Annotated in this window: 53 protein-coding genes (2 of these 53 cut by a window edge); 27 read left to right on the top strand and 26 right to left on the bottom strand. The window is 61.9% G+C overall.

Going from position 1 to position 57,671, the window contains the following annotated elements:
• Window positions 1–856, top strand: partial view of a xylulokinase gene (gene xylB / locus K3728_05830; protein ID UWQ96747.1) — the 3' portion only. Its footprint begins 596 nt before the window's first position; only the last 856 of its 1,452 coding nucleotides appear in the window; its start codon lies beyond the left edge, outside the window; its stop codon occupies window positions 854–856.
• Here the strand turns inward: xylB and hppD are convergent.
• On the bottom strand, window positions 853–1,944 hold the full coding sequence (gene hppD, locus K3728_05825; protein ID UWQ96746.1) for a 4-hydroxyphenylpyruvate dioxygenase: 1,092 nt from the start codon (window positions 1,942–1,944) through the stop codon (window positions 853–855). The two genes, xylB and hppD, sit on opposite strands and share 4 nt — an antisense overlap.
• Before the next feature lie 136 nt (window positions 1,945–2,080).
• Window positions 2,081–2,917, bottom strand: a complete 837-nt coding sequence (locus tag K3728_05820; GenBank protein UWQ96745.1) for an IclR family transcriptional regulator — start codon at window positions 2,915–2,917, stop codon at window positions 2,081–2,083.
• A 167-nt stretch (window positions 2,918–3,084) separates the two neighbouring features.
• Between K3728_05820 and K3728_05815 the strand changes: the two genes are divergently transcribed.
• From K3728_05815 to K3728_05755, 13 genes are all read left to right on the top strand, one after another.
• A complete protein-coding gene (locus K3728_05815; protein ID UWQ96744.1) occupies window positions 3,085–4,275 on the top strand; it encodes an aminotransferase class V-fold PLP-dependent enzyme in 1,191 nt (396 codons plus the stop codon).
• A gap of 11 nt (window positions 4,276–4,286) precedes the next feature.
• Window positions 4,287–5,249 carry a pyridoxal-phosphate dependent enzyme gene (locus K3728_05810; GenBank protein ID UWQ96743.1) on the top strand — a complete coding sequence of 321 codons (963 nt, stop codon included), beginning with the start codon at window positions 4,287–4,289 and terminating at the stop codon, window positions 5,247–5,249.
• A 134-nt stretch (window positions 5,250–5,383) separates the two neighbouring features.
• Window positions 5,384–6,547 (top strand): DSD1 family PLP-dependent enzyme, encoded by a 1,164-nt coding sequence (locus K3728_05805; protein UWQ96742.1) that lies wholly within the window; start codon window positions 5,384–5,386, stop codon window positions 6,545–6,547.
• Window positions 6,548–6,561: 14 nt separating this feature from the next.
• Complete coding sequence (locus K3728_05800; protein UWQ97464.1) at window positions 6,562–7,527, top strand: ornithine cyclodeaminase family protein; 966 nt, start codon at window positions 6,562–6,564, stop codon at window positions 7,525–7,527.
• A 143-nt stretch (window positions 7,528–7,670) separates the two neighbouring features.
• Window positions 7,671–9,425: a glycosyltransferase family 2 protein gene (locus K3728_05795; GenBank protein UWQ97463.1), complete on the top strand. Its 1,755-nt coding sequence runs from the start codon at window positions 7,671–7,673 to the stop codon at window positions 9,423–9,425.
• Window positions 9,426–9,485: 60 nt separating this feature from the next.
• The gene (locus tag K3728_05790; protein UWQ96741.1) at window positions 9,486–10,913 is read left to right on the top strand and encodes a hypothetical protein; all 1,428 of its coding nucleotides are present in this window, start codon (window positions 9,486–9,488) and stop codon (window positions 10,911–10,913) included.
• Window positions 10,906–11,664 carry a hypothetical protein gene (locus tag K3728_05785; GenBank protein ID UWQ96740.1) on the top strand — a complete coding sequence of 253 codons (759 nt, stop codon included), beginning with the start codon at window positions 10,906–10,908 and terminating at the stop codon, window positions 11,662–11,664. Before K3728_05790 ends, K3728_05785 begins: the two co-directional genes overlap by 8 nt.
• Window positions 11,661–13,964 (top strand): sulfatase-like hydrolase/transferase, encoded by a 2,304-nt coding sequence (locus tag K3728_05780; GenBank protein ID UWQ96739.1) that lies wholly within the window; start codon window positions 11,661–11,663, stop codon window positions 13,962–13,964. The genes K3728_05785 and K3728_05780 overlap by 4 nt, the downstream gene beginning before the upstream one ends.
• A 252-nt stretch (window positions 13,965–14,216) precedes the next feature.
• Window positions 14,217–15,026 (top strand): hypothetical protein, encoded by an 810-nt coding sequence (locus tag K3728_05775; GenBank protein ID UWQ96738.1) that lies wholly within the window; start codon window positions 14,217–14,219, stop codon window positions 15,024–15,026.
• A complete protein-coding gene (locus tag K3728_05770; protein ID UWQ96737.1) occupies window positions 15,023–16,183 on the top strand; it encodes a glycosyltransferase family 61 protein in 1,161 nt (386 codons plus the stop codon). Before K3728_05775 ends, K3728_05770 begins: the two co-directional genes overlap by 4 nt.
• A 5-nt stretch (window positions 16,184–16,188) precedes the next feature.
• Window positions 16,189–17,058, top strand: coding sequence for a hypothetical protein (locus K3728_05765; protein ID UWQ96736.1), 870 nt, complete (start codon window positions 16,189–16,191; stop codon window positions 17,056–17,058).
• Between the two features lie 4 nt (window positions 17,059–17,062).
• Entirely contained in the window at window positions 17,063–17,926 is an 864-nt protein-coding gene (locus K3728_05760; protein ID UWQ96735.1) for a glycosyltransferase family 2 protein, read from the top strand.
• A 4-nt stretch (window positions 17,927–17,930) separates the two neighbouring features.
• A complete protein-coding gene (locus K3728_05755; protein UWQ96734.1) occupies window positions 17,931–19,115 on the top strand; it encodes a glycosyltransferase family 2 protein in 1,185 nt (394 codons plus the stop codon).
• Window positions 19,116–19,214: 99 nt separating this feature from the next.
• Here the strand turns inward: K3728_05755 and K3728_05750 are convergent, their stop codons facing one another.
• Together K3728_05750 and K3728_05745 are read right to left on the bottom strand one after the other, a co-directional pair.
• Entirely contained in the window at window positions 19,215–19,661 is a 447-nt protein-coding gene (locus tag K3728_05750) for a DUF1178 family protein (GenBank protein ID UWQ96733.1), read from the bottom strand.
• 61 nt (window positions 19,662–19,722) lie between these two features.
• Window positions 19,723–20,229 (bottom strand): NUDIX hydrolase, encoded by a 507-nt coding sequence (locus tag K3728_05745; protein ID UWQ96732.1) that lies wholly within the window; start codon window positions 20,227–20,229, stop codon window positions 19,723–19,725.
• A gap of 208 nt (window positions 20,230–20,437) precedes the next feature.
• On the opposite strand from K3728_05745, the gene K3728_05740 reads away from it, so the two are divergent.
• Complete coding sequence (locus K3728_05740; GenBank protein ID UWQ97462.1) at window positions 20,438–20,602, top strand: hemin uptake protein HemP; 165 nt, start codon at window positions 20,438–20,440, stop codon at window positions 20,600–20,602.
• 13 nt (window positions 20,603–20,615) lie between these two features.
• Here the strand turns inward: K3728_05740 and K3728_05735 are convergent, their stop codons facing one another.
• From K3728_05735 to K3728_05720, 4 genes are all read right to left on the bottom strand, one after another.
• Window positions 20,616–21,185 (bottom strand): cobalamin biosynthesis protein CobQ, encoded by a 570-nt coding sequence (locus K3728_05735; GenBank protein UWQ96731.1) that lies wholly within the window; start codon window positions 21,183–21,185, stop codon window positions 20,616–20,618.
• A 59-nt stretch (window positions 21,186–21,244) separates the two neighbouring features.
• On the bottom strand, window positions 21,245–21,610 hold the full coding sequence (locus K3728_05730; GenBank protein ID UWQ96730.1) for a hypothetical protein: 366 nt from the start codon (window positions 21,608–21,610) through the stop codon (window positions 21,245–21,247).
• A gap of 121 nt (window positions 21,611–21,731) precedes the next feature.
• Window positions 21,732–23,165, bottom strand: a complete 1,434-nt coding sequence (locus K3728_05725; GenBank protein ID UWQ96729.1) for an NAD(P)(+) transhydrogenase (Re/Si-specific) subunit beta — start codon at window positions 23,163–23,165, stop codon at window positions 21,732–21,734.
• A 12-nt stretch (window positions 23,166–23,177) separates the two neighbouring features.
• Window positions 23,178–24,752: a Re/Si-specific NAD(P)(+) transhydrogenase subunit alpha gene (locus tag K3728_05720; protein ID UWQ96728.1), complete on the bottom strand. Its 1,575-nt coding sequence runs from the start codon at window positions 24,750–24,752 to the stop codon at window positions 23,178–23,180.
• A gap of 181 nt (window positions 24,753–24,933) precedes the next feature.
• Between K3728_05720 and K3728_05715 the strand changes: the two genes are divergently transcribed.
• Entirely contained in the window at window positions 24,934–25,695 is a 762-nt protein-coding gene (locus K3728_05715) for an SDR family oxidoreductase (GenBank protein ID UWQ96727.1), read from the top strand.
• 129 nt (window positions 25,696–25,824) lie between these two features.
• Here K3728_05715 and K3728_05710 read toward each other — a convergent pair whose 3' ends face one another.
• The gene (locus K3728_05710; protein UWQ97461.1) at window positions 25,825–27,366 is read right to left on the bottom strand and encodes an AMP-binding protein; all 1,542 of its coding nucleotides are present in this window, start codon (window positions 27,364–27,366) and stop codon (window positions 25,825–25,827) included.
• A 34-nt stretch (window positions 27,367–27,400) separates the two neighbouring features.
• Entirely contained in the window at window positions 27,401–27,895 is a 495-nt protein-coding gene (locus tag K3728_05705) for a hypothetical protein (protein ID UWQ96726.1), read from the bottom strand.
• 99 nt (window positions 27,896–27,994) lie between these two features.
• Here K3728_05705 and moaA point away from each other — a divergent pair, with 99 nt between their 5' ends.
• Window positions 27,995–29,005, top strand: a complete 1,011-nt coding sequence (gene moaA, locus K3728_05700; GenBank protein UWQ96725.1) for a GTP 3',8-cyclase MoaA — start codon at window positions 27,995–27,997, stop codon at window positions 29,003–29,005.
• Window positions 29,006–29,312: 307 nt separating this feature from the next.
• Here moaA and K3728_05695 read toward each other — a convergent pair whose 3' ends face one another.
• The 5 genes from K3728_05695 to argE all read right to left on the bottom strand — a co-directional run bounded on the left by K3728_05695 (window position 29,313) and on the right by argE (window position 34,347).
• Window positions 29,313–29,642: an RICIN domain-containing protein gene (locus K3728_05695; protein UWQ96724.1), complete on the bottom strand. Its 330-nt coding sequence runs from the start codon at window positions 29,640–29,642 to the stop codon at window positions 29,313–29,315.
• Between the two features lie 319 nt (window positions 29,643–29,961).
• Window positions 29,962–30,480 (bottom strand): hypothetical protein, encoded by a 519-nt coding sequence (locus K3728_05690; protein UWQ96723.1) that lies wholly within the window; start codon window positions 30,478–30,480, stop codon window positions 29,962–29,964.
• 148 nt (window positions 30,481–30,628) lie between these two features.
• Window positions 30,629–31,792, bottom strand: coding sequence for an amidohydrolase (locus K3728_05685; protein UWQ96722.1), 1,164 nt, complete (start codon window positions 31,790–31,792; stop codon window positions 30,629–30,631).
• A 63-nt stretch (window positions 31,793–31,855) separates the two neighbouring features.
• Window positions 31,856–33,199 (bottom strand): FAD-binding oxidoreductase, encoded by a 1,344-nt coding sequence (locus K3728_05680; protein ID UWQ96721.1) that lies wholly within the window; start codon window positions 33,197–33,199, stop codon window positions 31,856–31,858.
• Window positions 33,196–34,347 (bottom strand): acetylornithine deacetylase, encoded by a 1,152-nt coding sequence (argE, locus tag K3728_05675; protein ID UWQ96720.1) that lies wholly within the window; start codon window positions 34,345–34,347, stop codon window positions 33,196–33,198. Before argE ends, K3728_05680 begins: the two co-directional genes overlap by 4 nt.
• A 267-nt stretch (window positions 34,348–34,614) precedes the next feature.
• Here argE and K3728_05670 point away from each other — a divergent pair, with 267 nt between their 5' ends.
• The 5 genes from K3728_05670 to K3728_05650 all read left to right on the top strand — a co-directional run bounded on the left by K3728_05670 (window position 34,615) and on the right by K3728_05650 (window position 40,958).
• Window positions 34,615–35,610 carry an ABC transporter ATP-binding protein gene (locus K3728_05670; protein UWQ97460.1) on the top strand — a complete coding sequence of 332 codons (996 nt, stop codon included), beginning with the start codon at window positions 34,615–34,617 and terminating at the stop codon, window positions 35,608–35,610.
• A complete protein-coding gene (locus tag K3728_05665; protein ID UWQ96719.1) occupies window positions 35,610–36,866 on the top strand; it encodes an ABC transporter ATP-binding protein in 1,257 nt (418 codons plus the stop codon). The genes K3728_05670 and K3728_05665 overlap by 1 nt, the downstream gene beginning before the upstream one ends.
• An 81-nt stretch (window positions 36,867–36,947) precedes the next feature.
• Window positions 36,948–38,669 carry a peptide ABC transporter substrate-binding protein gene (locus K3728_05660; GenBank protein UWQ96718.1) on the top strand — a complete coding sequence of 574 codons (1,722 nt, stop codon included), beginning with the start codon at window positions 36,948–36,950 and terminating at the stop codon, window positions 38,667–38,669.
• A 239-nt stretch (window positions 38,670–38,908) separates the two neighbouring features.
• Entirely contained in the window at window positions 38,909–39,916 is a 1,008-nt protein-coding gene (locus tag K3728_05655) for an ABC transporter permease (GenBank protein UWQ96717.1), read from the top strand.
• Window positions 39,909–40,958 carry an ABC transporter permease gene (locus tag K3728_05650; GenBank protein UWQ96716.1) on the top strand — a complete coding sequence of 350 codons (1,050 nt, stop codon included), beginning with the start codon at window positions 39,909–39,911 and terminating at the stop codon, window positions 40,956–40,958. The genes K3728_05655 and K3728_05650 overlap by 8 nt, the downstream gene beginning before the upstream one ends.
• 16 nt (window positions 40,959–40,974) lie before the next feature.
• On the opposite strand, the gene xseA is transcribed toward K3728_05650, so the two are convergent.
• Both xseA and K3728_05640 read right to left on the bottom strand, forming a co-directional pair.
• A complete protein-coding gene (gene xseA / locus K3728_05645; protein ID UWQ96715.1) occupies window positions 40,975–42,570 on the bottom strand; it encodes an exodeoxyribonuclease VII large subunit in 1,596 nt (531 codons plus the stop codon).
• Window positions 42,571–42,573: 3 nt separating this feature from the next.
• The gene (locus tag K3728_05640; GenBank protein UWQ96714.1) at window positions 42,574–43,368 is read right to left on the bottom strand and encodes a hypothetical protein; all 795 of its coding nucleotides are present in this window, start codon (window positions 43,366–43,368) and stop codon (window positions 42,574–42,576) included.
• Between the two features lie 61 nt (window positions 43,369–43,429).
• Between K3728_05640 and purD the strand changes: the two genes are divergently transcribed.
• Window positions 43,430–44,692, top strand: a complete 1,263-nt coding sequence (purD, locus tag K3728_05635) for a phosphoribosylamine--glycine ligase (GenBank protein UWQ96713.1) — start codon at window positions 43,430–43,432, stop codon at window positions 44,690–44,692.
• Between the two features lie 65 nt (window positions 44,693–44,757).
• Here purD and K3728_05630 read toward each other — a convergent pair whose 3' ends face one another.
• Window positions 44,758–45,447 (bottom strand): D-lyxose/D-mannose family sugar isomerase, encoded by a 690-nt coding sequence (locus K3728_05630; protein ID UWQ96712.1) that lies wholly within the window; start codon window positions 45,445–45,447, stop codon window positions 44,758–44,760.
• Between the two features lie 169 nt (window positions 45,448–45,616).
• On the opposite strand from K3728_05630, the gene K3728_05625 reads away from it, so the two are divergent.
• Window positions 45,617–47,578, top strand: coding sequence for a cation:proton antiporter (locus tag K3728_05625; GenBank protein UWQ96711.1), 1,962 nt, complete (start codon window positions 45,617–45,619; stop codon window positions 47,576–47,578).
• 126 nt (window positions 47,579–47,704) lie between these two features.
• Here K3728_05625 and cobT read toward each other — a convergent pair whose 3' ends face one another.
• Window positions 47,705–48,718 (bottom strand): nicotinate-nucleotide--dimethylbenzimidazole phosphoribosyltransferase, encoded by a 1,014-nt coding sequence (cobT, locus tag K3728_05620; GenBank protein UWQ96710.1) that lies wholly within the window; start codon window positions 48,716–48,718, stop codon window positions 47,705–47,707.
• An 83-nt stretch (window positions 48,719–48,801) separates the two neighbouring features.
• Between cobT and K3728_05615 the strand changes: the two genes are divergently transcribed.
• On the top strand, window positions 48,802–49,572 hold the full coding sequence (locus K3728_05615; GenBank protein UWQ96709.1) for an adenosylcobinamide-GDP ribazoletransferase: 771 nt from the start codon (window positions 48,802–48,804) through the stop codon (window positions 49,570–49,572).
• A gap of 9 nt (window positions 49,573–49,581) precedes the next feature.
• Here K3728_05615 and K3728_05610 read toward each other — a convergent pair whose 3' ends face one another.
• From K3728_05610 to K3728_05585, 6 genes are all read right to left on the bottom strand, one after another.
• Window positions 49,582–49,854 carry a glycine zipper 2TM domain-containing protein gene (locus tag K3728_05610; protein UWQ96708.1) on the bottom strand — a complete coding sequence of 91 codons (273 nt, stop codon included), beginning with the start codon at window positions 49,852–49,854 and terminating at the stop codon, window positions 49,582–49,584.
• Between the two features lie 198 nt (window positions 49,855–50,052).
• The gene (locus tag K3728_05605) at window positions 50,053–50,571 is read right to left on the bottom strand and encodes a CarD family transcriptional regulator (GenBank protein ID UWQ96707.1); all 519 of its coding nucleotides are present in this window, start codon (window positions 50,569–50,571) and stop codon (window positions 50,053–50,055) included.
• A gap of 323 nt (window positions 50,572–50,894) precedes the next feature.
• Entirely contained in the window at window positions 50,895–51,230 is a 336-nt protein-coding gene (locus K3728_05600; protein UWQ96706.1) for a ferredoxin family protein, read from the bottom strand.
• A gap of 138 nt (window positions 51,231–51,368) precedes the next feature.
• Window positions 51,369–51,701, bottom strand: a complete 333-nt coding sequence (locus tag K3728_05595; GenBank protein ID UWQ96705.1) for an RNA-binding S4 domain-containing protein — start codon at window positions 51,699–51,701, stop codon at window positions 51,369–51,371.
• A 38-nt stretch (window positions 51,702–51,739) separates the two neighbouring features.
• The gene (locus K3728_05590; GenBank protein UWQ96704.1) at window positions 51,740–54,628 is read right to left on the bottom strand and encodes a disulfide oxidoreductase; all 2,889 of its coding nucleotides are present in this window, start codon (window positions 54,626–54,628) and stop codon (window positions 51,740–51,742) included.
• A gap of 27 nt (window positions 54,629–54,655) precedes the next feature.
• Entirely contained in the window at window positions 54,656–55,225 is a 570-nt protein-coding gene (locus K3728_05585; protein UWQ96703.1) for a hypothetical protein, read from the bottom strand.
• 85 nt (window positions 55,226–55,310) lie between these two features.
• On the opposite strand from K3728_05585, the gene K3728_05580 reads away from it, so the two are divergent.
• Window positions 55,311–55,610, top strand: a complete 300-nt coding sequence (locus K3728_05580; GenBank protein UWQ96702.1) for an SCP2 sterol-binding domain-containing protein — start codon at window positions 55,311–55,313, stop codon at window positions 55,608–55,610.
• An 8-nt stretch (window positions 55,611–55,618) separates the two neighbouring features.
• The gene (locus tag K3728_05575) at window positions 55,619–56,572 is read left to right on the top strand and encodes an alpha/beta hydrolase (GenBank protein ID UWQ96701.1); all 954 of its coding nucleotides are present in this window, start codon (window positions 55,619–55,621) and stop codon (window positions 56,570–56,572) included.
• 437 nt (window positions 56,573–57,009) lie between these two features.
• Here the strand turns inward: K3728_05575 and K3728_05570 are convergent, their stop codons facing one another.
• A protein-coding gene (locus K3728_05570; GenBank protein UWQ96700.1) for an ABC transporter ATP-binding protein crosses the window boundary here: on the bottom strand, window positions 57,010–57,671 show its 3' portion. It continues 34 nt past the right edge of the window; 662 of the gene's 696 nt are visible here — the last part of the coding sequence; its start codon lies off the right edge, out of view; it ends in the stop codon at window positions 57,010–57,012.

Raw genomic sequence — 57,671 nt, 5'->3', positions numbered from 1 at the left:
GCCCCCTGTGCTGGCGGGTCACGCCGTGGCCGGGCACCTCGGCGCTGATGCGGCCCTTGCCCTTGGCTTGCCTCAAGGCATCCCCGTGGCCACCGGGGCGGGCGACGGCGCGGCAGGCGCCGTGGGGATTGGGGCCGTCGCACCGGGCGATGGCTTCATCTCGCTTGGCACATCGGGGCAAGTCTTTGTGACCACCAAAACATGTGAGCCAAACCCCGAGCGCCGGACCCACGCCTACGCCCACACCTTGCCGAACCTGTGGTTTCAGATGGCCGCCATGCTCAACGGCGCGCGGCCCATGGCGTGGTTGGCCGAGCTGCTGCAACGCCCGATCGCTGACTTGTTGGCCGAGGCCGAAACCGCCGCCCCCGGCCCACTGTTCCTGCCCTACCTGAGCGGAGAGCGTACCCCCCACGGCGACAACGAAATTCGCGCGGGGTTTTGGGGCCTGTCCGAGACAACCACCCAAGGCACCATGATGCGCGCGGTGGTGGAGGCCATCGCCTTCACCTTCGCCGATGCCCAAACCGCCATGGCCGCGGGCGGCGCGAAACCCGACACGCTTCTGGCCATCGGCGGCGGCACCCGCAGCGACTTTCTGTTGCAAATGATCGCCGACGTGATCCAAGTGCCCCTTGGGCGCAGCGATGCGGCAGAGGTTGGCCCCGCCCTGGGGGCCGCGCGTTTGGGGCAAATGGCGCTTGGCGGCGCCCCATCGGACGTCGCCACCAAGCCCGAGGTGAGCCGCTGGTTCACCCCCGACCCGGCCCGCGCCGCCGAATTGGCACCGCGCCTTGCGGGTTACCGCGCCCTCTATCCGGCTCTCAAAGCCGTGGGCGCGGCAATGGACGCCTAGATCACGCCCCGTTGGATTTGATCCTCTTCGATGCTCTCGAACAGAGCCTTGAAGTTGCCCTCACCAAAGCCGTCATCCCCTTTGCGCTGGATGAACTCGAAGAAGATCGGGCCGATTACGGTTTTTGAGAAGATCTGCAACAGGATCCGCGTCACGCCCCCGTCAACCACACCTTCACCGTCGATCAGGATGCCGTGCTGCTTCATGCGCTCCAACGGTTCTTCATGGTTGTGCACACGCTTGTGGCTCATGGCGTAGTAGGTGTCTGGCGGCGGCGGCATGAAGTCGATGCCGTTGGCCGCGATCTGGTCCACGCTGTCGTAAATCGAATTGGTCGCCACGGCGATATGCTGAATGCCTTCGCCTTTGTATTCGTTCAGGTATTCCTCAATCTGCGAAGTGTCATCGGCGCTTTCGTTGATCGGAATACGGATCTTGCCGCAGGGCGAGGTCAGGGCCCGTGAGAACAGGCCCGTCTGCTTGCCCTTGATGTCAAAGAAGCGGATTTCCTTGAAGTTGAATGCCTTGGCGTAGAAATCATACCAAGTGGACATGTTCCCGCGCATCACATTGTGGGTCAGGTGATCGAGGTAATAGAACCCTGCGCCAAACGGCTTCGGGTCGGCCTCTGCAAGCCAGTCGAATTCAGCCTCATAGGGGCTTTGGTCGCCATAGGTGTCGATGAAGTAAAGAAGCGAGCCGCCGATGCCGACAACCGCAGGAACGTCCAGCGTTTTATCGTCGCCGGTATATTCTTCGGCCCCATAATCCACCGCACACTTCAGCGCGTGGGCGGCATCAACGCAGCGCCATGCCATCGCCGGGGCGCAGGGCCCATGATCTTGTACGAAGCGGGCGGCGTGGGTGTTCGGCTCTCGGTTCAGAACGTAGTTAATGTCGCCCTGGCGATAGAGGCTGATATCTCGGGTCTTGTGCCGCGCCACTTCGACGTAGCCCATGGATTGAAACAGAGTTTCCAGCTCGGCCGGATTGGGGTGAGCGAATTCGACGAACTCAAAACCATCGGTGCCAGCCACATTGGTGGCGTCGATTACGGATTTCGGGGCGTCGTGGGGGAATGGTCCCATATCGGGTCTCCTGTTTTTGAACGTCGCGTGGAACGTGCCCTTCACGCAACAAACAAATCCCGGCCCGCGGGGCATGGGCATCGCAAGATGCACAGCAGTTACATGTGTAACAGATTCTCCCCCGCCCTCGCAAGTATCAGCGTGCGGGTGTTTCCGCCCCCATTGCTGCCGACAATTCGGCAGCGGCTGCCATCACGGCCTCGGCCAAAGAGGCCATTTGCGCTGTCGTCACCCGGCTGGCAGGGCCCGATACGCTGATTCCTGCAACGGCCTCTCCGCTCAGATCAAAAACCGGGGCCGCGATGCAGCGCATTCCCTCGTTCTTCTCTTCATCGTCAAAGGCAAAGCCCCGGTCGCGCGTGGCCTCTAGGTCGGCCCTTAGGGTGGCGGGTTCGGTCAACGTCCGGGCGGTAAACTGATCCAATGGCGCGGTGGCGATCAGCCGGGACAGGCGATCATCGCTCATCTGGGCGAGCAAGGCCTTTCCGATGCCGCTGGCATGCATGGGCGACAGCGTACCGGGTGCGAAAAAGGCGCGAATGGTAGCTGTCGTTTCCACCTGACTGACGAATAACACGCTGGTATCACGCGCAATTCCAAGGTTCGCGGTTTCTCCTGTCTCCTCCATCAACCGGCGCATGATGGGGCGGGCGCGGTCCACCAGCGTCGTGCGCCGCAGATAGCGGGCGCCGATCACAAAGGCCCGCGCGCCGATGTGCCAATGCTGTGCGGCGGGGTCAAACTCCACCAGCCCGCGCCCCTCCAGCGTCACCAGAATTCGGTAAACGGTGGCAGGCGATTGGCTCAGATCCTCGGCCAGCCGGGACAGCGTCGCGCCGGGGGTTTCGCTCAGATGCTCCAACACCTCCATCGCCCGGTCGAGGGACTTGATGGTGTTCTGCGCGGTCTTGTCATCCCAGTCGCGCGGCCGTCCGCGCGCGCGGCGAGACGGAGTGTTTTCAGGATCAGACATCGGCGCGCCCCGCAAAGTTGAAATTCTATTTCACCATATGAAAAATAACAACTGACTGTAAAGACTTAATAAAAATCGCATCCCGCCCACATGAAAAATGATTTCAAAAAAATTGCAGTTGTCTGAGCTGGCTTCTACGTTGCCCCCAACCCAATAGGAGCCCGCCCATGTCCAGCCAAAACCCCGTGTTCATCCCCGGCCCCACCAATATGCCCGAAGTGCTGCGCCGCGCCTGCGATATTCCCACCATGGATCACCGCTCTGCCGCGTTCCCTGATATCCTCCACCCTGCCTTGGCGGGCGTGGCCCGTGTGATGAAATCGACCGAGGCCGAGGTATTCGTTTTCCCCGCCACAGGCACAGCCGGATGGGAAGCCGCGATCACCAACACGCTCAGCCCCGGCGACACCGTGCTGGCCGCGCGTAACGGTATGTTCAGTCACAAGTGGATCGACATGTGCACGCGGCACGGGCTGAACGTCATGCAAATTGACGTGCCGTGGGGCGAGGGCCTGCCGGTGGACGCCTTCGCCAAGGCGCTCGCCACCGACACAGATCATAAGATCAAAGCCGTCCTCGCCACCCATAACGAGACCGCAACGGGCGTTGTTTCCGACGTGGCAGGCGTGCGCCGCGCGTTGGACGCCGCAAACCACCCTGCCCTGTTCTTCGTGGACGGCGTGTCCTCCATCGGGTCGATGCCGTTCGAGTTTGACGCTTGGGGCGTGGACATCGCCGTGACCGGATCGCAGAAGGGCTTCATGCTGCCTGCGGGCCTTGCGATCATCGGCGTGTCCCCCAAAGCCATGGCCGCAATTGAGGGCGCGCACCTGCCGCGCACCTTCCTTGATATTCGCGACATGAAGGCGGGCTACGCTGCCCACGCTTACCCCTATACGCCCTCTGTCGGGTTGCTGAACGGGCTGAAAACGGCTTGCGAAATGCTGGAGGCGGAAGGTTTGGAAAACGTCTTCGCCCGCCATGCTCGTATCGCCAGCGGTGTCCGCGCCGCCGTGGCCGCCTGGGGGATGGAGCTTTGCGCCACCTCGCCCGAGCTATACTCAAACACGGTATCCGCGATCAAAACGCCCGTGGGCTTTGACGCGGGCAGGATCGTGTCCCATGCCGCCACTCGCTATGCCGTCGCTTTTGGCGGCGGTCTGGGGGATGTCGCCGGAAAGGTGTTCCGGATCGGTCACCTTGGGATGCTGACGGACGTGATGGCGCTGTCCGGCATCGCCACGGCTGAAATGGCAATGGCCGACCTAGACCTTCCCGTGACGCTTGGGTCAGGCGTGGCCGCCGCGCAAGAAATCTATCGCCAATCCGCCGCCGCCACCGCTTTGGCAGCCGAGTAAGGAGCCCGACGATGAAAGACCTGCCCCCACATCTCAGCTTTGACGACGTGATCGCTGCCCATGATCGCATCCGTCCCCATATCCACCGCACCCCGGTCCTGACCTCGACCTACCTGAACGAGCTGACCGGGGCGGAGTTGTTCTTCAAATGCGAGAACTTCCAGAAGGCAGGCGCGTTCAAGGTGCGCGGTGCCTCTAACGCGGTCTTCGGCCTGTCGGAAGACGACGCCCTGCGCGGCGTGGCGACCCATTCGTCCGGCAACCACGCCCTGTCGCTGTCCTACGCCGCGGGCCGCCGGGGCATCCCCTGCCACGTGGTCATGCCCAAAACCGCGCCTCAGGCCAAGAAAGACGCCGTGCGCGGGTACGGCGGGATCATCACGGAATGTGAGCCCTCTACAACCTCCCGTGAGGCCGTCTTCGCCGAGGTTCATGCCGCGACTGGCGCCAACTTTGTGCATCCCTACAACGACTTGCGCGTGATCGCGGGGCAAGCGACATGTTCGCGCGAATTGCTGGACCAGGTTGCGGGCTTGGATGCTGTCATCGCCCCCATTGGCGGCGGCGGCATGGTGTCGGGCTGCTGCCTGACGCTCTCTCACATCGCCCCTGACGTGGACATCTTCGCCGCAGAACCCGAGCAAGCCGATGATGCCTACCGCAGCTTCAAGGCGGGTCGCATCATCGCCGACGACGCCCCCGTGACGGTAGCAGACGGCCTGAAAGTGCCGTTGAAAGAAAATACGTGGCACTTCGTCAGCACCCATGTCACCGAAATCCTGACAGCCTCCGAGCAAGAGATCATCGACGCCATGAAGCTGATGTGGGCCCGCATGAAGATCGTGATGGAACCCAGCAGCGCCGTGTCGCTGGCCACGATCCTGAAGAACCCCGAGGTATTCAAAGGCCGTCGCGTCGGCGTCGTGATCACCGGCGGCAACGTGGACCTGGGCACGTTGCCTTGGATGGCGTGACGCCCGCCCCCGGGCCTAGGCCCGGTCTACCAAACCCCGCCGCCGTAAACCGGGCCTTGGCCCGGGAACCGGCCGGGCACACGTAAACCGGGCCTTGGCCCGGCACCCGAACACCCCAAATGGGAGACAAGACCATGAAAGACCTCGCAAATTTCTCTGACTTCGAAGTCGGCTTCGACATCCCCGCCAAGCCCGGCATGAAAGCTGCCGAGGTGCAAACACCCGCGCTGGTGCTCGACCTCGATGCGCTGGAGCGCAACATCAAGAAGATGGGCGACTACGCAAAGGCCCACGGGATGCGCCACCGGATCCACGGCAAGATGCACAAATCCGTCGATGTGGCGCTGTTGCAAATGGATTTGGGCGGCGCATGCGGTGTCTGCTGCCAAAAAGTGTCCGAGGCCGAGGTTTTTGCCCGAGGCGGGATCAAAGATGTGCTCGTCTCTAACCAAGTGCGTGACCCGCTGAAGATCGACCGCCTCGCCCAGATGCCGAAACTTGGCGCCCGCACGATTTGCTGTGTCGATGATCTCGCCAATGTGTCGGAACTCTCCGCTGCTGCCCATAAGCACGGCACCCAGATCGAATGTCTGGTGGAGATTGACTGCGGCGCGGGTCGCTGCGGCGTAACGACAACCCCCGAAGTGGTGGAAATCGCCAAGGCCATCGACGCCGCCGAGGGTCTGAAATACGCCGGTATCCAAGCCTACCAAGGCGCGATGCAGCACCTTGATAACTACGAAGAGCGCCAAGAGAAAACCCAGATCGCCATCGACATGGTCGTCGACGCGGTCGACGCGCTGAAGGCCGAAGGGCTAGAGAGTGACATCATCGGCGGCGGCGGCACGGGCAGCTATTACTTCGAGAGCAAATCCAACATTTTCAACGAGTTGCAGTGTGGCTCCTACGCCTTCATGGATGCCGACTATGGCCGTATCCTTGATGAAAACGGCGCGCGGATCGATCAGGGCGAATGGGAAAACGCGTTGTTTATCCTCACCTCCGTGATGTCCCACGCCAAGGCCGATAAGGCGATTGTGGATGCAGGGCTGAAGGCGCAATCGGTAGACTCCGGCCTTCCGGTCGTCTTTGGGCGCACCGATGTGGAATACGTCAAATGCTCGGACGAACATGGCGTGGTGTCTGACCCAAGCGGCGCCTTGAAAGTGAACGACAAGTTGCATCTGGTGCCGGGCCATTGCGACCCCACCTGCAACGTCCATGACTGGTATGTCGGTGTGCGCAACGGTGTGGTTGAAACCGTCTGGCCCGTTTCGGCCCGTGGGCGTGCCTACTAATGTCGCAACACCAACTGACAATCGTGCCAGAGGGTCTGATCCCGGACCTTCTGACACGCGACGCCTCTTTCACCGCCGTCGAGAGTGTTTTCGCGGCGATGGCGGCGGGCGATGCCTACAACTTCCCCGTCGTGCGCGAGGCAATTGGCCATGAGGACGCCCTGTATGGCTTCAAGGGCGGGTTTGACCGGACGAGTGAGGTGCTTGGCCTGAAAGCGGGGGGCTATTGGCCCAACAACCTGGAAAAGCGCGGGATCATTAACCATCAGTCAACGGTTTTCCTGTTTGATCCCGATACAGGCCGCGTCACGGCGATGGTGGGCGGCAATTATCTGACGGCGCTGCGCACCGCAGCGGCCTCTGCGGTGTCGATCAAGCATCTGGCACGGAAAGACGCCAAGGTTCTTGGCATGGTCGGCGCAGGCCATCAGGCCGCGTTCCAACTGCGTGCGGCGCTTGAAACCCACGCCTTTGACAAGGTCATCGGCTGGAACCGCTCGCCCGAGCGGCTGCAATCGCTGGCCGCTGTCGCGCAAGAAGCGGGCCTGCCGTTTGAGGCCGTCGACCTTCCGGGCATGACAGAAGCCGATGTGATTATCACCATCACCTCCAGCTTCGCGCCTAGCCTTTTGGCCGAACACGTCAGCCCCGGGACCCACATCGCCTGTATGGGCACCGACACGAAAGGCAAGCAAGAGATGGAAGCCGCCTTGCTGGCGCGTGCCTCTGTATTTTGTGATGAGGTCGCGCAAAGCATTACCATCGGCGAAGCGCAGCACGCGATTGCCGAAGGAACACTGGCCGAAGACCACGTGACGCAACTTGGCGCGGTGATCAACGGCACCCACAAGGGACGCGCCTCGGACGCGGAAATCACTCTGTTCGACGGCACGGGGGTGGGTCTGCAAGACCTTGCGGTGTCCGCTGCCATTGTGGAGGTCGCCAAAGCCAATGGCACCGCCATCACGGTGCCAATCTAACCAGTCTCGCCGCGTTTCGGGCTGTTCTATTACGGCCCGGGGCGTGGTACGGTGCCTCAAATCACACCGGCAAACCGGGGATATTGGGCGACGTGCAGCACCTCAAGAACACCTCAAAACATGGCGAAGTTCTGGCCGTATCGATGATGAAAGACGAAGCGCCGTTCCTTCTGGAATGGTTCGCGCATCATCTGGCTGTGGGCTTCACGAATATCCTCGTCTACACCAATGATTGCAGCGACGGCACCGATACTATGCTGAAAAGGCTGGAGGAATTGGGTCTTGGCCACCACCGTGAAAACGTGATCCCAGAAGGGATCAAGCCACAACCCTCGGCCCTGAAGCACGCCCAGATGGAGCCAATCGTGCGCCAGGCTGACTGGGTTTTGAACTTTGACGCCGATGAATTCCTTTGCATCCGCCACCCCTCGGGCAGCGTTGAGGGGATGATCGACGACGCCGTAGCCCAAGACGCCAATGGCATTGTGATCACATGGCGGATCTACGGCTCTGGCGGCGTGGTGGAATGGTCCCGTGCGCCCGTGACCGAGCAATATATCCGCGCCGCGCCGCCGCTCTGGAACAAGGGCTGGGGCGTGAAGACTCTGTTTAAATTTGACCACCGGTATTGGAAACTCGGCATTCATCGCCCGTCGATCAAGAACAAGTGGCTCGAGACGGATTTCCCCGACACTGTAAAGTGGCTCAACGGCTCGGGCCGCCCGATGGAGGACTACTTCAAGTTTCGTGGCTGGCGCTCCATCCGGCGCACCGTTGGCTATGACTGGTGCCAGATGAACCACTATGCGGTAAAGTCCGTGGACAGCTACGCCGTGCGCAAGTTCCGCGGCAATGTGAACAACAAAAAAGATAAGTATAACAACGACTACTGGTCTTTGCAGGATCGCAACGAGGTGGAAGACAAAACCGCCATGTTGCACGCTGAAAAACGCGCCGAGATCATGGAAGAGCTGTTGAAAGATCCGGTCCTGCACGACCTGCATTTCGCCGCGCTGGATCGGGTGGAAGCCCGCCTTGACGAATACCGCCAGACCGACGCCTACGTAGAGCTTCGCGAAGGGTTGATCGAGGCCGGAAAGGTGCCCATCACCAAGATCGAGGCCAAGCCCCCCCAAGCCCGCGACCCCGCCAAGATCGCCGCGCTGATGAGCCGGGTGGAAAAGGATGCCGCCGCCAAACCGATTGAAGAACGCCGCAACGACAATGTCGCCGGATGGGCGGCTTCGGACGGCGATCCCTACGTGCAAGGCGACATCGACCTGAGCGGGGAAATCGGACTCGAATGGGTGGCGAACCACGATATTGACCTTCCCGCCGACCCCCGCCTGTTTTCGCCAGAAAGCCTCGACGTGATAATTCTAGGCCGGTTTGAACGCCGCCACGCCCGCAATATCGCAGGCTACTTGGCCCATTGCCCCCGCGTGTTGGAAATCGGTGCGGGTATTGGGTTTATTGGGATGCGCACCGTGAAGATGAGCGAGGGTCTGATCTACATGGCGCAAGACAGCCGCACCCCGCTGGTGAACTACGGGCGGACGCTGGCCGAGCGGGCCGAGATCGCCAGCGACCGCCTGAAATATACCGATGGGCCCTTGGTTTTCGACAGCGACGGGCCGGATCAAGCCAGCGGGTTGGCCGCCTACCTGAAAGATTTCAACCCCGATGCCCTGCGCATTGGCCGCGCCGCGGACCTGCCCGCAGCACGCTTGGCGACCCAAGACCTGAGCCAATTGAAGCGGGTGATTATCCCCGTCGTCTCGGACGATCAGGCCGAGAAGTACCGCGCGGAATATACGCCGGTTCTGGCGGAAAAGGGCTTTGTGGAAGACGTCGAACGGGCGCCGTCAGGCTCTTTGCAATTCAATGGCACGCTATAGGCTAATTGGCCTTGGCGAGGGGGGCTACGCTGGCCTACTCTGCCGCAAAAGGGGCATGCAGTGACGAATACTTCCGATGAAGATGAGGGTCTGACCGCCAGCCACGGCGTGGTGTTGCGGGCTAAAAATGGCGACGTCATTCGCTACGACCCCTCGGGGCTGGTGCTGCGGTTGGCCGACCGTGTGGTCGAGGATTTGGCGCTACGCCTGCCCGATCGCGGACCCTCGCAGACGGTGGCGAACGCGATCGAGACCGCCGAGCTTCCCGACGGCATTGACGCTTGGGATGGCCGCCGGGATGGCGATTGGCTCACCTTCACCGCAAGACTGTCCGGTGACCAAGGTGTGCGCGGTTTCCGCAAGCATGTGGACGGCGGCGATATCATCGCGGAAACCAACGGGCCGCTTCTGGGAATCCTCGGCGTCGGCGGCGCAAGGGCCGCGTTGGCAAGCCGCGAACCCGCCCGCTATCCTCAGCATATCGTTGCCCCTGCCGATGATATCGGCGCCGTGGGACACGCGGGGATCGAGACGGCAAAGCCGCTGGATCGCTTGGAACATCTGCGCGAAATGACCCTGGAGGCACTGACAGCGCAGGCCATTCTTGACTGGCGCATGGCTGATTACGGTCCCCTGCCCCTGTTCGTCACAAGGGTCGAGACCGACGCCGCCACCACCTCGGCCAAATTGGCCAAAGGCCGCGCGGTAGAGAACCTGTTGATCGCCGCCAAGAACCTGAAAGACGCCGCAGCCCTGATGGGGAAGAAGGCAAAGGTCTTGGCCGTCACCCTCGACTTCGCACTCGAAGACCACTCCGAGACTGCCGCCGCCTACCGCGACGGGATGCTCGCCACAATGGAAGCCATCAGCGCGGGGCTTTGGGCGCTTGGCTTTGACAAGCCGCTCTTCGTGGCAAAGTTCGAATCCGGTCTGCCAGATATCGCCCCCGGCCCAGCGCTGGACGGACAGTGGGAACTCAGCTGGTCCCACGGTGACCACCGCCTGATCCACTCGGCCCCCGCCTATATGTTCGCCTTGGACGACTACGACCGTCTCACCGACACTGCCCGCACGCAGCAAGCCGAGATGACCGCCTCTGCCATCGCCGAGGCCGCCACGTGGAAGTGCCCCACTCTGCATTTGGCCGAACTGGAGGGCACGGTTTTGCGCGTCCCAGCCCGTACCAACGGGCCGTTGGTGGTGGACAAGGCCGATCCCTTTAACGCCGGAGAGTGCGCCGGCTTCAGCCTTGCGGGCTGCACCAACGGGGCCAAGATCACCGGCATCTCCGTGGCCGAGGATGATCCGCAAACCTTGCTGATCTCTCTTTCCAAGGCCCCCGAAGGCCCTGACTTGCGCCTCATCCACGCCGCCAACGGCCCCGGCGCGGTGCGCGACGATTGGCACCTCGATAGCGTCACGGGCGTTATCTTGCATCGGTGGGCCCTGCCCGCGCAGCTCCCTATCACCGGGGGCCGCCATGCTTGAGCTGGACCACAACCTGCCCCCCGGCGCGCTCTGTTCCGCAGAACCCGGCGCGGTGAAATCGGCCCTCAAAGGAAGCCACTGGTGGCACGGCGCGACCGCGCAGATGGAGCAGAACCCTGCCACGGGCGCGGTATCCCTTTGGCGCACCCTCATTGGCGGCCCGCCCGCCGAGCCAACCGACCCCAACGAGGACAACGGCCAGATCGGAGAGGTCGATACTCTCATGGGCCTGCAATGCCGTTCTGGCATTCATTGCGGCATGGTGGCCGAAGACGCCGCCCCCGATGCGGCCACCGCCAGCCTCGCCGTGCGCTTCTACACTCCACCGGGAACCGACGCGCGGACCCTGTTTGCGCTTAACGCAACGCGGGCGGGCAATTACCTGTTCCTGTCGGAGACCGGCGGCGTGCTGACCGCGAAAGACGATCAAGGGCGAGCCTCGGTCGATCTGCCCTGCCCTGACAAGGACGCGCCGCGCATGGCTATCGTGTCGCTCTTTGGCGACCAATTGGCGCTGGCAATGGGGCCGAACCGGGTGGACGCGAAGGCCAGCGACGGCATCCTCCAAGGGACGGCCAGTCTGTTTATTGGATGCCGAAACCAACGCCCTAAACTGTTGAAAACACTGGGTGGAGCCTTGATCCTTGATCTGTGGCTGTTTCCGGGGCGGGCCTTGCTGCATTCATCCGCCCCCGCCGACACCCGCGCATTGGCCGCTCTCAAGCGCCACCACCTATGGGCCGCCGCATGACCTTCAACCCGGACAGCATCAAAGACGGCAATATCTGCGTGATCTGGGTCGATGATATGATCGACGTGTTCACCTGGCGCACGACCTTTGGGCTCGAGATCCAGACACCAAACCTTGACCGACTGATGGCCGAGGGCGTGCGCTTTTCTAACGCCTACGCAACTGTCCCCCTCTGCGCGCCATGCCGGGCGGAACTGGCCACCGGTATCTCGCCGTTTCGCAGCGGCCTCGTGGACCTCAACCGCTTCTGGCGCGATGTTTATCCGCCGGAAAAAGCATGGGCCTATGACCTGCGCCGCAACGGGTTCTACAATTTCACCACCGGCAAAGTTGACAGCAATTACAAGCCGATGCCCGAAGAGTACCGGCGCATCTTGTTCCATGAGGACGTGCTGGCCGAAGACGGCGGCAAGCGCCGCAACGTCCACGCCTATCTGGACCGCGGCCCCGGCATCAAAGGGGTCAACCACCCCAATGACCAAGGCGAATACGACCACACGTTCTTTGACAATCGGGTCGCACAAAACGCCATCGACTTTCTGGACCGAGCCGACCCGTCGCGCCGCCATTTGATCCAACTGGGTTTCAAGCACCCCCACTATAACCTTGTCGCCCCCGACAGGTTCTACGCCCAATATGACCCCGCCGATATCGTCTGGCCTTCCATCGCCGCGCCCGAGGATTACTTCGGCCCGCAACCCGGTTTCGCCGTTTACGAGGCCGCCTATATCGCCAACGGCGTCTGGACCCCCGAGAAGGCGGGCGATGACGCTTGGCGTCAGGTCGTACGTGCCTATTTCGCCTGTATCTCCCATGTGGACCACGAGATTGGGCGTTTCATGGATGCGCTCCGTGCTTCCCCAATGGCCGACAATACAACCGTGATTTTCCTGTCCGACAACGGTTTCAACCTCGGCAATCACGACAGCTTCCACAAAATGAGCCAATGGGATAGCGCCGCCCACATCCCCCTTGGCATCTGGAACGCCAAGCTGGAACCGCGGGTCGAAGACCTCCCCGTGTCCCTTCACAATATCCCCAAAACGATCATGGAACTCGCTGGCCTACCACCGCGCCCCGACTGGACCTCGGGCCAATCCTTGCTGCCCCTGCTGGATGACAGCTTCGGGACGTTCGATGAGACAAAATCCCCCATCACTTGCGTCTTCGGCACCCTTTCCGTGCGCCCCTCGGTGCAGGGGCTCAGCCAATACCGCTACTTCCGCTACCCCAATGGCGAGGAACACGTCTACGATCTAGTCGCTGACCCCGGCGAGACTCAGAACCTCGCCGATAGCGCGCCCTTGGAAGCGCTCCGCGATGAGTTGACCCGTGGTGCGCTGGACCTCGGCCTCGACCTGCGCGGGTTCGAGAACCCGGCAGAAGGCGTGAACGCAATGATGGCCGTGGATGGCTCTGTCGTGCTGGCAGGGGGGCGTGCTGATAATGATTACTGGGCCTACGGCAAGGATGCCGAGAAGATTGTCGAGGAAAAAGACGGCGGCACCGATACCCTGTGGTACATGGCTGGCCCTGACGATTACATCCTCCACTGCCCCGCAAACATTGAAAAAATCCGCATCGCCACGGTGGTGTCCCGCAAGGAAGAAGGCGCAGGCAAAGGCCCCCAGCCCGAGGGCAAACGCATCCGCATCGTCGCCCACCCCGACAGCCCGATCGAGTTTGAAACCTCCGAGAGGGTAGAGGTCGATGTGACCGGCTCCACCGGCGATGACATCATGATCGGCCCCAAACACGGCTCCGCCACTTTTTATGGCGGTAAAGGCAACGACACGATGATCGCGAAGGCCAAACAGGGCAACCGCCGTCATGGCTTCTACGGGGAAGAGGGCAACGATACCCTCTACGGCGGACCGGGGCGCGACACGCTCGATGGCGGCACCGGCGATGATGAGATCCATGGCAACGCAGGCCGCAACCATATCTACGGCGGCCACGGCAACGATGTGATCTATGACGGCGAAGGCGCCTCCACCATCGACGCGGGCCCCGGCCAGAACACCCTTCACATCGGCCCCGGCGACCATGAAATCGCCACCGGCCAAGGCCGCACCCATATCACCCCCGATGATGGGGCCAAAATCTTCAAACCCGCCTACGGCGGCGTCACGATTATTGTCCATTGGCACGCGGATCAAACCTACGACCTCTCCGCCTGGCCCAAACCGCCCCACATCACCCAAACCGCCACAGGCCACCGCCTGCGCTGCGGCCTTTCCATCCTCGACATCCACGGCTCCCCCGCGACCGCCGATCTGACGCGCCAACTGCGCCCCTAGCCCCGCCCCCCTGCTTCCTCGTTCTGAAAATATCCTGGGGTGGGGTCTGGGGAGGGGCAAGGCCCCTCCCCAGTGGTCGCCCATGGGCACAAGCCCAAGGGCGAAACCCCTCAAACCCAACCGCAATTGTGCAACATGCCCTAACCCTAATGCCCAAAACCCTTTGCCATCTGCGCGCAAATATCCGACAAAGACTCAAAGCCAAGCGCGGAACAATCCGCCACCACATGAGCAGCATGAAAGGCCCAGAAAATGGACCTCAACCGACGCCCTGTCGCCTCCCTTTGGATCGGCGAGAGCCTTCAATACCTCAACCAGCTTTGCCTGAAATCGCACCTCAAGCACGGCCATCCGGTCACGCTTTACTGCACCGACAAGGTCACCAACGCCCCCGAAGGCGTCGTTGTGAAACCCGCCACCGATATCATGGACATCCCCATGGATATCGTCGAGGCGACCTCGGCCTCGTTCCTGTCCAACGTCTTCCGCTACAAGATGATCCAACAGACAGGTGCTGTCTGGATTGATTGCGATGCATTCTGTCACCAGCCTTTCCCCGATGAATGGGAACACATCTACGCCGGCCATGGCATGCGCGGCGCTCTGAACTGTGGCGTTGTGGGCATCCCGCAGCAGGGCGAGTTGATGGACCAACTCCTTGATTACTACGACAACCTGCCGGACTATCCGCCCTGGTGGAACCCGCGCCAGCGCAAGCGGATGGATCGCCAGGACCAAAACCTGCCGCTGGCCGTGCGCATCTATAAAACCGAGCGTACCGCCTTTGGCCCGCAGGCTTTCACCCATTTCGCGCGGGAAACCGGCGATATCGACAAGGCCATGACCTCGGACGTGCTCTACCCCGTGCCGTTCCAGCTGAACGATATCTTCTATGATCCTCATGGACGGGTAGAAGGCTGGTTCACGGAAAACACCGTTTCGGTCCACCTCTATACCAACGGCACAAAACCATGGTGGCGCAAGAACGCGCCGCTGGAAAACTCCTACGCTTGGCGCATGTGTCAGGAAATCGGCATCACCCCTGAGGATGCGCTGGAGTGAACGATATGCAACCCGTTCCGACGCCCGCGCCAGCGCTGGATTTCGATCCAGACCGCCCGATCAATTGGACCCCGTCTTGGCACGATGATGTGACGCTGGTCCCTTGGGTCGAGGGCGGCGATCGTGGCGCGCGCCGCGCGGCGGGCCTGTTTGACGCGCAGGGTACCTTCCTGCCGGAAGGCCATTGCTGGCGCTATGACACCGGCCCGATCACCTTGGAACCCGCCCTGCCGACACCGGAACAAGCGCCCGAACGTCTGGTGGGCCGGTGGCTCTATGGCGGGCTGTTCTACGGCCACTTCGGCCACTTCCTGTGCGAAACGACCTCTAGGCTGTGGGCGCTGGACGCCTTGGGGCCCATTGCGGGCATCGTGTTTCTGCCAAAACAGAACCTGACCCACGAGCGGCGCCATTACCGCCATCAGCTCCCCTTCTTTGCCGCCATGGGACTGAAGGAACCCGAGATCACCTTCCGCGTCCCGCAACAGCCCGTTATCATTGACCAATTGGCCATCCCCGAACCCGGCTTCGGCATCGGCAACATGATCAAGGGCCGCCCCGAATACCGAGATTTCATGCAGGCGACCCTTGGGGCCGACGTGGCGGCGCATGGCGGGCAGGATCTCTATATTTCCCGCTCGCAACTGCCCTCCAAACGCGGCTCCGTATTGCTGGAAACCCTGATCGAGACACGGATGGAAAAGGCCGGTTACAGCATTTTCCACCCTCAGAACCACGACATCACAGAACAAATCGCCGCCTATAAGGCCGCGCGCCGGATCGTGTCGCTGGATGCTTCGTCGTTGCATCTGGCCGCAATGGTTGTTTCGCCCGATACCAAAGTGGCCATCATCAACCGCGGTCCGACCAACAATATCGAAGATTACGTCGCGCAGTTCACCAGCTGGCAGGGCCGCCCCCCCACTAGGATCGAGGCGGTTTCTGGCGTCTACGGCCCCGAGGGACGCCGCACTAAAAAACGCGAGGCCCACGCAGCGCTTTCGTTCCCCGCCATCGGGGCCGCTTTGGCCAAAGACGGGTTCCTGCCCGCCGCCACCAAGTGGACCGCGCCCACCAAACTCCAGACCTCAAAAGCCGTCGCCGCTTTGTCTGAACGGGTCGGCGAAACGCTTAGCTTCCAAAGCATCGAAGGCTAGAAGATATGGCCAAAGAGTTCCTCTGCGCCCTGACCCATGTGCGCCACGAAAGCTACTTCCTTCAGAAATGGATTGATTACTACGGCCCCATCGTGGGCGGGCGTGAAAACCTATATGTTGTGATTGACGGCGACGATTGGGAACCCGATGTGGACCTGACAGGCATCACCGTGGAGGTGTTGCTGGACGCCCCGCGCCGCCGGATCAAGAACGATCAGTTCATGGCCAAAGCCATGTCTGGCCGCGCCAATCGTCTGCGCAAACGCTACGAATACGTTATTCGCGGCGATGTGGATGAATACGTGGTGATTGACCCCGATGCGGGCATTGAGTGGCCCGATGCCTTCGCTGAATTGGGCGATCACGGCTACATCTTTGCGCTTGGCTGTGATGTGGTGCAGGCGGCCTCGGAAACGACGCCGGTGGACCCCACACTGCCGATCCTTGGGCAGCGCCAAGCGGGTTTCATCGCCGACCGCTATTCTAAACCATTCGTAATCAACCGCTGGTCCAACTGGGCTGGCGGCGCCCATCGCCTGTTGAATCGCCCCGTGCGCATGTCCGAGCATTTCGTCCTGTTCCACCTCGCCTTGGCCGACCAAGACTTGGCCCAAGCCCGCATGGATGCACGCGGCGGCACCCAGCAACACAACAGCTTCGTCGGCCATCAAACGGACCGTCTGAATGCCATCGCAGATGCCGGTCTGGCCGAGCCGATTGACTGGCCCGAGGCCCGCGCCATCGGCCTTGCGGAATTCCCGATAGAGCCCGACACCGCAGAGCCCGCAAAGCGCCCGCGCCCCTCGCGCGATCCGCGCAACCGCGAACAGGGCCTTCCCGTCCAGATCCCCGCCCGTTTCCACGGGTTGCTCTAGTCCCATGGGCTTCACCGTCGCCACAATCGCGCGGGAACCTTGGCCGATCCTGGATCGGTTTTTGCGTTGGCATCTGGATCAGGGGGCGGACAAGATTGTCCTGTTCCTCGACGATCCCGACGATCCGTCTCTCCCCCGCCTGCGCGGCGAGCCGCGCATTGACGCCCGCCCCTGCACGCCTGCGTTTTGGTCCAGTCTGCGCCTGAAGCCCGACGCCCGTTTCACACGCCGCCAGCGCGGCGTCTTGGGCCAAGCATACCGAGAGTTATCAGACGGTTGGCTGCTGGTTCTTGATGCTGACGAATTGATGTGGATGCAAGACCGCCCCATCGCGCAAGCCTTGGACAGTCTGCCCGAGGACGCCATGTCCCTGCGCGTGCGCAGCGCCGAACAGGTGCGCCTGTCCGACGGGTCCGAGGCCTTCCGCACCCCCATCGACCGCGCCGCCGTCGACCGTGTCTACGGCGAGAAATCCAACCTCCTGCGGGCGCGTTTCGGCCTCACATATCACCCCGAAGGCAAGAGCTTTCACCGCGCCGGGCAAGAGGGGCTGAACATGAAGCTCCATTGGGCACAAGACGCCCAGGGCGACAGAACACCCGGCCCCGTTTGGGGCGCCAGCGAGCGCGCGTACCTTCTGCATTACGCGGCCCCCACCTTTGAACGCTGGCGTGAAAAGGTCGCGTGGCGCGCCGGGGCCCACGGCTTCGTGGTCCCCGTGAAAGAGCGTGTGGCCGAAATCGCCGATAGCCCCGACCCGGAAGCAGGCTACCGCGCTCTGTTTGACACGCTGCACGCCCTGACCGATCCCCAAGCCAAGGCCCTTGCCGCCGAAGGTGGCCTTTTGCGGCACGGCCCGGAGGGCTGAAACCATGGCCGGTCGCACCATCGTCACGATGATGAAGGACGAAGCGCCTTTCCTGCTCCATTGGATCGCCCACCACCGCCTGATCGGCTTTGACCGGATCGTCGTGTTCACCAACGATTGCAGCGATGGCACCGACGCGATCCTCGACCGCCTCTCCGTGATGGGTGAGGTCATCCACCACCGCAACAAGGTGCCCGCCGGCGGCAAGCCGCAACCCCTTGCCCTACGCCGCGCGCTGAAATTGCCCGAGGTGGTGGAAAGCGACTGGATCATTGCCCTGGACGTGGATGAATACGTGACCGTGAAACGCGGCAACGGCCACCTCGATGACCTCTTCGCCACCGCGCCCGAGGCCGACGGCTTCGCCCTGACGTGGCGGATGATGGGCGGCAACGGGTTGACCGCTTGGACAGATTCCCCCGTGACCGAGGCCTACACCCGCGGCGCGCCCGACCTGTTTCGCAAGGGCTGGGGCGTGAAAACCCTGTTCCGCCCCTTTGACAACATGAAATTGGGCATCCACCGCCCCACCGTCAAAGGCCGCGACAAGCAAGCTCTGCAAAGGCTGGATTGGGTCAACGGCTCAGCCAAACCCATGACGCAGGCGTTCAAAGACGGCATGTGGCGGTCTTCTTTGGCAACGCTCGGCTACGCCCACGCCGAAATCGCCCATTTCGCCACACAAAGCACCGAGGCGTTTCTGCGCCGTGCCGCCCGCGGCAACGTCAACGCCAAGCCCGATAAATACGATCCAACCTACTACGCGATCTTCGACCGGAACGAGGTCTTGCACACCCACCTGCTATCCCGCTCTGCGGCCACGCAATCGCGTATCGCCCAATACCTCTCCGACCCGGCTCTCAGCGCCCTAATGGAACAGGCCTCGCAATGGCACGCCACGGCCCGTACCGCACTGCGTGCTTCTCCCTCCTACGCCGCGCAAATGGCGGCGCTGAAAACCGCATCCCAATCCAACTTCGACACCCTCGATGATATTCTTTTCCCCCAACCCCTCGCCCCTCAAGGCAAGGAGATGGTCGCGAAAATGCAGGCCGAAGGCATTCCTGACCTTCAAATCGCCTGCGCCGTCGCCAAATCCGTGCGCCGGATGGAAGACCACCGCGATGCGCGTGATGCCCGTGAACTGCTCTCCAAAGGCGTCACGCCCGATTACGGCACGTGGCGCTAGCAGGCCCTTTCACCTTTTTACAAATATCGAATCCCCAAACCTCCGCCCGCGCCACCGATCGCGGCCCCTAGCACGACATCCCAGACTGCGATGAATGCCTCAGTTAGATTTGTCGCCCGGTACTCCCGGCAAAGGCAGGATCGGCACACCGTCTTCGATCAACGCGCGCGCCTCCTCGGGCTTGGCCTGCCCGTAGATGGGCCTTTCGGGCTTGTCCCCCAGATACATGGCCCGGGCCTCGCGCGCGAAATTACCCCCCACATCGGTGGAGGTCTTCTCCACATGCTCCCGGAGCGCGCGGAGCGCTGCTTCCGCTGGGTGTGGCGGGGCGGACAGAGGGCGCACTTCTGCGCCAGAGGCCCCCTCCCCATCAGGAGCGCCTTCCCCCGTCACACGCGGCGCCATCATCGCTTTGCTCACATCGCCGCCGCCGCAGATTGCGCAACTCAACAGGCCCCTGTCGGCCAGACCGTCAAAAGCCTCTGCCGATTGGAACCAGCTTTCAAACCTGTGGCCTTCGCCACATTTCATTGCGTATCTAATCATGCTCTCTTGAATTTATGCCAATTCCGGCACGCTGCAAGGGCCACGCCCCATTCGCGCATCGCTACTTCAGACGATCCACCGAAAACGTCGCAATCAATTGGCGCAGGTCCTTCTCTTCCACCTTGGTGGCGGCCTTCTGCAAGCTAAACCATTTCCGCCTGCGTTCACCTGCTTCTGGAAAGTCCTTCTCCAACTTGCTCACCTTAATTGCGAAGACGGCCACAATCACGGGCAGCGTCAGGTCTTTGCTCATCCACTTTCGGTAAGAATATAGGCCCAAGCATGTGTCATAGGGCTTGCCTGTAGCGCCGGCCTCTTCCCAGACTTCTTGGGCAGCCGCCTCAGCTGGGGTCATGCCATCCATGGGCCAGCCCTTGGGGATGATCCATCGCTTGGTTTCCCTCGACGTGACCAGCAAGACCTCTACCTTTTTGCCCTTCTTGCCTTTCACCACACGAAACGGCAGCCCCGCGAACTGAGTCCTCGGGTCGCGTTTAGACTCCGCCCGGATACGAAGCGGGCGTTGTGGATTGGCATCTGGGTCAGGGGTCGTCGTGCTATTGCTCATGCCTGCTGTGATGTCATGGCCGCCAAACGGACGCAATTGCCCCCCGTCCAGCTCTGCCCAACCGTTGCAGCGCAGCGATACCTGTGCGCCTCATCCGGCCACCGAAAGCGTTCCGAGTAAAAGACTCAGGATTGACAAGTCCGACTCATTTAGTCAGATTTACCACAACAGCACGCCAAAGGAGCCGACCATGACCTTTCAAGCCCGTATGACCGAACCGGACAACACGCCCCCCGCCGTTCGCCCCTCGAGCGAGCCGATCTACGACGCGCAACGCCTTGTTGGCGCCGAAGGCACCGCTTTGATCGTGTTGGACGATAAAACCTATACGCTGCGCATTACCCGTGCGGGTAAACTGATCCTGACAAAATAGGATCGAAGGCGCTTCAGAAGACGAAGCGCCAGATGTTGTTAGATCCCAATTCCGCCAGTAACAGCAGCGCAAAAACCACCCGCCAGCGCCAATCCGGCACCCGCCACCACAAAAGCACAACCAGCGCGATGCAAAGCGCCAGTTCGGTCGGTCCGACCCAGTTGGCGTGGTGGTGCCTGTCCCAATAGCTAACCGGGCTGTCAAAGATCCACCGGCTAAGCGGCCAGAAATGCGCCCGCCCGTCGCCCGCGTGCAGCGGGAAATCAAAGGCGATATGCACCAGCGCTGCACCGCTGAAGGCGATAAGCACCCGCCAGCCCTGCCAAAGGGCCAGCGCACAGACGATCCCCCAGAGAATGAAAGAATTATCGACGGCAAAGACCGTCTGCCAAGTATCAGAGTAATAGAGCTCTCCAAACACCACCCGCGCCTCGGTGCCTGCAATCAGCAGGTGCCAGCCCACCATCAGATAAAGTGACAGATCAGGCATCAGCCCCCCTGCCAAAGCGGCGGCAAGGGTCCAACGGTGTTCGGGCCTACCGAATGCGGCAGCGCCGAAAATAAGATGTGCGGGCGTGTTCATAGCGCCACCTTGCCGCTTCAGTGCTGCAAGGGAAAGCGCCTACGTTCAGAGGCCAGACGTTAGACGAACACGAACTCGATACCATAGGGCTGACTGCCCGCGTAATCGGTGTGCACATAGACGTAGAGCTGCCCGTTCACTGTCCGGAACTCGACGTTGGTGAAATTGCCGTGGGTATGGGTCGTGGAAAAGAAGACCGAGCCATAGGTCACGCGCACCCGCGCCAATTGGCCTGCTCTCACCGGCAAGTAGTAGCATTGCGATTGGTGCGCGTTGGCATGGCCGTGGACTGTATGGGCGAAGGCCCCCCGCGGGAAATGGACTTGCTGGCAGCCATGACCCGTGGCTTGCGCCTGCATCGGGGCAAGGGTGGCGGTGACGGTGGAAACGGCCAAAGCCGCAACGGTGAGGAAGGAACGGAACATAAGGGGCCTCGTGAAAATGACAGCGGTTTGAATGCCGCCAGCCTACACGGGAAGGCCCAATGCACCAAAATGAAAAACCCCGCCGGATTGGGCGGGGTTTTCTGACTTGATCGCCTTGGCCTTAATCGACCTTCGGCAGCAACGCATCGAGCGAGGCTTTCGCATCGCCGTAGAACATGCGCGTGTTCTCTTTGAAGAACAGCGGGTTCTCGATGCCCGAGTAGCCCGTACCCTGGCCCCGCTTGGACACGAAGACCTGCTTGGCCTTCCAGCATTCCAGAACCGGCATACCGGCGATGGGGCTGTTGGGGTCATCTTGAGCTGCAGGGTTTACGATGTCGTTGGAGCCGATGACGATGGCGACATCCGTATCCGGGAAGTCCTCGTTGATCTCGTCCATCTCCAGGACGATGTCGTAAGGCACCTTGGCCTCGGCCAGCAGCACGTTCATGTGGCCGGGCAAACGGCCCGCAACGGGGTGGATCGCAAAGCGCACCTCTTTGCCCGCAGCACGCAGCTTCTTGGTCAATTCGCTGACCGCTTGCTGCGCTTGGGCCACCGCCATGCCGTAGCCGGGGATGATGATGATGCTGTCAGCCTCGTTCAAGGCCGTCGCCACGCCGTCAGCGTCGATGGCGACTTGCTCGCCTTCCACGGCCATCTGCTCGCCCGCCGGACCGCCGAAGCCGCCCAGGATGACGCTCACGAAGCTGCGGTTCATCGCCTTACACATGATGTAGGACAGGATCGCCCCGGAGGAACCGACCAACGCGCCCACAACAATCAGCAGATCGTTGCCAAGCGAGAAGCCGATCGCCGCCGCTGCCCAACCCGAGTAGCTGTTGAGCATGGAGACAACCACCGGCATGTCCGCGCCACCGATGCCCATAATCAGGTGGTAGCCGATGAACAGCGCCGCCAAGGTCATCAGGAACAGTGGGAAGAAGCCGCCCGTATTGCAGTACCAGATCAGCGTCAGCAACGACACAACCGCCGCTGCGATGTTCAGCATATGGCCGCCCGGCAGTTTCGTCGCAGCGCTGTCCACACGGCCCGCCAGTTTGCCGTAGGCAATGACAGAACCGGTGAAAGTCACGGCACCGATGAAGACGCCAAGGAACAGCTCTACTCGCAGGATGGAGATCTCGACCCCGGATTTATGCGCCAAGAGGCCCGCGAAACCGGTCAGCGCGTCGCGCGTCTCGGCGTCCATTCCCATGACACGGCCCAACTCGATATGGGCGATATAGCCCACAAGAACCGCCGCCAGACCGACGAGAGAGTGCATCGCCGCGACCAGTTCGGGCATTTGCGTCATTTGCACCTTGGTGGCCAGTTGATAGCCGATGGCCCCGCCCGCCGCGATCATCATGATCGACAACAACCAGTAGCCTGCGCCGGGGCCCACAAGGGTTGCCGCCACAGCCAAAGCCATACCCGCGATGCCGTACCATACGGCCCGCTTCGCGCTCTCCTGCCCGGACAGACCGCCCAGAGACAGGATGAAGAGGATTGCCGCGACCACATAAGCCGCTGTTGTGAAACCGAATTCCATTATCCCGCCCCCTTAAGATTTCTGGAACATGGCAAGCATGCGCCGTGTCACGAGGAAGCCGCCAAAGATGTTGATCCCCGTCATAAAGACGGCCAGCGCGGCCAGAATGACGACAAAGAAGCTACCCGAGCCTACCTGCGTCAACGCCCCCAGAATGATGATCGACGAAATCGCATTGGTGACCGCCATCAGCGGCGTATGCAGCGAATGTGCAACGCCCCAGATTACTTGGAAGCCTACGAAAATCGCCAGAACGAAGACGATGAAGTGCTGCATGAAGCTGGCGGGCGCCACAAGGCCCACCCCAAGCAGCAGCGCTGCACCCACAGCAATCAGGCCGACCTGCATCTTGGTCTGCTCTTGGAAAGCGGCCACCTCTTGGGCGCGTTTTTCCTCAGCCGTCAGTTCCGGCACCGGGGCCGCTTTGGGTTGCGCCGCGATTGCGGCCACCTTGGGCGGCGGCGGCGGGAAGGTGATTTCCCCGCCATAGACAGCCGTGGCGCCCCGGATCACGTCATCCTCCATGTCGTGGTTAACCTCACCATCCTTTTCAGGGGTCAGGTCAGCCATCATGTGGCGGATGTTGGTGGCGTAAAGCGTGGAAGATTGCGCGGCCATACGCGACGGAAAGTCGGTGTAGCCAATGATTGTGACGCCGTTGTCGGTGACGATCTTCTCGTCCTTCACGGTCAGCTTGCAGTTGCCGCCGCGCTCTGCTGCGAGGTCAACAATCACAGAGCCGGGCTTCATCGCGGCCACCATGTCCTCGGTCCACAACTCGGGCGCGTCGCGTCCGGGGATCAGGGCCGTGGTGATGACAATGTCGATTTCTGGCGCAATCTCGCGGAATTTGGCAAGCTGAGCGGCCGCAAACTCGGGGCTGGAGACGGCGGCATAGCCACCGGTTGCCGCACCGTCCTGCTGCTCTTCCTCGAAATCAAGGAAGACAAACTCTGCGCCCATGCTCTCGACCTGTTCGGCCACTTCCGGGCGCACGTCGAAGGCATAGGTGATCGCGCCAAGCGAGGTAGAGGTGCCGATCGCGGCCAGGCCAGCAACGCCCGCGCCCACAACCAGAACCTTGGCTGGCGGCACCTTACCGGCAGCCGTGATCTGCCCCGTGAAGAAGCGGCCAAAGTTGTTGCCCGCCTCGATCACCGCGCGGTAACCGGCGATATTGGCCATGGACGACAGCGCGTCCATCTTCTGGGCGCGGCTGATGCGCGGCACCATATCCATCGCGATGACATTGGCGCCCTGCTTGCGCGCGCTTTCCATGCCTTTTTCGTTCTGGCCCGGATAGAAGAACGAGATCAGAAGCTGCCCTTCCCGCAGCCGCTTGGTTTCGGTCGTGTTGGGCGGGCGGACCTTGGCGACGATATCGGCCGCTTTCCAAAGGGCCGCACCGGTTTTGACAACCTCGACCCCGGCCGCCTTATAGGCGGCGTCCGAAAACCCTGCGAGCGCACCCGCGCCGGTCTCGATCACACATTCATATCCAAGCTTTTGCAGCTGCACAGCCGAGTCCGGCGTCATCGCCACCCGTGCTTCACCGGCCTCTACCTCTTTCGGAGCCCCGATTTTCATCGCACTTCCCCCCGTTGATTATCGCCAAGGCCCAAAGGCCGCTCAGTATCCCAGTACCAAGCCCCAACGGAAGGAACAACGCAGTGACGCAATTTTGTTGCGCAAAAGCAGGTATACAGTGCCGCAGCTTTTCGTCAGGCTGCCCAATAACGTAGCAGTTATCGTGGCAGGGAGCGCAGAAATGAACCTAACAGGCCAACATGCGGTGGTAACCGGCGGCGGCACGGGGATCGGGTTAAGTATCGCCTTGGGGTTAGCTGGACTAGGGATGGAAGTCTCGATTACCGGGCGCGATGAGGCACGGCTGAAGGGTTTAGCTGATGACCATCCGCACCTGCACGCCTTGCCGATGGATGTCACGAATGAGGCCGCGGTGCGCGAGGGGTTCCAAGGCGCGGCAGAGCGGCGCGGCCCCGTCTGCGTCTGCGTCGCCAACGCAGGCATCGCAGAGCCCGCCCGGTTTCACCACGAAACGTTGGATCATTGGCGCAAGACCATGGCCACGAACCTGGATGGGGCATTTTTGACCTTTCAGGCAGCGATGGCGACGCTGGAGCGCGACGCATGGGGGCGGATGATTGCGATATCCTCCATCGCGGGCCTGCGAGGATTGTCGGGGGCGGTGTCCTACACGGCCTCTAAGCACGGGGTGATCGGCCTGATGCGCGGCCTGTCTGAGGAATACATGGGCTCTGCCATGACCTTCAACGCGATCTGTCCCGGCTATGTGGACACGCCGATCGTGGAGCGCAACGCAGTCCAGATCGCCGCCAGCCAAGGCATGACGGAAGACGAGGCGAGAGCATTATTGGCAAGGGGGAACCGTCATAAGCGGTTGTTGGCGTGTGATGAAGTGACCGCGACGGCGCTTTGGCTGGTCTCGGACGCGGCGCGTAGTGTGAATGGGCAAGCGATCCAGATTTCCGGCGGGCAGGTGAGTTAGGGGGTGGCTCGAGAGCCAGGAGTATCGCCGACTACGTCGTCGATCAGGGGGCGCTGCCCCCTTGGCGGTTTTCCCAAGGAAAACGCGCCTACCCCCGCGATATTTTTGAAAAGATGAAGGAGAGGCGCGTCAGCGGAGGGCGCGGCGCAGGATCTTGCCGGTCGTCGTCATGGGGAGGCTATCGGCGAGAATAATATGGCGGGGCACCATATGGGCAGAGGCTTTGGTGCGCACGAGGGTTTTGAGGGCCGTTTCGATATTCGTGGTATCGGCACCGGGGCGCAGGACGACGTGGGCGACAATCGCCTCGGTTCGGATCGGGTCCGGGACGCCGACGGCGGCGGCGAGGGTGACATCGGGGTGGGTGCAGAGGGCTTGCTCGATCTCGACCGGGCCTATGCGGTAGCCGGCGGAGGTGATGACATCGTCATCGCGGGCGTGGAAGGTGAACTGGCCGTCAGGCGATTGGGTGGCCAGATCGCCGGTGCGCAGCCAGCCATTGCGTATTTTCTCAGTCGTGGCCTGCGGTTTGTTCCAATAGCGTAGCATCATCACCGGATCGGGGGATTTTACGCAGATCTCTCCGACTTCGCCGGGGCTGACTTTCGTGTCGTTGGGGCCGAGCAAGGCCACCGCGTGGCCCGGAACCGGAAGGCCCATGGCACCGGGGATGCGCGGCATCGGGCCGTCGCAGGCGGCGATAATCAGGTTAGCCTCGGTCTGGCCGTAGAATTCGTTGATCGGGCAGTGGAGCGTTTCACGGGACCAGTCCAGCAGATCAGGGCCGAGAGCTTCACCGCCGGAGCCGATGGCCCGTAAGCGCAGGTCTTGGGGGGGCGTTGCTTGGCGCATCAGGCGCAGGGCCGTGGGCGGCAGGAAGCTGTTGGTGACATTTTCGCGGGCCATCAGGGCGAAGGCTGCATCCGGGTCAAACTTGGCGAAGCGATGAGAGACCAGCGGCACGCCGTAGAACAGGCAGGGCAGCGCCATGTCCATCAGCCCGCCGATCCAGGCCCAATCGGCCGGGGTCCAGCCGATATCGCCTTTCTGGGGGAAGTCGCCTTGGGACAGCTCCATGCCGGGCAAGTGGCCATAAAGGAAGCGATGGGCGTGCAGCACGCCTTTGGGATCGCCCGTGGTGCCGGAGGTGTAGATCATCACTGCCGGATCTTCGGCCGTGGTGGCGGCGATTGCGCGCAACGGGGGCGCAGCCATTGCCACCTCTAGCGAGGCTGCGCCCGCGCGCGCCCGTGTGGTCAGGATCACCGGCGCGCCTGTAATGGCGCGAAGCTTATCCTCGACCGAAGCCTCCACGATCACCGCTTTCGCACCGCTATCGGACAGGCGGTAGCGCAGGGCATCTTCGCCGAACAAGGTAAACAGCGGCAGCGAGATCGCGCCCAGTTTGAACGCTGCCAGATGCGCCACCAGAACCCGGGGGTTCTGCGCCATCAAGATCGCCACCCGGTCGCCCCGCCCCACGCCCTTCGCCGCCAGCGTTGCCGCCAAGCCATCGGAGGCGGCCTTGAGCTGGCCGTAGGTCCATACCTCATCGGGCGGGCCGATGTGGCGGATCGCGATGCGGTCCGGGTCGGACCGCGCCCAACGCTCACAACAGACCTCGGCGATATTGAGCGCCGGGGGGATGTGCCACGCAAACGCGCGGCGCATGTCGGCCCAAGTGCCCTGCTTGGGAATCACCCGGTTAATCGGCGATTACCGTAACTGTGGGCAGGGAGGTCAGGCTTAGGCCCAGGGCTTGAAATGCCGCCAAGGACAGGCGCGAGCCTGATCCACGTTCGCCGCCAGACGGGCGGGCTGTGACCTCCACCGTGGTGCCATTGGGGGCCACGACGGTGGCCGTGCGCTCTCGGTCCACCAGCGGCGTTTCGATCCAGAGGCCCGGCACGGTAGCGTCCCCAAGGCTGGCGACCGTGAAGCCGCGCACGCTGTCGCCGGCAGCGGTGTTACCCTCAGCCACGGCGGCGGCGCGCACGGTGTTGTCCGTGGGCGCGATATCTTCGGCCGCAGCCTCGCCCACCACAGCCTCGGAAATTACCTCAGCCGCCGCGGCGTCTTCCGCCGCGGCGTTGCGCCCGAACCCGCTGCCCGGTCCATCGCCGCTGAACATTCCGCCAAGCCCGCCATTGGCACAGCCCGCTACCGCCAAAACCGCCAGCAAAGAAATCGCTCGTGTCATCTCGCACCTCTCAACACGTTTCGCGCCAGACTAGGCCCGCACTCAGCCGTGATCAACCGCTCCCTTGTGCGCCCTGCCTCACCCTCCTACTGTCCGCCCATGACCCAAACCGCCCCCCTCATTGATCCCTTTGCGCGTGCCATCACTTACCTGCGCGTCTCCGTCACCGACCGCTGCGATTTTCGCTGCGTTTACTGCATGTCTGAGAACATGCAGTTCCTGCCGAAGAAAGAGCTTCTGACGCTGGAGGAGTTGGACCGCATGTGTTCCACCTTCATCGGTTTGGGCGTGCGTAAGCTGAGGATCACGGGCGGAGAGCCCCTTGTGCGCCGCGATATCATGACCTTCTTCCAAGGCATGAAACGCCACCTTGATAGCGGTTATCTGGAAGAGCTGACGCTGACAACCAACGGCAGCCAATTGGCGCGATTTGCGGAGCCTTTGGCCGCGGCGGGGGTGAAGCGGATCAACATCTCCCTCGATACGATTGATGAGAAGAAGTTCGCCGAAATCACCCGTTGGGGGCGGCTAAAGCAGGTAATGGACGGGGTAGACGCGGCGCTGGCGGCTGGTCTGAAGGTGAAGATCAACGCGGTGGCGCTGAAGAACTTCAACGAGGATGAGCTGTTCACCTTGCAGGAATGGTGTCTGGCGCGCGGCATGGACCTGACGTTCATCGAGGTGATGCCCATGGGCGATCTGGGAAATGAAGATCGGCTGGACCAATATTGGTCCCTCAACGACCTGCGCGCGCGACTGGCGGAACGGTTTACCCTGACCGATCTGGCCGAGCGGACCGGCGGCCCTGCCCGCTATGTGCAGTTGGATGAGACGGGCCAGAAAATCGGCTTTATCACGCCGCTGTCCCATAATTTTTGCGAGCAGTGCAACCGCGTGCGCCTGACCTGCACCGGACAGCTCTACATGTGCCTTGGCCAAGAGGACATGGTCGACCTGCGCGCGCCTTTGCGGGCGTCTGAGAGCAACGCGATGCTGGAAGCCGCGATCCGCGACGCGATCAGTCACAAACCCAAGGGCCACGATTTCGACTACTCGCGGCAAGTGGCCGACGGGCAGATGTCGCGCCACATGAGCCACACGGGGGGGTGAATTTCCGGACCCGGTCTTTGACCGGGCAAAAGGTCCAGTGGACCTTTCGGGAAATTCACGGGCGGAGCCCCGGGAATGCCGGACCCGGTCTTTGGCCGGGCAGAAGGTCCAGTGGACCTTTTGGGAAATTCACGGGCGGAGCCCCGGGAATGCCGGACCCGGTCTTGGGCCGAGCAGAAGGTCCAGTGGACCTTTTAGGAAATTCACGGGCGGAGCCCCGGATTGCCACGCATTGCCCCAGTCAGGTCACCCATTCGCAGCAGTAAGAAGCCGCGAATGGATCAACGTGCGTCACGGTTCGGGCGCCCTAGTTAAACCGCCACAATTGGCCCGAGAAGTTACCACAGGGGTCCATGCGAATTGGGCCATCGGCGCGGCTGCTGCTTTCCAGACATTCGTTCGATCCTTCGCGGAATTGCGACGTCAGGCGGTAGTAGCCGCCGCCTGCCGGGATCGCACGCCAGAGTTGGCCCGAGACGTTCTGGCAAATATCCATGAACGCGGGCCCGCCGCCAGAGCGGTTGCTTTCAAGGCATTCGTTAGCGCCTTCGCGGAACTGGGATGTCAGGCGGAAATAGCCGCCGCCCGCGGGGATTGCGCGCCATTGCTGGCCGCTGACGAATTGGCAACGATCCATAAACGCAGGCCCTCCCCCCGCGCTGCGGCTTTCCAAACACTCATTCGCGCCTTCGCGGAACTGGGATGTCATCTCAAAATAACCGCCCGGAAACCCTTGTGCAGAGGCCGCAGAAGCCCCTCCTAAAGCCAAAGTCACGACCAACGCCACTGTCGAACCAATTCTCATGAAAATACACTCCCTAAATCGAAGGCCAAAATTTGCCTTTCTTTTTATGCGCCGCGCCTTGGGCAGCTGGCAACAACTTCGTTGTGGTGCTTGGGCGTTAGGGGTGTGGGGGAGATCGTTTCTATTAACCGTCAGCACGAGTTCCTCGTTTCTAGCCCGTGGGCGGCGGCACCCCGATTTCACACGCCCGGCTCCACTTGATCCGAGCGTTTCCAGAACGTGCCTTCGTCAGCGCTTTTCGGTCGATCATGCGCCCGGATATTCGAAAGCAGCCAAAACCGTCATCGCCTTCGGCACAGTCGACCTTCACGACAAGCAACTTATTGAAATGTCCGGATAGCTTGACCAACGCCTGATCGGTTGTGCTACGCGGTCCGATCGTTTTGATCTCTATGAAATCATTGTCCAACTTCCCATCCGAGCCTTGAGCGTCTGGCAACTTGTGAAGCCGAACACCCCAAATCATCGACCCATACAGCTCCCCCAATGCGCCGTAGATATTCAGGTGTTTGCCTGTCTGCTCAAAGTATTCCTCTGCCGCGTTCACCAGCCGGATGAACTGCCGCAGAACCGGGAGTTCGGCGTTTGGATACTTTCGTTTTAGCTTATCTTGCCACTCCAATACGGGCAGCACCGCGGGTTGCGGCTCGTCGGGGGTCGATGTCCGCATACTCTCCAAATTCACCCCAACTCAGCCATTCCCCGTCGCCAAGGTAAACGCAGCCGCCGACTGGTTCATAAGAATACATCAATGCCTCCCTCGTTATGTCGAGAGAGGCATTTCATAGGGATGTGGAGAATTTACGGCGGAATCCCAATCAAGCCGCTGGCATACGCTTTTCTACGATCTCGGCCCACCAGCTACAGCCTGCTGGGATTGCCTCATCGTTGAAGTTGTATTTGGGGTGGTGGACCATCGCCGTGTCACCGTTGCCCACAAGAATATACGCGCCGGGGCGTTCTTCCAGCATGAAGGCGAAGTCTTCGCCGCCCATGACCAAAGGCACCTCGTCGCAGCCGCCCGAAACAGAGGTGGCGACCTCTGCCGCAAAGGCGGTTTGCTCTTCCGAGTTCACCATAACCGGATAGCCGCGCACATAGTTCACCTCGGCATGGCCGCCCATCATCGCGGCGACCCCTTCGCAGATCTCCGGCACGCGCTTGTTGGCCAGGTCGCGGTTCTCGTTCGACATGGTCCGCACCGTGCCGCGCATGGTGACGGTTTCGGGGATCACGTTGAACGCCTTGCTCTCGGTCTCAAGCGAGGTCACAGACACCACGATCTGGCTAACCGGGTCGGCGTTTCGCGCCACAATGCTTTGCAGCGCAGTGACAGCATGGGCGGCCATAACCGTTGTATCAATTGTCTCGTTGGGCTTGGCGGCGTGCCCCCCCTTGCCCTTGAACTGCACCTCAAACGTGTCAGTCGCGGCGAAAAACGCGCCCGCGCGGATACCGAAAGAACCCACGGGCTTGCCCGGCCAATTGTGCATTCCGTAGACCTCATTGATGCCGAAACGGTCCATCATGCCGTCATCGCACATCTCTTTACCGCCGCCGCCGCCTTCTTCTGCGGGTTGGAAGATCACCGCGACGGTGCCGTCGAAGTTCCGGGTCTCGGCCAGATACTTCGCCGCGCCCAAAAGCATCGCCGTGTGGCCGTCGTGGCCGCAAGCGTGCATCGCGCCCGGCGTCTTGGAGGCATATTCCAGTCCCGTATCTTCAAAAATTGGCAGCGCATCCATATCCGCACGCAGTCCCAGCGTTTTGCCCGAGGTATTCGTCTTGCCCTTGATGATCCCCACAACGCCGGTACGGCCCAGACCAGTCACGATCTCATCACAGCCAAATTCCTTCAGCTTCTCGGCCACGATGGCCGAAGTCCGGTGCGTCTCAAACAGGATTTCGGGGTTTTCATGCAGGTCCCGGCGCCATTCGGTGATCTCGGGCAGCAGTTCGGCAAAGCGGTTCTTCACTGGCATTGGTCTATTCCCATGTTTGATTTTGGCCCGAAGGTGACACCGCCATAGCGCACCTTCAAGCGGTTAAAGGTTTGGTCCGGGCCGCAGGCGCGTCCCGTCGGTGAAGCGTTTCATGGCAAAGCGGCTAAGGTCATGACCCGGCGCGTTATCTTGCGCCATGTCGGCAAGGATGCGCCCGAAAGCGGGGCCGATCCCAAAGCCGTGGCCGCACATGCCGGTGGCCACGATCAGCCCCGGCAGTTGCGCCACATGGTCCACGACGGGCACCACATCGGGCAATACGTCGATCATGCCCGCCCAAGCGGCCCGCGTTTTCACCTCTCCGACCTGAGGGTAGGCTTCAGTGAAGCGACGCTTGATCTCGGCGATTTTACGGGCGTTGGGTGTGGGGTCCAGAATGCGCAGGGCCTCGAACGGGGACCGCGCGTCATCGGCCCATTTTCGCGCCGTCCCCCATGCATCGGGGTAGCCCCTGGGGGCCGGACCACGGGGGTAGACGTCGAATTCTCCGCTCAGGGCGAGCGGCAAGTAGCGATGCAGATTTCGCAACAAATCGGGGCCGGTGAACAGCTCTCCGAATGCGGCGGGGGCAAGGGTATAGCCGCCATCCGCGCGGGGGCGCATGGCCAGTTTGTCATCCACCGCCGCCGTTCCCAAGACCTCCGGCAACGGCTGCGTCGCCATCACGGTCGAGCGTACCGATAGCTGCGGGATGCTTACCCCGTGGCGGCGGAGAAACAGCGACGACCACGATCCCCCCGTCAGCACCACGCGGTCTGCCTTCACCCTTCCCGCTTCCGTCACCACGCCCGCGACGCGGCCTGCTTCCAAATACAGCCCGCGCACCGCGCAATCCTCTACGACTCGCGCGCCGCTGGCCTGCGCCATGCGGGCCAGTTCTGGCACGGCGACCCAAGGCTCGGCCTTCAAATCTGTCGAGGTGTGCAGCCCGCCCACCCAAGGCCCGTTGGCATGGTTTAACACCTCCGCCAGCCCAGTACGGTTCAGAAGTTCGGACGCCACGCCATAGGGCCGCGCCATCTGCGACCAATCCTCAAACCCCGCCATGTCCTTGGGGGTCTTGCCCAGATAGGTGACACCCACCTGCTGCACGCCAAGACGGCCCTGCGCCTCGGCGTTGAGCGCCTGCCACAGGCCTTGAGACTCCAGTGCAATCGGGATCTCGGCCTCATCGCGGCCCTGCACCCTGATCCAGCCCCAGTTGCGCCCCGATTGCTCGGCGGCGACCCGGCCCTTTTCCAGCACCACAACGGACAGGCCCGCCCGCGCCGCATAAAGCGCTGTCGAAATCCCCAGAACGCCGCCGCCAATGATGGCAAGATCAACGCTTTGCGGCAGGTCATCAACGAAAGTTGCCGGTTTGCCCGCGTGGAACGGAAACGTCATGCGACCTCGGACAGAAGCTTTTCGATAAAGGCCTGCCCCTGCTGGAACTGGTCGATGGTGATGTATTCATTGGCCTGATGCGCCTGCGCGATAGAGCCGGGGCCGCAGACCACTGCGGAATATCCCGCCGCCTGAAATTGCCCCGCTTCGGTGCCGAAGCTGACCACACCGCTAGAGTTCAACCCGGTCAGTTTGCGCACCATGTTTTCTGCTTCGCCGTCTTCCTCGGCCTTCAATCCGGGCACGTCCCAGCGCGGTTTCACCCGGATTTCAGCGTCAGGATGCACAGCTTTCATCCCCGCTTCGATCCGCGCAATCTCGGCCAATATCTTTTCGCGCCACTCAGAAACCGATTCGGTGGGAAGCGCGCGCAGAGACAGCACAAAAAAGCAGTCTTTCGCCGTAATATTGTGCGCCGTGCCGCCTTCGATCGTGCCCACATGCAGGGTGGAAAACGGCGGATCGAAGGGCGAATTCGGGTCCGCTGCCGCCACCGATGCTGCGTTCTGCTCGTTGCACCACTGGATCAGCCGGGCGCTTTCCATGACAGCAGACACACCGCGATCTTGTAGCGAGGAATGCACCTCGAAACCGCGGAAATGCAGGTCAAATCCGGTGCCACCCTTGTGGCCATTGATGATCCCCATATCCGTCGGCTCGCCGATAATGGCCAGCGACGCGCGCGGCAGACCGGCCATCGCCTCGATCATCGGGGGCGCGCCCACGCAGCCGATCTCCTCATCGCGCGACAGGGCCAATTGCATCGGCCGTGACACGCCGCGCCGCTTCGCCTCGACCACCCCCCAGATCGCCAGCGCGTCGAATCCCTTCATGTCGCAAGTGCCGCGCCCGTAAAGCTTTCCGTCCTTTTCCGTGACGTGAAACGGGTCCGTATCCCATGCTTGCCCGTCCACCGGAACCACATCTGTGTGCCCCGACAATACGATTCCCCCCGCCTTTTCCGGGCCCACATGGGCGAACAACGAGGCTTTTTTTCCGGTCTCATCATGGTCGCGGGCGCTGTCGATTCCGTGGCCCTTCAGATAATCCGCCACCCAATCCACCAGCTCCAAATTGCTGTCGCGGCTGACAGTGGGGAAGCTGACAAGTTTTGCCATAAGTTCACGGGGCGAGAGGACGTTTGTCATGGGGATTCCGATGTTTTGAGGTAAGCGCCCCATAACCCTGAGCGCGTCCCGATCCATCGTCAAGGCTGCGCCCGCAGCATGTGCCCAAACTTTGAGCCGTCGCCTATTTTGCACGCAACGGAATGCAGGTTGGCCCTTGCGGGAAAAAATTTCCGTGTTAGCGTCAATGACATAGATCGCCCATTTCGACCCAGTCGAGCAACGAGGCGACGTACATCCGACAGGTCAGGGAGACCTCCGCATATGCCCGATGGGGCCGATTCTCAGATGCCCGAAGGGGTAGATCCTTACGTATTGGACGTTCGCGATCTGAAAACAGTGTTCCGAACCCGACGCGGGGAAGTGCACGCCGTCAATGACGTGAGTTTCCGGCTGAAAGCCGGGGAGTTGCTTGGTGTTGTGGGGGAATCCGGCTCGGGTAAATCCGTGACGATGATGTCTCTGATCCGGCTGTTGCCGATGCCTCCGGCCGAAATTCGCGCCGGTGAGGTTTTGTTTGGCGACAAAGATCTTATGCAAGTTACCGAGGATGAGCTGCGCGCCATCCGCGGGGCGCGGATTGGTATGGTGTTCCAAGATCCGATGACCTCGCTGAACCCCGTCTTCAACGTAGGCTATCAGTTGATGGAACCGCTGCGAAAGCACATGGGGCTGAACAAAACCGCCGCCCGCGCCCGCGCGGTCGAGCTGTTGGAACTGGTCGGCATTCCCGATGCGGAGCGTCGCCTGAAAGATTATCCGCACCAGTTTTCCGGCGGCATGCGCCAACGGGTGATGATCGCCATTGCACTGGCTTGTGACCCCGAAGTGCTGATCGCGGACGAGCCGACAACTGCGCTCGACGTGACCATTCAGGCGCAAATCCTCGAGCTGGTGAAAGAGCTGCGCCAGAAACTTGGGATGGCGATTGTCTGGATCACCCACGATCTGGGCGTGATCGCAGGCATCGCTGACCGGGTGATGGTGATGTACGGGGGCCAGGTAGTGGAAGAAGGCCCGGTACGGGAATTGTTCAACAACCCCAGCCACCCCTACACAAAGATGCTGCTTGAAACGATCCCCAGCATTTCCGGCGAACGCGCCGAGCGCTTGCAGGTGATCCAAGGACAACCGCCCATGTTAGGGGCCGCGCCCTCTTCCTGCGCCTTCCGCGACCGTTGCCCCCATGCCTTTGATCGCTGTGCGCGGGAAAATCCGCTGCTGGAAGATGTGGGCATAGAAGGCCACCTTGCCGCGTGTTTCTTGGAAAAGGGAGCCATTTGATGTTGGATGACACCACGGCCCCGACCGCCGCGCGCAAACTTGTAGAAGTGCGCAACCTGCGCATGTATTTCCCCATCCATACCGGCCTGTTCCGCAAGCATACGGGCGACGTGAAGGCCGTGGATGGCGTGAACTTCGACATTTACGAAGGCGAAACCCTTGGCCTTGTGGGGGAATCCGGCTGCGGCAAGTCCACCTGTGGCCGCGCCGTCATTCGCCTTTACGATCCCACCAGCGCCTCGATCAAGATCGACGGGACCGAGCTGGCCTGGGCCCACGATGGGGCCCGCAAAATCGACGCTCGCGCCGCCAAGATTGCCCGCAACGTAAGCATTGCGATCTTTGTCGGTGGCGTTGCCTTGATGGCGCTTCTGGCGGTGCAATTCGCCGCCTTTGCCCAGGGTTGGGCCGTGGCCTTGCAAGCCGCTCTGGTTCTGGCCGCCACCATTGGCGGCTACTTCTTTACCCGCAACGCGATCCGCGCCTCAGGCGCCAAAGCGGCCGGGATCACGGCCGATGACTTCGCCCCTTCGGAAAACGAACTGCGGCGTTTGCGGCCCACCATGCAGATGGTGTTCCAGGATCCACAGGCATCGCTGAACCCGCGCATGACCGTGGCTGCCATCATCGGAGAGCCGCTGTCCGAGCATACCAAGCTATCCAAGGCCGAGCGCAATGAGCGAATCTACGAGCTTCTGGACGCCGTCGGCCTGAACCGTGATTTCGCCAACCGCTACCCTCACGAATTTTCCGGCGGGCAACGTCAACGCATCGGCATCGCGCGGGCCTTGGCGCTGAACCCGAAGTTTATCGTCTGTGACGAACCGATTGCGGCGCTGGACGTGTCCATTCAAGCGCAAGTCGTTAACCTGTTGGAAGATTTGCAGGAAAAGCTGGGTCTGACCTACCTGTTCATCTCCCACGACCTGTCGATGGTGCGCCATATCGCAGACCGGGTGGCGGTGATGTATCTGGGCAAGATCGCTGAACTGGCGCCGCGTGATGCGCTGTTTAACGATCCGCTCCACCCCTACACCAAGGCGCTTCTCAGCGCTGTGCCCGAGCCTGACCCCGCCGCCCATGATGTGGCTGAACGGGTGATCTTGCAGGGCGATGTCCCCTCGCCTTCCAACCCGCCCAAGGGCTGCAATTTCTGCACCCGCTGTCCCGCCGTAATGGACATTTGCCGGGTGGAAGACCCCGAAATGAAGGAAGTGCGCCCGGGCCGCTTTGTGGCCTGTCACCTTCACGACTGAACACAAAAAGACCGCCGAAAAGGTGGCAGAAGAAAACGCCTGAAAAGGTAAACGAAACCAATAAGGAGAGAGAAAACCAAGATGAAACGTACATCCATCCTTCTCGGAGCCGCGGCGGCATTCGCCTGCGCTCCACTGGCCGCGCTGGCCGACGGGCACCTTGCCCGCGGTGGCTCGGGCCACCTCAACATCATCTATTGGCAAGCGCCATCCACGATGAACCCGTTCCTGTCGGGCGGCACGAAAGAGGTTGAGGCCGCGTCGCTGGTTCTCGAAAGCCTTGCGCGTTTTGATGACACGGGCGCCATGGTTCCTTGGCTTGCCGCAGACATTCCAACCGTTGAAAACGGCGGCATCTCGGAAGACCTGACCCAGATTACTTGGCAGCTTCAGGAAGGCATCCTGTGGTCCGATGGCAGCGCGATGACCGCGGCAGACGCCGTGTTCACGTGGGAATATTGCACCCACCCCGAAGGCGGTTGCGCACAGGCATCCTACTTTGACGGTGTTGAAAGCATCGTGGCCGTGGACGACACCACGATCCAGATCACGTTCGACGCACCCACGCCGTTCCCCTACACCGCGCTGGTCGGCTCCGAGAGCCCGATCATCCAGGCCGCTCAGTTCGCTGACTGCCTTGGCGCGCGCGCGCCTGAGTGCACCGAGGCCAACTTCGGCCCCATCGGCACCGGTCCCTTCGTTGTGACCGATTTCCGTCCGAACGACGTGATCGAACTGGCCGCAAACGACAACTACCGTGTGCCAGATCAGCCCCACTTCGCGACCGTGACCTTCAAAGGCGGCGGCGATGCAACGGCAGCGGCACGTTCGGTTCTGGAAACAGGCGAATTTGACTACGCTTGGAACCTTCAGATCGACCCCACGATCCTGAGCCAGATGGAAGCACAGGGGAACGGTACCGTTGTGACTGCCTTCGGTACGTCCGTTGAGCGTCTGCACCTGAACCAGACCAACCCTGATCCGGCACTGGGCGACCTGCGCTCCACCGTTGAAGGGGGCGAGCATCCGTTCCTGACACATCCCGCAGTGGGTCAAGCCATGTCCATGGCCATCGACCGCGCCTTGCTGGTTGAAGTCGGCTACGGCGCTGGTGGTCAGCCTACCTGTAACGTTCTGCCCGCTCCTGCGGCCTATGCGTCTACTGCCAACGATGGCTGCCTTGTGCAGGACATCGCCGGCGCCAACGCTCTGCTGGATGAAGCTGGCATCGTTGACACCGACGGCGACGGCATCCGCGAATTGGATGGTGTGCCACTCTCCGTGCTCTACCAGACCTCCACCAACGCCGTCCGTCAGGACACGCAGGCACTGGTGAAGCAGTGGTGGGCCGAGATCGGCATCGACGCCGAGCTTCGTAACATCGACGCATCCGTGTTCTTCGGCGGCGATCCGGCTTCCCCGGATACGTTCCAGAAGTTCTACGCTGACATCGAAATGTACACGAACAACTTCGCCGGTGTTGACCCACAGGCGTATATGGCCAACTGGCTCTGCTCGGACATTCCTGGTCCCGACACCCAGTGGCAGGGTGCCAACATCCAGCGTTACTGTGACCCAGCCTATGACGAGCTGGTCGCCGAAATGGCCGGAACGGCTGACCTTGCAGCCCGTGGCGAACTGGCGATGGCGATGAACGACATGATTATGCAGTCGTACTCCATCATCCCACTGGTTCACCGTGGTGGTGTGTCCGCACACGCCAACTCCTTGGGCGGCATCCGTATGTCCGACTGGGACAGCGAGCTGTGGAACATCGCCGAATGGTACCGCATTCCTGAGTAATGTGACCTGAACGATCGCCCCGCCCCCTTACTCTCAGGGGGCGGGGCACCCCGCGTTTCTCAACCATCCACCTAATCTTTGTAGGCAGAACCCAATTCCCATGCGGTCCCCCCTTCCCCACCCCCTCCTCGCTACGCTCCTCGCAGGTGTCCCCTTGGGCCATGCGCGCGCAATGACGGACCGGGCAGCGGCGGACCTTATTGGAACTGAGTTTAGCGCCGCGCGAGAGGCCGCCTGATATGCTGACTTTCACCATCCGTCGCCTGATCCTTGCGATCCCGACGTTGATTTTCATTAGTTTCGTGATCTTCCTGATTGTGAAACTCAGCCCCTCGGACCCGACAGCGGGCCTGCCCCTGACGATCCCGCCAGAGGTGCGAGAAGCGATCCGCGAAAGCCTTGGGGTGAACGACCCGATCTTTGTACAATACTTCAAATGGCTCAAACTGATGGTCTGGGACGAGCCTTTGCACATGATTGACGGTTGGTTCGGCACCGCGATGGCGCCCGATGGCCCCCGGATCATCAGCTACCAGACCCGCTCTCCGGTAATGGAGCTGATCATGCAGCGGATGCCGCAGACCCTTTGGGTTGTGGGCACTTCCTACATTGTCGGCATCCTGATCGCGGTGCCGCTTGGCGTGATTTCGGCCTACAAGCAATATTCGTGGTTCGACCAGATCGGTACGTTCATTTCGATGATCGGGTTCTCGGTCCCGACCTTCTTCACCGGCGTCTTGTTCATCGTAATCTTCGCTGTGAACCTTGGCTGGTTCCCTTCGGTCTATGACACCACCCTCGAAGTCACGGACTGGGAAAGCTTCTGGGCCCAGATCCGCCAGATGATTATGCCGGTGATGGTGCTTGGCCTGTTCAATGCGTCGCAAATCAGCCGCTACATGCGGGCTTCGATGCTGGACAACCTGAACCAGGATTATGTGCGCACGGCGCGGGCCAAGGGCCTGGGCGAAAGCGTTGTGGTTCTGGTCCATGTCCTGCGCAACTCGATGATCCCCGTGGTCACCGTGATCGCGCTCAACGTGCCCGCCGTCTTTGGCGGCGCGATCATCACTGAACAGGTGTTCAAGGTGAACGGCATTGGCCAGCTTCTGATCATCGCCATTCAAGCGGGCGACGTGCCAGTGGTGCAGACCGTCAGCTTCATCTTCGCGGTCCTGATCGTGCTCTTTAACCTTATCGCCGATATCCTCTACGGCGTACTCGACCCGAGGATTCGTTATGACTGAGACCTCAGCCGACATCCAAACCACCCGTGCCCCGCGCAACCAATGGTGGGACGTATGGGACCAGTTCCGCACCCACAAGGGCGCGCTCTTCGGGCTTGGGTTCTTCATTTTCTCGCTGTTGTTCGTCTATCTCGGGCCGCTGTTCTGGACGCTGGAAAGCACCTACATCGACATTCGGGCGCGCAATACGAACCACATCATCGCGTGCTTGGGCGTGGGGGGCGGATGGTTTTCGCCCGAAGGTTGGGCCGCATGGTTCAGAGATATGCCCGCGTGTTTCCTATCGCCCGAGGAATTCAGCCGTGCCAACCCAATTTACGCGCTGAAAGTGTCTTGGGCTCATCCCCTTGGCGCGGACCAATTGGGCCGTGATACGCTGGCTCGGATGATGGTGGGGGGGCAGACCTCCATTGCGGTGGGTCTGACAGCGATGCTTCTGGCGCTGTTCTTCGGGACGCTGATTGGCGTTCTGGCGGGCTACTTTAAAAAGATCGACGGGCCGCTGATGCGCCTGACCGACCTGTTCCTTGCCATGCCGCTGCTGCCGCTTCTGCTCGTCATCATCATGCTGTTCCGTGACACGTTGCGAAACGCGTTCGGGCCCGAGGGCGGGATCTTCGTGCTGATCGTTGTGGTCATTGGCCTGACCTCCTGGATGCAAACCGCCCGTGTTGTGCGAGGCGATGTGCTGGCCCTGAAAGAGCGTGAATTCGTGCTCGCTGCCCGGTCCATCGGCACGCCGCCCTGGCGGCTGATCCTGCGCCATGTGCTGCCCAACGTGATGTCCTCGATCATGGTGTCGGCGACCCTTGGGATTGCCAACGCGATCATCACGGAATCGGCGCTGTCGTTTCTGGGCCTCGGCTTCCCGTCAGACTTCCCCACATGGGGCCGCCTGCTTTTTGATGCCACCGATTGGCTGAGCCAGAACCCCGAGCGTGTGATCTGGCCCGGCCTGTTCATCTCGCTCACCGTGCTGTCGGTGAACTACATCGGGGATGGCCTTCGTGACGCTTTGGACCCGCGTATTCGGGGGCGCTAAAGCCCGCCTTCACCGCTTAGAACAAACTACCCTGGCCGCCTTCGGGCGGCTTTGGTTTGCCCGTGCCCGACTTGGCGCCCGTCTTGCTGGTCTTCTTGGGTGCCGCCTTCGGCGTGGCCCCGGTGGGGGTGACACCAAGGCGGCCGTCGGCAAACTGGATTTCCATCGCTGCATGCCCCTCGGCCTGCGCCTTGGTGGTCAGCACGTCTTCGCCGGCACGGATCACCGCATAGCCGCGCCCCAGGGTTTCCTGATAGCCCAAGGTCCGGCGCAAGCGTTCCAAGCCGTCCAACGCCTCTCGACGGCGGATAACCGATTGCACTGCCGCTTGCGCAAAGCGCGTGCCGACGGCTGCCAACTGCTCCTCCATCTGCGATGTCCTCGCCGTTAATCTCTGCGGATCAAGGCGGGCGGCCAAACGGTCCAGATCGCGGCGACCCTGCCGGGCAACACCCGCCAAACGCGCAGGTGTCAGCCCAGCGGCGCGTTCGCCCAAAGCCAGCCGCTTGCGAGCCACGGCGCGATCCAGCGCCGGATCAAGGCGCGAAGACAACCTCTCCAACTGCGCTCGCGCATCTTTCGTGCGGCTCGCCAAGGCAGGCGCAAGGCGCAGGCTGGCCAAGTCGAGCCGTTGCCGCGCCGGTTCCATCAACGCCTCGGGCCGGGGCAAAGCGCGGCCAAGGTCGGTCAAACGCTGCTGGCGGGCGGTCAACGCCCCGGTGATGCCGCGGGTCAGAATACCCTCCTGCTGGCGCAACCAGTTGAGCATATCCATGCGCACCGGCACCGCCTTTTCCGCCGCCCCCGTGGGCGTGGGCGCGCGGTAGTCGGAGGCGTAGTCAATCAGCGTCGTGTCCGTCTCATGCCCCACGGCCGAGATCAACGGAATGGCGCTTTCCGCCGCTGCACGCACCACCGCTTCTTCGTTGAAGCCCCAAAGATCTTCGAGCGAGCCGCCGCCGCGCGCCACAATCAACAGGTCTGGCCTTGGCAACGCGCCGCCGGGCGTCAGGGCGTTGAAGCCCCGTATCGCATTGGCCACTTCCGGCGCACATTTCGGGCCCTGCACGGCAACCGGCCAGATCAGTACCTTGCGGGGAAACCTGTCGCGCAAACGGTGCAGAATATCGCGGATCACCGCGCCGGAAGGCGAGGTAACGACCCCGATCACCTCGGGCAGAAACGGCAGGCGTTGCTTGCGGGCGTCATCAAACAACCCCTCCGCCGCCAAGGCCTTGCGGCGCTTTTCCAGCATCGCCATCAACGCGCCCGCCCCTGCGGGTTGCAGATCGTCGATCACCAGCTGGTACTTCGATTGGCCGGGGAAAGTCGTGAGCCGGCCGGTGGCTATAACCTCCATCCCCTCCTCCGGCTGATGGGTCAACCGCGAGGCGACACCCTTCCACACGACCGAGGCCAGAACGCTACGATCATCCTTCAAATCCAGATAGATATGGCCCGAGCGCGGCAGCGATAGCCGCCCCACCTCGCCGCGCACACGCACATGGGAAAACGCGCCTTCCACGGTGCGTTTGACCGCGCCGGACAGCTCGCTGACGGTGAATTCCGGGGAATTGCCGTTCCCGCTATCGTCGTCGATCAGATCATTCATCGCCTAGTCTCCGCATCCGCCGCACCCGCCGCCGTCACTACCACTATCCCCGTCGCCGTCACCATCAAACAGCGTGGCCCAGAACCCGCGCCCGCTGCTATGTTTGTCGCTGCTACTATGAGAGCGGCCACTGCCGGAGCTATCATCGCTCGATGTCTCAATATAGCTGCCGTCGTCCCCCTGCTTGGGTCGCCGCTTTCGCCGACCATTGGGCCGCGCCAATAGGGCGGACAGCGCGAAGGCCACGACCATGATAACCGCGTAGACCACCCAATGGGTGTCAGGCCGCACGACCCACAAAACAAGGCAGCCGGCAATGGCGATGAAGATCAGCCCGCCATCGGCGCCTCCGGTCTCGTCCCTCAGCAACTGCCGCCTTGGTCTGCGCTTTGTCGCGTCTTCGCGGCCCCAAATGTCCCTTGGCGGCTCTCCCCCGAACTCGGCTTCATAAAGCGCCTTGGTCGCGGCGAACTGGTCGCGATAACGCGGCATTTCCTCGTCGCCCGCGCAGGGTTGGTGGTGGATGGGCTTGCCGATCACGTTGGGGCAGAAATCCTCCCAATAATCGCGGGTGTAGGTCAGATGCAGGTGCCATGCGGCATCCACCGTCTGGCTCGGCGTGACTTGCCTTGGGCTGACTTGGGTGAGGTAGAGGAACCGGCGATACTCTTCGATCACGCGCAAGGTAAAGGGGCGTGACCAGCCCTGCGCGCGGGCCAGCTTGACCGAGTAAGGCGCACTTCCCGGCCCGTCGAAGGTGTGGGCCTTTAGCCGCGTCCAAAGCTCTGGATTTCGCATGGTTGTGCCCTCCCCGCTTGCTCTTTATGCCTAGGCCCAAGTTAGCAGAAGGGGCACGACGTTGAACATCCTTATCCTTGGCTCCGGTGGCCGTGAACATAGCCTTGCTTGGGCGGTATTGCAGAACCCGAAATGCGACCGCCTGATTGTCGCGCCCGGAAACGCGGGGATCGCGCAAATCGCAGATTGTGCAAGTCTTGATGTGGATAACCCCAGCGCCGTGACCGAGTTCGCCGTGGAAAACTCCATTGATTTCGTGATCGTAGGCCCTGAAGCGCCGCTTGCGGCGGGGGTTGTGGATATGTTGAGGAATGCGGGAATTCTGGCATTCGGTCCCACCGCGGCGGCAGCGCAGTTGGAGGCCTCAAAGACCTTCACCAAGGAAGTTTGCGATGCAGCCTCGGCCCCCACGGCGGCTTGGGCACGCTTCACGCAACCCGAACCCGCGCGGGACTACATCCGCCAACAAGGCGCGCCGATCGTGGTGAAGGCCGACGGGTTGGCCGCGGGAAAAGGCGTTGTCGTCGCCATGACCGAGGATGAGGCGCTGGCCGCCATTGATCATATGTTCGACGGTGCCTTCGGCGGCGCGGGCGCAGAAGTGGTGATTGAAGAATTTATGGACGGCGAAGAGGCCTCGTATTTCATCCTGTGCGATGGTGAAACTTGCCTGCCCATCGGCACCGCCCAAGACCACAAACGCGCCTTCGATGGCGACAAAGGCCCCAACACCGGCGGCATGGGGGCCTATTCCCCCGCCCCCGTGCTGACCGACGAGATCGCGCAAACGGCGTTGGATCAGATCATCAAGCCAACCATGACCGAAATGACCCGGCGCGGCACCCCCTATACCGGCGTGCTTTATGCGGGCCTGATGATCAAAGATGGCCAGCCAAGGTTGGTGGAATATAACGCCCGTTTTGGCGACCCCGAATGCCAAGTGCTGATGATGCGGTTGGGCGGCCAAGCGCTCGATCTGATGCTGGCCTGTGCCGAGGCGCGTCTGGCCGATGCCCAGGTAAACTGGGCCGATGATCACGCGATTACCGTTGTCATGGCCGCACAGGGTTATCCCGGAAGCTACGATAAAGGCAGCGTTATCAATGGGCTGGACGGCCTGCCCGAAACATCATCAGAAATGGTGTTCCATGCGGGAACTACGGCGAAAGACGGTCAGATCACCGCCACGGGCGGGCGGGTTTTGAACATCACGGCCCGCGGCAACACTCTGCAAGAGGCCCGCAACCAAGCCTACGCGATGGCCGACCGGGTCGATTGGTCCGAGGGCTTTTACCGCACGGATATCGGCTGGCGCGCGTTGTAGACCGGGCTTCAGCCCGGGGCGCCCCCACCTGTCCCGGGCCAAAAGGCCCGGTCTACGGCTCAGCTTCAGCCTTGCAGCCATTCCTCGTAGTCAGAGACCAGCAAATGCGTCGGGGCGACGTCTTCCTCGATCGCCGAGAAGCGCCCAATCGGCTCGCGGAACCAGTTATCGGTATCGTCGTTGTTCACGGTCGAGACCTCTCCGATCAGCACGTCACCGCCCTCGCCCCAGAACTTATGCCAGTCGCCGGGCATCAGCGTGACGCTTTCACCGGGGGCAAACAGCAAGACCTCACCCGCCTTGAACTTCCGCTCAATCCCGTCGCACATTACCACGCCGCCAGCGTCGGGATCGAACGAGCCGTCAGGGGCCGAGCCGTTCATTTCAATGGCCATCGTGGCGCCGCCACGATTGATGATGTCTTCCGCCTTCAGGTAATGGCGATGCATGGGGCTGATCTGATCTTGCTTTGAAATCAACAGCTTCTCGGCATAACACATGCCGCCACCCGCTTGCAGATCGCTTAGCCGGCCGTTGCGCAGTGTAAACAGGAACAGGCCCAATTCGTCGTAGTTGCCCTGCCCATAATCGGTGATGTCCCAGCCCAAACGGCTGTCGATCACCGCCTTGGCAACATCGGCATTGGCGCGCATTTCTTCGGGGGACCAATAGGCAAACGGCGGCAGGGAGAACCCAAAAGAGCGCATGAACGCATCGGCTTCGGCCATAATCTCGTTAATTTCGGATCGTTTCATCGGGTCCTCCAAACCTGTTAGCGCTAAATGCGACATTTTCGGGCATCAAGACAAGCCCAACCTCGATAGATCGCGCCGAATTTGCGCGCGATCAGGAGTTTGCCGCCTCGCGGTTCGCCGCCATTGCCGCTACACTTGGGTCAACCGAACTCTCTCCCGCGATGGGCCCATGGAAGAAACCCTTCTTCAGATTACCATCTACCTTGGCGCAATGCTGATTGCAGTGCCAATTTCGATCCGCTTCGGCCTTGGCTCTGTCCTTGGCTATCTTCTAGCGGGCATCGCCATTGGCCCGGTGCTTGGCCTTGTCGGGTCCGAGACCGAAGATCTCCAGCATTACGCGGAATTTGGCGTCGTACTCATGCTGTTCCTGATCGGGCTGGAGCTAGAACCGCGAGCCCTTTGGGGGATGCGAAAGCGGCTCATCGGCCTTGGGGGCAGCCAGATCTTGCTCTCGGTTTTGGTGCTGACCGGAGGGGCTTGGGCCTTTGGAATTGCGGGGCCACTGGCCTTGGCCATCGGCATTACGCTTGCTTTAAGTTCGACGGCTATCGTGCTGACAACGCTATCAGAAAAAGGATTGATGCAGACTGCGGGCGGACGCGGCGCATTTTCGGTTCTGTTAACCCAGGACATCGCCGTGATTCCCGCCCTAGCGCTACTGCCGCTTCTGGCGACCGCCTCTCTGGTGCGGTTCAATGAAGACGGCTCCATCGAGCGGGTCGCGGAGGAGGCCCACGCCTCCCTCTCATTGGTCGATGGACTGCCCGCTTGGGGCGTCACGCTGGTGACCTTGGCGGCGGTTGCGGCGGTGATCCTTGCCGGGCGTTACCTGTCGCCTTTTGTGTTCCGGGTCATCCACAACGCCAAGCTGCGAGAGCTTTATACAGCCGCCGCCTTGGCCTTTGTGGTGGGCATCGCGGTGCTGATGATCCTTGTGGGCCTGTCCCCCGCCCTTGGCGCGTTCCTGGCAGGGGTGGTCTTGGCAAACTCGGAATTCAAGCACGAGTTGGAGGCCGACCTAGAGCCGTTCAAAGGCCTATTACTGGGGTTGTTCTTCATCACCGTGGGGGCGGGCATTAACTTTCTCACCCTTTTCACCAACCCCTTCCTGATTATCGGACTGACCCTTCTGGTCATGTTGGTTAAGGGCCTGATCCTCTACGCCATCGCCTGGGGCGCAAGAATGCGGGGGCGGGATCGGTGGTTGTTCAGTCTGGGCCTCGCACAGGCCGGAGAGTTCGGCTTCGTTCTTGTGGCCTTCGGCGTGTCGCAAGCGGTCTTCCCCGCCCCTATCGCCGAAATCCTGCTGCTGGTGGTCGCCCTATCTATGCTTCTGACACCGCTGAGTTTTATTCTGTACGATAAGATCGGCGCCCACCTTGGGGACACGTCCGAGGCCGCGCCCGAGCACGACGACATCGATGACGCCGCCGAGATCATCATCGCGGGGATTGGGCGTTTTGGGCAATCGGTGAACCGGATGGTGCGGGCATCGGGGTTCAAGACGGTAGTGCTGGATTCCAACCTGGAGACGATCCAACTCATGCGCCGCTTTGGGTTCAAAAGCTTCTACGGCGACCCCACCCGACCCGAGTTGCTGAAAGCTGCAGGGCTCGATACGGCGCGGGTGTTCGTGATCTGCGTGGACGGCAAGCAGACCTCCGTTAACCTTGTGCGCTACGCCAAACGCCACCGGCCCGACATCTCGGTCGTGGCCCGGGCCCATGATCTGCTGCATGTCTATGAGCTGTATGAGGCAGGCGCCGATCATATCGTGCGCGAAGTGTTCGACAGCTCGCTCCGCGCAGCGCGGTATGTGTTGGAGGATATGGGCCTGACAGACTACGAGGCCCACGCCATGGAGATGGCCTTCTATCGCCACGACCGCCACAACCTGCGGGCGTTGGCCGAAGTCTGGAAGCCCGGCGTGCCGGTGTCGGAAAACGAAGACTACATGCGCCTGACGAGAGAGATGACAGATAATCTGGAAAGCGCGATCCTGACGCAACTGGACGAAATGGAAGACGAAGCCCAGGGCACGCGCACCCCCACCCGCGCACGGGGCGATGTGGGGGCTTTGTCCGGCTTCAGCCGCAAGCCCACCGGTCCCGGAGGGACGAAGCGGTAGGGTGTGGGGAAGCGGTAAGATGCGTGACTCAATCCCGACGGTGCCTGTGGCGGGGGCGGGATTGAGTTGTATTTGCCAAGATGAAGGGGAGGCCGCGTGGCCCTCTGAGAAGATTGGGGGGCGGGGTTAGCCCCCGGCCACGCCAGCCTCGGCGAAGGTGGCCATGCCGGAATGGCAGGCAATGGCGCCGCGCAGGATTTGGATGGCAAGCGCCGCGCCGGAGCCTTCGCCGAGGCGGAGGTCCAAGTTGAGCAGGGGCGCTTTGTTGAGGTGTTTGAGCATGGTACCATGCGCCTGTTCCGCGGAGCCATGGCCTGAGACGGCGTGATCAAGCGCACCGGGCACGGCTTGGGCCAGCGTCGCGGCGGCGGCGGTGCAGATGAAACCATCAAGAATGACTGGGATATGCAGGATGCGGGCATGGGCGATGGCGCCCGCCATAGCGGCCACTTCGCGCCCCCCCAAGCAGCGCAGGGCTTGCAGGGGATCATTGGCGGCCTGAGGGTTTGCGCTGAGGCCTTCGGCCACCACTTTGGACTTCAGGGCGACGCCTGCATCGTCAACGCCGGTGCCTCGGCCTGTCCAATCCTCGGGCGCGCCACCAAAAAGCGCATGGGCGATGGCGGCGGCAGAAGTGGTGTTACCGATGCCCATTTCGCCGACGACAAGAAGATCTGAGGCGGAATCAACGGCATTCCAACCGGTGTTGATGGCGACCATCACCTCGGCCTCGGACATGGCGGGGCCTTGGGTGAAGTCGGCGGTGGGGGTGTCGAGGTCAATCGGGTGAACGGACATTGTTGCCCCGGCCAGGGCGGAGAGTTGGTTAATCGCCGCGCCGCCATGGGCGAAGTTGGCGACCATTTGCACCGTGACCTCAGGGGGGAAGGCACTGACGCCACGGGCCGCCACGCCGTGGTTGCCGGCGAAGACAAGCACTTGCGGCGCGGAGATCTGCGGGCGGGCGTCTCCGCGCCATGACGCGTACCAAAGCGCAAGATCCTCCAGCCGTCCGAGAGCGCCGGGGGGCTTGGTGAGCTGACCGTTGCGCTCCTGCGCGGCAGCGAGGGCGGCCGTGTCGGGGCCAGTGGCGGCGGCGAGGGCCGCGTGGAATTCGGCAAGTGTGGTAGGGGATGTCATCAATCGGCTCTCTTGCGTGGCAGTGTCGGGTTGATATGTAGCGGATTACGCCGCCCGCGCCCTGCGGCAGAAAGGTCCAATTCATGCCAAAAACCGACACGGTCCCTGCCCCCCTGACATTCGAGCCGCGCGATGTGATCCGAGCGGCGCAGCTGCTGACCCGTGTGCCCGTGCCCGGCGGCGATGGCACGCGCGCGGCCGAGGCCGCTTGGGCCTGGCCATTGGTGGGGGCCATGGTGGCTTTGGTGCAAGTAGTGGTGGGGATCGTCGCCCTGGCCATCGGCCTACCGGCAAGCGTTGCAGCGGGGCTGGCGATAGCGACCGGGATGCTGTTGATCGGCGGGTTGCACGAGGATGGCTTGGCCGATTGCGCCGATGGGTTTTGGGGCGGGATGACCCGGGACCGGCGGCTCGACATATTGAAGGACAGTCGTATCGGGGCCTACGGGGTCTTGGCGCTCATCGTGGCGATTGGTCTGCGATGGGCGCTATTCGCGGCCCTGCTGGCGGTGGCCCCTTTGGCATTAGTTGCCGGAGCAATGCTGAGCCGCGCCGCCATGGCGCTGGTCATGGCACGCCTGCCCTTTGCCCGCGAAGGCGGCTTGGCGGCCCATGTGGGACGGCCTCCCATGGGGGCGGTATGGCTCGGGGGGGTATGCGCTCTGGGGGTGGCAATCATCGCCACGGGATTTATCGCAGGCATCGTCGCCGGATGGGCTGCGGCTTGCGCGACGGGCATCGTGGCTTGGGTTGCCCACAGAAAAATCGGCGGACAAACCGGGGATGTGTTGGGCGCGACGCAGGTTCTGGCAGAGCTTGCCGCCCTGATGGCCTGCGTCGCGCTGTTGAGCTAAGCGCTCAGATCAGCAAGGCGCGACGTAGTATGTGCCGTCGCCGTTGGAATAGGCGCACTGACCGGTCTGTGTGTTACGTGCAACCTGCGTACCGATTGCGGCACCGGCAAGGGTCGCACCAACGGTCCAGGCAGGGTTGGCATCAAACGCAGATGCAACCAGAAGGCCCGCGCCTGCGCCGCCGACGAGGCCAAGGTTGGAACGGTCCTGTGGGGACAGCGGCTGGCAAGCGGTGATTGCAGTTGCAGCGACCAGAAGCACGGGGGCGATGAACTTTTTCATAAGGGGTCTTCCTTTCAAAGAGAGGGTGGTTCCCAGATTTGGAACCCATCCCGATGTTAACGCAATGCGTCCGTCATAGGTTCCAATACCACAAAGAAAAACCCGCCGCGAGGTCGCGACGGGTCAGGTTTTCCGTAGTCAGGCCTTAACCCCTTGGATTTGAGCGGTCTTCCGCCCACCCCCAATGACGTTTCGCGATCAGGCGGCGGCGACGCGCTTGGACAGAACGTCGACCAATTGTGCGCCAGCGCCCGCTTCGTCGATGCCCTTCACGACAGCCAATTCGCGGGTCAAACGCTCCAGCGCGGCTTCATAAAGCTGACGCTCGGAATAGCTTTGCTCGCGCTGATCGTCGGCGCGGTGCAAGTCGCGCACCACTTCGGCAATGGCGATCAGATCGCCCGAGTTGATCTTCTGCTCGTATTCCTGCGCCCGGCGCGACCACATCGCGCGCTTCACGCGGGCCTTCCCCTTCAGGGTTTCCAGCGCTTTGGACACAACCGCAGGGTCCGACAACGGGCGCATGCCCACTTCGGTGGCCTTGGCGGTGGGAACGCGCAGGGTCATCTTGTCCTTCTCGAACGAGATCACGAACAGTTCCAGATTAAGCCCGGCGACTTCTTGCTCTTCGATCTTGATGATCTGGCCCACGCCATGGGCGGGATAGACGACGTAATCGTTAGGGCTGAAGTCGAGCGTTTTGCGGGCTTTTGTCATGCGATATTCCTTACTCAAGGCCCTTGCGGGCTGGGGAGCCTTGACCCAATCGGGCTAGGGCAGTCGTCAAAAAATCTGGCGGAACGCTCGATCGGTGAAAATCGGCGCTTTCCGTCAGAGCAATGTTTCGGTCGGCTGATATAAACGCAGCCATTCTGGCCTGCGTCGGCGGTCAGTCACATCTCTTCCTTCAAGGAATATAGCACGAATCGGGCCACATTTAAAGCGTGCCGCGGTGCAGCGCCCGTAAAGCCCTTAAAAATCTGGGGGTTCGGGCGAAGGTCAGCGACCCTCACCCATCGCTGAATCGAGCGAATCGGGGCTTAGCCGCCCTCTCCGGGTTTCTCCGAGAACAGCTCCATCTTGCCGGGCTTGCCGTCCATCTCTTCGGCGTTGGGCAATTGGTCTTTCTTGGTGATGATGACCGGCCACATCTCGGAATACTTGCGGTTGAACTCCACCCATTTGTCCATGTCCGGCTCTGTATCGGGGCGGATCGCGTCGGCGGGGCACTCGGGTTCGCAGACGCCGCAGTCGATGCATTCGTCGGGGTGGATCACCAGCATATTCTCGCCCTCATAGAAGCAATCCACCGGGCAGACTTCGACGCAGTCGGTGTATTTGCAGGCGATGCAGGCATCGTTGACGATATAGGTCATGGGCGGGCTTTCGGCGGTTAGGTCGGCGTTAACTGCGGGTCTGCTAAGGCAGAGGTCAAGGGGATGCAACGCGGCGGGATGCCACTTCACAAAAATGTGGCGCTAGCTATGGCGTTTTGCGGCGCTTTCCAAGGTGTCTTAAGGGTCTTCGTCGCGGAAAGCATCCATATCGCGGCGGTCTTTCTTGGTGGGTCGGGGACCGACGCGCGGGGCGATCGGCTCGGCCTCTGGAGTCATATCCGTATAAAGTGTCTGCGCTTCGGTGGCGGGACCGCGTCGCTTGGCCAACGCCTCGATTTTCACGATGCGGATTTGGCGACCCTGGGCAAAGGTCAGCACATCGCCCGGCGTCACCTGGGTCGAGGTTTTAGTAACCTTGGCCGTGTTCACCCGCACATGCCCGTCCGAGACTTGGCGGGCGGCAAGGCTCCGGGTCTTGAAGAACCGGGCCTGCCACAGCCATTTGTCCAAGCGGTCTTTCGGCGCGGGGCCGTTTTGGGCCGCCTCGGTTATGACTTGTCTTTCAACGCTGCAAGAACCGCGAAGGGGTTATCGGGGTCCACCTTGTTGGATTTCTCGGGACGGGCCGAATAGGTCTTGGGCTTGTCTTCGCGCGGCGGACGATTGCCGCCCTTGCCTTGGCCACGATGCTTGCCCGGCGCGCCTTTGCCAGAGGGACGCTTGCCGCCCCGGTCGTTGCGCTTGCCTTGCCCACCTTCCGAACGACCACCCTGCTCGCCGTCATTCCGACGGGGGCGGGCGTTACCGCGCCCACGGGGGGCCCAAGTGAAGGTGTAGTATACTTCCATCTCGGCAGGCGTTTCGGCTGGCGCTTGGTCTGGCTTCTCTGCCTCTTCGAGGCCCGTTGGCGCTTCAACGCCACCAAGATCGCTGGCAAGATCCTCATCCATCGTTTCGGGCGCGTGCGTCGCCGCAGGCTCGCTCTCAGCCCCTGTTGTCGCAGGCGCTTCCTCGGCTGACGCCTCCTCAGCGGGTTTGGCCTCCGCCGCTGGCGCGGCTTTCACCTTGGCGCGCTCCGCGCGTTCACCCTTATAGCCCAAACCGCCCATCAGGTCGGCGAATTGTTCCAACGTCAGCCCCGAAATCGAGAGCATATCGGGATTGGCTTCAAACCCGGCACGGCTGTTTTCGGTGCGTAGCATATCGGCCAGACGCTCCAGCATATCCACACGGATCGCGCGGCTGCCGGCCTCGAAATAGCCTGCCATCGTGGCGTGGCCCTTGGGCGCATCGGGCACCGTGGGGATCGTCACCAAGCCCGGAGGCGGGCTGTCGGGGAACATATCGAAATCTTGCGACAGACCCCAAAGAACCAAGCGCAACCGGGTCGGCGCGGGCTTCAACAGAAGCGGCAGGAAGATCGTGTATTGGCCAAAACGCACGCCATGCTTGCGCAGGAGGCTGCGGGATTCCTGATCCAACGCTTTGATATCGTCGGCAATCTCTCCGCGCGGTACGATACCGAACCCTTCCAGAAGTTGGAACGCGACGCCGCGGGCAAGGCCGGTCACGGCCTCATCGCGCGACATCGCCAGAAGCGGCTCGAACTGTGCCGCAATGCGACGGTCGATGAAATGCTGCAAGCGGCGCTGGACCTTTTGCACAACCTCGGCGCCGGCGTCTTCGTCAACGAAAGCCTCGGCCACAGGTTTCAGGGCCTCGGCCCCTTTCACCAGCTTACCCACCGCCATGTCGCCCCACATCAGGCCACCTTGCTCGGTCAGGTCAAATTCGGTGTCCGGCGCATTATACATGCGGTCGGCCCGCAGATGGAACTCGGGCCGCAGGGCCGCCATCGCAGCGCTTTGCAGCGTCTTCGCCTCATCGGCGGTAGCGGTTTCATCCATGCGGAAGCGGAAGCCCTCAATACGGCCAAGGACTTGGCCCTCGACGCTGACTTCACCATTCTCGTTCACTTCGGCCACAAGGCTCTCCCTCTGCTTCAATCGCCGGAGGAGCACACTCGTCCGCCGATCGACAAATCTAAGCGTCAGCGCGTTGTGTAACGCATCCGACAGGCGGTCTTCTACGGCACGAGTCGCCCCGCGCCAATGGCTTTCATCGTCAACCCACCCCGTGCGCTGCGCCACATAGGTCCATGTGCGGATATATGCCAGACGTTTCGACAGGGTATCGATGTCCCCCTCGGGGCGGTCAATCCGCTTCACCTGACGGGCCAGCCAATCGTCGGGGACGCGGCGCTTGTCGTGCAGAAACTCGAATATCCGGCCCAGAAGATCGGCGTGCTCGGCGTGGCTGATGCCCCGGAAATCGGGGATATTGCAGACATCCCACAACAGTTTCACAGCGCGCGCGTCGCCCAGACGTTGCGCAATGTCGGGCCTTGCGATCAGGGTCTTGAGCGCTTGAACGTCGTCCGCCTCCCGCGCGCGGGTCAGCCAGTCGTCATCGGTGCGCTGTTCAAGACTAGCCACCAAGCGCTCGGCGCTGCCGAATTCGAGGTCAGAATTGCGCCACATCAGTTTGCGCACAGGCGCGAAACGGTGGTTCATGATTGCGTCGGCCAGACCGTCATCCAGCGGCGGCGCTTCGCCCGTCACCCCAAAGCTGCCGTCTTGGGTGTGCCGCCCTGCCCGGCCCGCGATCTGGGCAAGCTCATTCGGCCAAAGCTCCCGCATCTTGCGGCCATCAAACTTGCGTAACCCACTGAACGCGACATGTTTGATATCAAGGTTCAGGCCCATCCCGATCGCATCGGTCGCCACCAAAACATCCACGTCGCCGTTCTGATATAACTCCACCTGCGCGTTGCGCGTCCTTGGGGATAACGCCCCCATCACAACCGCGGCCCCGCCCTTCTGGCGGCGCAAAAGCTCTGCCGTGGCATATAGATTTTCAACCGAAAACCCCACAATGGCCGAGCGCCCGGGCATTCGACTTATCTTTTTAGAACCTGCATACACAAGCTGTGAAAAACGTTCCCGATGCATGAATTCGCAATGGGGGACCAGCTCCGCGATGGCATCTCGCATGGTGCCCGCGCCCATAAACAGGGTCTCGTGCAGGCCACGCGCGTGCAGCAAACGGTCCGTAAAGACATGGCCCCTTTCGGGGTCGGCGCAAAGCTGGATCTCATCAATCGCCAGAAAATCCGCGCCGTTGCCCGTGGGCATCGCCTCCACGGTGCAGACCCAATAGGCCGCACGCGGTGGCACGATCCTTTCTTCTCCCGTGACCAAAGCCACGACCGATGGCCCCTTCAGCGCCACGACCTTATCGTAAACTTCCCGCGCCAAAAGTCGCAGCGGCAGACCGATCACGCCGGTCCGATGGGCCAGCATCCGTTCTATCGCATAATGGGTTTTGCCAGTGTTCGTCGGGCCAAGGATGGCCGCAATTCGGGATGGAGCGCGCACGTCAAATTCCTCTGGACCGGGCGCCTGTTACAGCGCCTCGCCTTCAAGCTGCACTCGCAACCCGTCCAGCAACCGCTGGATGTCGGGTTGATTGGGATGAAGCGCATGAGCCGCTTCATAAGCGGCCAGCGCCCCGTCGATATTGCCCATGTCCTGCAACATGACGCCAAGACCGGTCAGCGCTCCGAAATGGCGCGGCTCCAGCGCCAAGACACGCTGGATATCGGCAATGGCCGGGCCAAACATCTGTTGCTCAAAGAACATCGTGGCGCGGGCGTTCCACCCTTCGGCAAATTCCGGCGCATGGTCGGTCAGTGCGGTCAGATGATCGTAGGCGGCGGCGTAATCCTCGGCCTCCATCGCGGCCAGGCCCCGGCGCAGCAAGTAATCCGCGCTGGCCGAGCCGGACAATTGCCAGCGCTCATACAGGTCAGCCTCCACCACATCCCAATTGCGCAACTCCGGGTCGGCAAGCCGATCGAGGAAGTCATCCGCCGTCGATTGCGCCATCCCGATCGAGGGCGTCAGCGCAACTGCGGAAATCCCGCAGAAAAGTGCCGCTACGGCGGCGTTGATGATGGGTCGCGGAATCGTCATGGTCAAAACGTAGCATTCCTTGCGGGCAATACTAGATCAAGTTGACAGTTTCGTGCAGGGATAGGGAAACAAGGGGACAGGTTCCATGAGCAATGCAATTATCGACGCCGCTGTCGCGGCCCTGAGCGCCAAGATGGAAGGCGCTGACTTCGACAGTACAGCAAAGTTCGTGATCGAAGGCGAAGGCGCTTTGATCGTGGACGGCACAAGCGTCCGCGCCGCAGACGACAGCGACGAGGCAGAAGTCACCCTCTCCGCCGATGCCGATGTTTTCCAAGACATCATGTCCGGTGATCTGAACGCCACTGCGGCCTTCATGTCCGGCAAACTGACACTTGACGGTGACATGGGCACCGCCATGAAACTCGGCTCCGCGTTAAGCTAATGCGCGACATGCCCGTCCCCACCCAAACGCCCCCCCCTTCCGAGGCGCCGTTCTTCGACGCCGTGGCCGAAGGGCCCGCAGGCGTGAAAGCGTGGTGGGTGACGGCGCGTGACGGCACACGGTTGCGCATGGGCGTTTGGCCCCAAGGCACCCGCGGCACGGTTCTGATGTTTCCGGGCCGCACCGAGTATATTGAGAAATATGGCCGACTTGCCAGTGACTTAGCGGCTCAGGGCTACGGCATGGTCGCCTTCGATTGGCGCGGCCAGGGCCTGGCCGACCGCCCCGCCCATCGCCGTGACATGGGCCATGTGCTCAGCTTTGACGAATACCGCCAGGACGTCGCCGCCTTCCTGGAAGCGCTCGCGCCCATGGACCTGCCGCAACCTTGGTTCCTGATCGGCCACTCCATGGGCGGCTGCATCGGCCTTCGCGCCCTCTACGATGGCCTCCCCGTTTCGGCTGCGGCCTTCACCGGGCCGATGTGGGGCCTGCAAATGTCGCCCCTGCTCAAAACCCTGTCGCCCGCGATCATGGCCCTCTCCGGCCCCTTGGGCTTTGGCAAAACCTTCGCGCCGACGACAGGCCCTTGGGCGCCATTGGTGTTTGAAAACAATACGCTAACGACCGACCGTGACCAGTTTGACTATATGTCCCGTCAAACCGATACCCACCCCGATCTGGCTTTGGGTGGCCCCTCCCTCACGTGGGTGAAGGCCGCAATTCAGGAAACCTCGGCCCTGATGGCAATGCCCGCACTGGACCTGCCCACGCTCTCCATCGTCGGCACCGGAGAGAGGGTCGTCGATATCGACGCCGTCAAAACGCGCATGGCCAGCTGGCCCAACGGCAGTTACCTCAGCATCGACGGTGGCGAGCACGAAGTGCTGATGGAATCGGCGGACCGCCGCGCGCCCTCCATTGACGCCATCCTCTCCCTCTTTGCCCAAGCCGCGCCCTGACCCACCGCGCGCACCTGCGCCGTTTCGCGCAACACCCGGCCAAACCACCCTATACATCCTTCCGATAGCTATCACCGCATGGGGCTCCTCAGCCCTGCGCAACTGCACAGGCATCGGCCGCGTCACCCCAGACCGCCCCCTCATTGGGCGCAGGTGATACCGGCCCAGACCAACGCGCTTTGATCTGCCTTTCGGGTAACGCCGAAAGGTTACTCCTGCCGTCTCCAAGCGGCGCCGCTTACCCCAGCCCACCCCAACTACCGGGCGCAGATACCACCCCGAGCAGCCTCAAACACCCCGCCGCCAACGCGCGCGACCGGGCCCCTTCCTCGTTCTTGAAATATCCCGGGGGAGCCCTGTTTTTGCCTGCAAAATCAGGGTGGGGGCAGCGCCCCCCACGCGGCATCAGCCGCGCATAAAAATCACTTAATCCCACCTCACGCAGGAACGAGAATTCCATCTTCCAGCCGCAAGACCCGGTCCATGCGCCCGGCCAACTCGTGGTTGTGGGTCGCAATCAACGCCGAAAGCCCCGTGCCCCGCACGAGGTCCATCAACACGTCAAACACCGTGTCCGAGGTCGCCGGGTCCAGATTTCCCGTCGGCTCATCGGCCAGCATCAACGCGGGCGCATTGGCCAAGGATCGACAAAACGCGACGCGCTGCTGCTCCCCGCCCGATAGTTCTCCCGGGCGGTGGCCCGCCCGCGCGCCCATGCCGACGCGCGTCAGCAAATCCAGGGCCCTCGCCTCCGCCTCCGCGCCGTTCACCCCGTGGGCCAACTGCGGCAGCACGATGTTTTCCACCGCCGAGAACTCCGGCAACAGATGGTGGAACTGATACACAAACCCCACCTGCCCGCGCCGCGCCGTTGTCCGCGCCCGGTCCGACGCGCCGGTGACCACCTGCCCGCCAATTTCAACCCGTCCCGCATCGGCGCTATCGAGCAGCCCTGCGATTTGCAGAAGCGTGGATTTCCCCGCCCCCGATGGCGCGATAAGCCCCACGATCTCTCCGCGCTCAATCCGGGCCGAGGCGCCGCGTAGCACGTTTATCTCATTGGGTTTACCGTGGTTATACGCCTTCTCGATCCCATCCA

Source organism: Rhodobacteraceae bacterium M385 (assembly GCA_025141835.1).
In the GTDB taxonomy this organism is placed as follows: domain Bacteria; phylum Pseudomonadota; class Alphaproteobacteria; order Rhodobacterales; family Rhodobacteraceae; genus Gymnodinialimonas.
This window is presented reverse-complemented; position numbering and strand designations above follow the sequence as displayed.

Coding starts and splice junctions, on each gene's coding strand:
- K3728_05780 (UWQ96739.1), top strand. CDS start 11,661: ATGACCTTCAACCCGGACAGCATCAAAGACGGCAATATCTGCGTGATC.
- K3728_05755 (UWQ96734.1), top strand. CDS start 17,931: ATGGCCGGTCGCACCATCGTCACGATGATGAAGGACGAAGCGCCTTTC.
- K3728_05760 (UWQ96735.1), top strand. CDS start 17,063: ATGGGCTTCACCGTCGCCACAATCGCGCGGGAACCTTGGCCGATCCTG.
- K3728_05680 (UWQ96721.1), bottom strand. CDS start 33,199: ATGACGTTTCCGTTCCACGCGGGCAAACCGGCAACTTTCGTTGATGAC.
- K3728_05605 (UWQ96707.1), bottom strand. CDS start 50,571: ATGACAAAAGCCCGCAAAACGCTCGACTTCAGCCCTAACGATTACGTC.
- K3728_05710 (UWQ97461.1), bottom strand. CDS start 27,366: ATGCGCCGCGCGTTTGCGTGGCACATCCCCCCGGCGCTCAATATCGCC.
- K3728_05795 (UWQ97463.1), top strand. CDS start 7,671: ATGATGAAAGACGAAGCGCCGTTCCTTCTGGAATGGTTCGCGCATCAT.
- K3728_05775 (UWQ96738.1), top strand. CDS start 14,217: ATGGACCTCAACCGACGCCCTGTCGCCTCCCTTTGGATCGGCGAGAGC.
- K3728_05580 (UWQ96702.1), top strand. CDS start 55,311: ATGAGCAATGCAATTATCGACGCCGCTGTCGCGGCCCTGAGCGCCAAG.
- K3728_05665 (UWQ96719.1), top strand. CDS start 35,610: ATGTTGGATGACACCACGGCCCCGACCGCCGCGCGCAAACTTGTAGAA.
- K3728_05640 (UWQ96714.1), bottom strand. CDS start 43,368: ATGCGAAATCCAGAGCTTTGGACGCGGCTAAAGGCCCACACCTTCGAC.
- K3728_05610 (UWQ96708.1), bottom strand. CDS start 49,854: ATGAAAAAGTTCATCGCCCCCGTGCTTCTGGTCGCTGCAACTGCAATC.
- K3728_05740 (UWQ97462.1), top strand. CDS start 20,438: ATGACCGAACCGGACAACACGCCCCCCGCCGTTCGCCCCTCGAGCGAG.
- K3728_05745 (UWQ96732.1), bottom strand. CDS start 20,229: ATGAGCAATAGCACGACGACCCCTGACCCAGATGCCAATCCACAACGC.
- K3728_05630 (UWQ96712.1), bottom strand. CDS start 45,447: ATGAAACGATCCGAAATTAACGAGATTATGGCCGAAGCCGATGCGTTC.
- K3728_05660 (UWQ96718.1), top strand. CDS start 36,948: ATGAAACGTACATCCATCCTTCTCGGAGCCGCGGCGGCATTCGCCTGC.
- K3728_05705 (UWQ96726.1), bottom strand. CDS start 27,895: ATGACACGAGCGATTTCTTTGCTGGCGGTTTTGGCGGTAGCGGGCTGT.
- K3728_05765 (UWQ96736.1), top strand. CDS start 16,189: ATGGCCAAAGAGTTCCTCTGCGCCCTGACCCATGTGCGCCACGAAAGC.
- K3728_05650 (UWQ96716.1), top strand. CDS start 39,909: ATGACTGAGACCTCAGCCGACATCCAAACCACCCGTGCCCCGCGCAAC.
- K3728_05685 (UWQ96722.1), bottom strand. CDS start 31,792: ATGCCAGTGAAGAACCGCTTTGCCGAACTGCTGCCCGAGATCACCGAA.
- K3728_05625 (UWQ96711.1), top strand. CDS start 45,617: ATGGAAGAAACCCTTCTTCAGATTACCATCTACCTTGGCGCAATGCTG.
- K3728_05750 (UWQ96733.1), bottom strand. CDS start 19,661: ATGATTAGATACGCAATGAAATGTGGCGAAGGCCACAGGTTTGAAAGC.
- K3728_05725 (UWQ96729.1), bottom strand. CDS start 23,165: ATGGAATTCGGTTTCACAACAGCGGCTTATGTGGTCGCGGCAATCCTC.
- K3728_05720 (UWQ96728.1), bottom strand. CDS start 24,752: ATGAAAATCGGGGCTCCGAAAGAGGTAGAGGCCGGTGAAGCACGGGTG.
- K3728_05670 (UWQ97460.1), top strand. CDS start 34,615: ATGCCCGAAGGGGTAGATCCTTACGTATTGGACGTTCGCGATCTGAAA.
- hppD (UWQ96746.1), bottom strand. CDS start 1,944: ATGGGACCATTCCCCCACGACGCCCCGAAATCCGTAATCGACGCCACC.
- K3728_05820 (UWQ96745.1), bottom strand. CDS start 2,917: ATGTCTGATCCTGAAAACACTCCGTCTCGCCGCGCGCGCGGACGGCCG.
- moaA (UWQ96725.1), top strand. CDS start 27,995: ATGACCCAAACCGCCCCCCTCATTGATCCCTTTGCGCGTGCCATCACT.
- K3728_05600 (UWQ96706.1), bottom strand. CDS start 51,230: ATGACCTATATCGTCAACGATGCCTGCATCGCCTGCAAATACACCGAC.
- K3728_05810 (UWQ96743.1), top strand. CDS start 4,287: ATGAAAGACCTGCCCCCACATCTCAGCTTTGACGACGTGATCGCTGCC.
- K3728_05730 (UWQ96730.1), bottom strand. CDS start 21,610: ATGTTCCGTTCCTTCCTCACCGTTGCGGCTTTGGCCGTTTCCACCGTC.
- K3728_05585 (UWQ96703.1), bottom strand. CDS start 55,225: ATGACGATTCCGCGACCCATCATCAACGCCGCCGTAGCGGCACTTTTC.
- K3728_05655 (UWQ96717.1), top strand. CDS start 38,909: ATGCTGACTTTCACCATCCGTCGCCTGATCCTTGCGATCCCGACGTTG.
- K3728_05715 (UWQ96727.1), top strand. CDS start 24,934: ATGAACCTAACAGGCCAACATGCGGTGGTAACCGGCGGCGGCACGGGG.
- xseA (UWQ96715.1), bottom strand. CDS start 42,570: ATGAATGATCTGATCGACGACGATAGCGGGAACGGCAATTCCCCGGAA.
- cobT (UWQ96710.1), bottom strand. CDS start 48,718: ATGACATCCCCTACCACACTTGCCGAATTCCACGCGGCCCTCGCCGCC.
- K3728_05690 (UWQ96723.1), bottom strand. CDS start 30,480: ATGCGGACATCGACCCCCGACGAGCCGCAACCCGCGGTGCTGCCCGTA.
- K3728_05785 (UWQ96740.1), top strand. CDS start 10,906: ATGCTTGAGCTGGACCACAACCTGCCCCCCGGCGCGCTCTGTTCCGCA.
- K3728_05805 (UWQ96742.1), top strand. CDS start 5,384: ATGAAAGACCTCGCAAATTTCTCTGACTTCGAAGTCGGCTTCGACATC.
- K3728_05735 (UWQ96731.1), bottom strand. CDS start 21,185: ATGAACACGCCCGCACATCTTATTTTCGGCGCTGCCGCATTCGGTAGG.
- K3728_05615 (UWQ96709.1), top strand. CDS start 48,802: ATGCCAAAAACCGACACGGTCCCTGCCCCCCTGACATTCGAGCCGCGC.
- argE (UWQ96720.1), bottom strand. CDS start 34,347: ATGACAAACGTCCTCTCGCCCCGTGAACTTATGGCAAAACTTGTCAGC.
- K3728_05815 (UWQ96744.1), top strand. CDS start 3,085: ATGTCCAGCCAAAACCCCGTGTTCATCCCCGGCCCCACCAATATGCCC.
- K3728_05575 (UWQ96701.1), top strand. CDS start 55,619: ATGCCCGTCCCCACCCAAACGCCCCCCCCTTCCGAGGCGCCGTTCTTC.
- K3728_05695 (UWQ96724.1), bottom strand. CDS start 29,642: ATGGATCGTTGCCAATTCGTCAGCGGCCAGCAATGGCGCGCAATCCCC.